Origin of the sequence: Janthinobacterium sp. UMAB-60, assembly GCF_900095235.1 — a bacterium.
Lineage (GTDB): Bacteria > Pseudomonadota > Gammaproteobacteria > Burkholderiales > Burkholderiaceae_D > Janthinobacterium.
This window is the reverse complement of the sequence record NZ_LT607488.1, coordinates 185,298-242,394: the sequence shown is the minus strand read 5'-3', so window position 1 is coordinate 242,394 and position 57,097 is coordinate 185,298. Positions and strand designations below refer to the sequence as shown.

The 57,097-nt window shown below is 62.2% G+C and carries 50 protein-coding genes, 1 tRNA gene and 1 pseudogene (1 of these 52 running past the window's edge); 18 read left to right on the top strand and 34 right to left on the bottom strand.

All coding sequences use genetic code 11. The annotated features are described in order from the left end of the window. The 13 genes from K0F86_RS13770 to aspT (K0F86_RS13710) form a co-directional block, all read right to left on the bottom strand. Positions 1–129, bottom strand: partial view of a capsule biosynthesis protein CapK gene (locus K0F86_RS13770; protein WP_219134886.1) — the start only. 1,251 nt of this gene lie to the left of the window's left edge; the window shows 129 of its 1,380 coding nt (coding positions 1–129); its start codon is at positions 127–129; its stop codon lies off the left edge, out of view. Further along, positions 126–722 (bottom strand): hypothetical protein, encoded by a 597-nt coding sequence (locus K0F86_RS13765; RefSeq protein WP_219134885.1) that lies wholly within the window; start codon positions 720–722, stop codon positions 126–128. Before K0F86_RS13765 ends, K0F86_RS13770 begins: the two co-directional genes overlap by 4 nt. 123 nt (positions 723–845) lie before the next feature. Then, positions 846–2,618 (bottom strand): VWA domain-containing protein, encoded by a 1,773-nt coding sequence (locus K0F86_RS13760; RefSeq protein WP_219134884.1) that lies wholly within the window; start codon positions 2,616–2,618, stop codon positions 846–848. Beyond that, positions 2,615–3,586, bottom strand: coding sequence for a hypothetical protein (locus tag K0F86_RS13755; protein WP_219134883.1), 972 nt, complete (start codon positions 3,584–3,586; stop codon positions 2,615–2,617). The genes K0F86_RS13760 and K0F86_RS13755 overlap by 4 nt, the downstream gene beginning before the upstream one ends. A 9-nt stretch (positions 3,587–3,595) precedes the next feature. Continuing rightward, the gene (locus K0F86_RS13750) at positions 3,596–4,069 is read right to left on the bottom strand and encodes a hypothetical protein (RefSeq protein ID WP_219134882.1); all 474 of its coding nucleotides are present in this window, start codon (positions 4,067–4,069) and stop codon (positions 3,596–3,598) included. Continuing rightward, a complete protein-coding gene (locus tag K0F86_RS13745; protein ID WP_219134881.1) occupies positions 4,066–5,646 on the bottom strand; it encodes an AAA family ATPase in 1,581 nt (526 codons plus the stop codon). Before K0F86_RS13745 ends, K0F86_RS13750 begins: the two co-directional genes overlap by 4 nt. 57 nt (positions 5,647–5,703) lie before the next feature. Further along, positions 5,704–6,870, bottom strand: a complete 1,167-nt coding sequence (locus K0F86_RS13740) for an ABC transporter permease (RefSeq protein ID WP_219134880.1) — start codon at positions 6,868–6,870, stop codon at positions 5,704–5,706. Further along, the gene (locus tag K0F86_RS13735) at positions 6,867–8,048 is read right to left on the bottom strand and encodes an ABC transporter permease (RefSeq protein ID WP_219134879.1); all 1,182 of its coding nucleotides are present in this window, start codon (positions 8,046–8,048) and stop codon (positions 6,867–6,869) included. The genes K0F86_RS13740 and K0F86_RS13735 overlap by 4 nt, the downstream gene beginning before the upstream one ends. A 6-nt stretch (positions 8,049–8,054) precedes the next feature. Further along, complete coding sequence (locus K0F86_RS13730; protein ID WP_219134878.1) at positions 8,055–9,029, bottom strand: HlyD family secretion protein; 975 nt, start codon at positions 9,027–9,029, stop codon at positions 8,055–8,057. Between the two features lie 2 nt (positions 9,030–9,031). After that, on the bottom strand, positions 9,032–10,441 hold the full coding sequence (locus K0F86_RS13725) for a TolC family protein (RefSeq protein ID WP_257572151.1): 1,410 nt from the start codon (positions 10,439–10,441) through the stop codon (positions 9,032–9,034). Between the two features lie 178 nt (positions 10,442–10,619). After that, entirely contained in the window at positions 10,620–12,230 is a 1,611-nt protein-coding gene (locus K0F86_RS13720; RefSeq protein WP_219134877.1) for a bifunctional aspartate transaminase/aspartate 4-decarboxylase, read from the bottom strand. 58 nt (positions 12,231–12,288) lie between these two features. Next, complete coding sequence (gene aspT, locus K0F86_RS13715) at positions 12,289–13,977, bottom strand: aspartate-alanine antiporter (RefSeq protein ID WP_219134876.1); 1,689 nt, start codon at positions 13,975–13,977, stop codon at positions 12,289–12,291. A gap of 56 nt (positions 13,978–14,033) precedes the next feature. Next, on the bottom strand, positions 14,034–15,716 hold the full coding sequence (aspT, locus tag K0F86_RS13710) for an aspartate-alanine antiporter (RefSeq protein ID WP_219134875.1): 1,683 nt from the start codon (positions 15,714–15,716) through the stop codon (positions 14,034–14,036). A 570-nt stretch (positions 15,717–16,286) separates the two neighbouring features. On the opposite strand from aspT (K0F86_RS13710), the gene K0F86_RS13705 reads away from it, so the two are divergent. Beyond that, the gene (locus K0F86_RS13705; protein ID WP_086138331.1) at positions 16,287–16,550 is read left to right on the top strand and encodes a heavy-metal-associated domain-containing protein; all 264 of its coding nucleotides are present in this window, start codon (positions 16,287–16,289) and stop codon (positions 16,548–16,550) included. Positions 16,551–16,574: 24 nt separating this feature from the next. On the opposite strand, the gene K0F86_RS13700 is transcribed toward K0F86_RS13705, so the two are convergent. From K0F86_RS13700 to K0F86_RS13690, 3 genes are all read right to left on the bottom strand, one after another. Continuing rightward, on the bottom strand, positions 16,575–17,102 hold the full coding sequence (locus K0F86_RS13700) for an SCP2 domain-containing protein (RefSeq protein WP_219134874.1): 528 nt from the start codon (positions 17,100–17,102) through the stop codon (positions 16,575–16,577). 20 nt (positions 17,103–17,122) lie between these two features. After that, a complete protein-coding gene (locus K0F86_RS13695; protein ID WP_219134873.1) occupies positions 17,123–18,019 on the bottom strand; it encodes a U32 family peptidase in 897 nt (298 codons plus the stop codon). Positions 18,020–18,145: 126 nt separating this feature from the next. Next, the gene (locus K0F86_RS13690; RefSeq protein ID WP_219134917.1) at positions 18,146–19,180 is read right to left on the bottom strand and encodes a peptidase U32 family protein; all 1,035 of its coding nucleotides are present in this window, start codon (positions 19,178–19,180) and stop codon (positions 18,146–18,148) included. A gap of 173 nt (positions 19,181–19,353) precedes the next feature. On the opposite strand from K0F86_RS13690, the gene K0F86_RS13685 reads away from it, so the two are divergent. From K0F86_RS13685 to K0F86_RS13655, 7 genes are all read left to right on the top strand, one after another. After that, positions 19,354–19,770 carry a hypothetical protein gene (locus K0F86_RS13685; RefSeq protein WP_219134872.1) on the top strand — a complete coding sequence of 139 codons (417 nt, stop codon included), beginning with the start codon at positions 19,354–19,356 and terminating at the stop codon, positions 19,768–19,770. A gap of 118 nt (positions 19,771–19,888) precedes the next feature. After that, positions 19,889–21,637, top strand: coding sequence for a ribonucleoside triphosphate reductase (locus K0F86_RS13680; RefSeq protein ID WP_219134871.1), 1,749 nt, complete (start codon positions 19,889–19,891; stop codon positions 21,635–21,637). Next, positions 21,634–21,834 carry an anaerobic ribonucleoside-triphosphate reductase gene (gene nrdD / locus K0F86_RS13675; protein ID WP_219134870.1) on the top strand — a complete coding sequence of 67 codons (201 nt, stop codon included), beginning with the start codon at positions 21,634–21,636 and terminating at the stop codon, positions 21,832–21,834. The genes K0F86_RS13680 and nrdD overlap by 4 nt, the downstream gene beginning before the upstream one ends. Then, positions 21,824–22,531, top strand: coding sequence for an anaerobic ribonucleoside-triphosphate reductase activating protein (locus K0F86_RS13670; protein WP_219134869.1), 708 nt, complete (start codon positions 21,824–21,826; stop codon positions 22,529–22,531). The genes nrdD and K0F86_RS13670 overlap by 11 nt, the downstream gene beginning before the upstream one ends. A 148-nt stretch (positions 22,532–22,679) precedes the next feature. Then, on the top strand, positions 22,680–26,735 hold the full coding sequence (locus K0F86_RS13665) for a Pls/PosA family non-ribosomal peptide synthetase (protein ID WP_219134868.1): 4,056 nt from the start codon (positions 22,680–22,682) through the stop codon (positions 26,733–26,735). Between the two features lie 21 nt (positions 26,736–26,756). Continuing rightward, the gene (locus tag K0F86_RS13660) at positions 26,757–27,413 is read left to right on the top strand and encodes a 4'-phosphopantetheinyl transferase superfamily protein (RefSeq protein ID WP_219134867.1); all 657 of its coding nucleotides are present in this window, start codon (positions 26,757–26,759) and stop codon (positions 27,411–27,413) included. A 143-nt stretch (positions 27,414–27,556) separates the two neighbouring features. Beyond that, positions 27,557–28,465, top strand: a complete 909-nt coding sequence (locus K0F86_RS13655) for a LysR family transcriptional regulator (RefSeq protein WP_219134866.1) — start codon at positions 27,557–27,559, stop codon at positions 28,463–28,465. Here the strand turns inward: K0F86_RS13655 and K0F86_RS13650 are convergent. Further along, positions 28,462–29,139 carry a phosphoribosylanthranilate isomerase gene (locus K0F86_RS13650; protein ID WP_219134865.1) on the bottom strand — a complete coding sequence of 226 codons (678 nt, stop codon included), beginning with the start codon at positions 29,137–29,139 and terminating at the stop codon, positions 28,462–28,464. The genes K0F86_RS13655 and K0F86_RS13650 overlap by 4 nt on opposite strands. A 127-nt stretch (positions 29,140–29,266) precedes the next feature. Between K0F86_RS13650 and K0F86_RS13645 the strand changes: the two genes are divergently transcribed. Both K0F86_RS13645 and K0F86_RS13640 read left to right on the top strand, forming a co-directional pair. Continuing rightward, complete coding sequence (locus K0F86_RS13645) at positions 29,267–29,494, top strand: hypothetical protein (RefSeq protein WP_077402374.1); 228 nt, start codon at positions 29,267–29,269, stop codon at positions 29,492–29,494. A 73-nt stretch (positions 29,495–29,567) separates the two neighbouring features. Then, the gene (locus K0F86_RS13640; RefSeq protein ID WP_219134864.1) at positions 29,568–29,972 is read left to right on the top strand and encodes a hypothetical protein; all 405 of its coding nucleotides are present in this window, start codon (positions 29,568–29,570) and stop codon (positions 29,970–29,972) included. Here K0F86_RS13640 and K0F86_RS13635 read toward each other — a convergent pair. The 8 genes from K0F86_RS13635 to K0F86_RS13600 form a co-directional block, all read right to left on the bottom strand. Next, positions 29,969–30,997 carry an RNA methyltransferase gene (locus tag K0F86_RS13635; protein WP_219134863.1) on the bottom strand — a complete coding sequence of 343 codons (1,029 nt, stop codon included), beginning with the start codon at positions 30,995–30,997 and terminating at the stop codon, positions 29,969–29,971. The genes K0F86_RS13640 and K0F86_RS13635 overlap by 4 nt on opposite strands. 64 nt (positions 30,998–31,061) lie before the next feature. Continuing rightward, entirely contained in the window at positions 31,062–31,403 is a 342-nt protein-coding gene (locus K0F86_RS13630; protein WP_131686765.1) for a zinc ribbon domain-containing protein YjdM, read from the bottom strand. A 90-nt stretch (positions 31,404–31,493) separates the two neighbouring features. Continuing rightward, complete coding sequence (dmeF, locus tag K0F86_RS13625; protein ID WP_219134862.1) at positions 31,494–32,456, bottom strand: CDF family Co(II)/Ni(II) efflux transporter DmeF; 963 nt, start codon at positions 32,454–32,456, stop codon at positions 31,494–31,496. Positions 32,457–32,474: 18 nt separating this feature from the next. Then, positions 32,475–32,750, bottom strand: a complete 276-nt coding sequence (locus K0F86_RS13620; protein WP_219134861.1) for a metal/formaldehyde-sensitive transcriptional repressor — start codon at positions 32,748–32,750, stop codon at positions 32,475–32,477. A gap of 38 nt (positions 32,751–32,788) precedes the next feature. Next, positions 32,789–33,619 carry a TlpA disulfide reductase family protein gene (locus K0F86_RS13615; protein ID WP_219134860.1) on the bottom strand — a complete coding sequence of 277 codons (831 nt, stop codon included), beginning with the start codon at positions 33,617–33,619 and terminating at the stop codon, positions 32,789–32,791. A gap of 195 nt (positions 33,620–33,814) precedes the next feature. Further along, complete coding sequence (locus K0F86_RS13610) at positions 33,815–34,417, bottom strand: hypothetical protein (RefSeq protein ID WP_219134859.1); 603 nt, start codon at positions 34,415–34,417, stop codon at positions 33,815–33,817. Between the two features lie 291 nt (positions 34,418–34,708). Then, a complete protein-coding gene (locus tag K0F86_RS13605; RefSeq protein ID WP_257572156.1) occupies positions 34,709–35,245 on the bottom strand; it encodes a DUF2325 domain-containing protein in 537 nt (178 codons plus the stop codon). Positions 35,246–35,489: 244 nt separating this feature from the next. Further along, positions 35,490–36,095 carry a hypothetical protein gene (locus tag K0F86_RS13600; RefSeq protein ID WP_219134858.1) on the bottom strand — a complete coding sequence of 202 codons (606 nt, stop codon included), beginning with the start codon at positions 36,093–36,095 and terminating at the stop codon, positions 35,490–35,492. Positions 36,096–36,373: 278 nt separating this feature from the next. On the opposite strand from K0F86_RS13600, the gene K0F86_RS13595 reads away from it, so the two are divergent. The 5 genes from K0F86_RS13595 to K0F86_RS13575 are packed head-to-tail and all read left to right on the top strand — an operon-like array spanning position 36,374 to position 40,969. Beyond that, positions 36,374–37,267: a PoNe immunity protein domain-containing protein gene (locus tag K0F86_RS13595; protein ID WP_219134857.1), complete on the top strand. Its 894-nt coding sequence runs from the start codon at positions 36,374–36,376 to the stop codon at positions 37,265–37,267. A 1-nt stretch (position 37,268) separates the two neighbouring features. Then, positions 37,269–38,114: a PoNe immunity protein domain-containing protein gene (locus K0F86_RS13590; RefSeq protein WP_219134856.1), complete on the top strand. Its 846-nt coding sequence runs from the start codon at positions 37,269–37,271 to the stop codon at positions 38,112–38,114. 29 nt (positions 38,115–38,143) lie between these two features. Next, positions 38,144–38,995 carry a PoNe immunity protein domain-containing protein gene (locus K0F86_RS13585; protein ID WP_219134855.1) on the top strand — a complete coding sequence of 284 codons (852 nt, stop codon included), beginning with the start codon at positions 38,144–38,146 and terminating at the stop codon, positions 38,993–38,995. 28 nt (positions 38,996–39,023) lie between these two features. Further along, positions 39,024–39,854 (top strand): PoNe immunity protein domain-containing protein, encoded by an 831-nt coding sequence (locus K0F86_RS13580; RefSeq protein WP_219134854.1) that lies wholly within the window; start codon positions 39,024–39,026, stop codon positions 39,852–39,854. Then, positions 39,851–40,969, top strand: a complete 1,119-nt coding sequence (locus K0F86_RS13575; RefSeq protein ID WP_219134853.1) for a hypothetical protein — start codon at positions 39,851–39,853, stop codon at positions 40,967–40,969. The genes K0F86_RS13580 and K0F86_RS13575 overlap by 4 nt, the downstream gene beginning before the upstream one ends. Here the strand turns inward: K0F86_RS13575 and K0F86_RS13570 are convergent. After that, a complete protein-coding gene (locus K0F86_RS13570) occupies positions 40,850–41,389 on the bottom strand; it encodes a hypothetical protein (protein WP_219134852.1) in 540 nt (179 codons plus the stop codon). The genes K0F86_RS13575 and K0F86_RS13570 overlap by 120 nt on opposite strands. Before the next feature lie 392 nt (positions 41,390–41,781). On the opposite strand from K0F86_RS13570, the gene K0F86_RS13565 reads away from it, so the two are divergent. Then, positions 41,782–42,456, top strand: a complete 675-nt coding sequence (locus tag K0F86_RS13565; RefSeq protein ID WP_306823199.1) for a reverse transcriptase domain-containing protein — start codon at positions 41,782–41,784, stop codon at positions 42,454–42,456. After that, positions 42,405–42,602, top strand: coding sequence for a hypothetical protein (locus K0F86_RS27940; RefSeq protein WP_374197289.1), 198 nt, complete (start codon positions 42,405–42,407; stop codon positions 42,600–42,602). Before K0F86_RS13565 ends, K0F86_RS27940 begins: the two co-directional genes overlap by 52 nt. 26 nt (positions 42,603–42,628) lie before the next feature. On the opposite strand, the gene K0F86_RS13555 is transcribed toward K0F86_RS27940, so the two are convergent. From K0F86_RS13555 to K0F86_RS13540, 4 genes are all read right to left on the bottom strand, one after another. Further along, positions 42,629–46,075: a type I restriction endonuclease subunit R gene (locus K0F86_RS13555; protein ID WP_219134850.1), complete on the bottom strand. Its 3,447-nt coding sequence runs from the start codon at positions 46,073–46,075 to the stop codon at positions 42,629–42,631. A gap of 204 nt (positions 46,076–46,279) precedes the next feature. After that, positions 46,280–47,947: an ATP-binding protein gene (locus tag K0F86_RS13550; RefSeq protein ID WP_219134849.1), complete on the bottom strand. Its 1,668-nt coding sequence runs from the start codon at positions 47,945–47,947 to the stop codon at positions 46,280–46,282. Then, a complete protein-coding gene (locus K0F86_RS13545; RefSeq protein WP_219134848.1) occupies positions 47,944–49,074 on the bottom strand; it encodes a restriction endonuclease subunit S in 1,131 nt (376 codons plus the stop codon). Before K0F86_RS13545 ends, K0F86_RS13550 begins: the two co-directional genes overlap by 4 nt. Further along, the gene (locus tag K0F86_RS13540) at positions 49,071–51,203 is read right to left on the bottom strand and encodes a class I SAM-dependent DNA methyltransferase (RefSeq protein WP_219134847.1); all 2,133 of its coding nucleotides are present in this window, start codon (positions 51,201–51,203) and stop codon (positions 49,071–49,073) included. Before K0F86_RS13540 ends, K0F86_RS13545 begins: the two co-directional genes overlap by 4 nt. Before the next feature lie 254 nt (positions 51,204–51,457). Between K0F86_RS13540 and K0F86_RS13535 the strand changes: the two are divergent. After that, positions 51,458–51,577, top strand: a pseudogene (locus tag K0F86_RS13535) (IS3 family transposase); the annotation flags it as partial. Positions 51,578–52,394: 817 nt separating this feature from the next. Here the strand turns inward: K0F86_RS13535 and K0F86_RS13530 are convergent. The 4 genes from K0F86_RS13530 to tilS form a co-directional block, all read right to left on the bottom strand. Next, positions 52,395–53,603: a site-specific integrase gene (locus K0F86_RS13530; RefSeq protein ID WP_219134846.1), complete on the bottom strand. Its 1,209-nt coding sequence runs from the start codon at positions 53,601–53,603 to the stop codon at positions 52,395–52,397. Between the two features lie 292 nt (positions 53,604–53,895). After that, positions 53,896–53,988, bottom strand: a tRNA-Ser gene (locus K0F86_RS13525). Positions 53,989–54,098: 110 nt separating this feature from the next. Further along, positions 54,099–55,346 (bottom strand): aspartate kinase, encoded by a 1,248-nt coding sequence (locus K0F86_RS13520; protein WP_219134845.1) that lies wholly within the window; start codon positions 55,344–55,346, stop codon positions 54,099–54,101. A gap of 196 nt (positions 55,347–55,542) precedes the next feature. Continuing rightward, positions 55,543–56,961, bottom strand: coding sequence for a tRNA lysidine(34) synthetase TilS (gene tilS / locus K0F86_RS13515; RefSeq protein ID WP_219134844.1), 1,419 nt, complete (start codon positions 56,959–56,961; stop codon positions 55,543–55,545). Between the last annotated feature and the right edge of the window lie 136 nt (positions 56,962–57,097).

Sequence of the window (57,097 nt, the reverse complement as noted above, 5' to 3'; positions counted from 1 at the left end):
CGCGCAAGGATGGCTGCGCAGTTTTGCCAGCATGCGCGCGCCGGCCGGCGTCAGGGTGGGACAGTAATCGCGGTCCGATGCCCAGGCGCCGCCCGGCAGATTGACGTCAGGTTTGCCAGCGAGCGTCATTCGCGCGACCACTTGTCGGCCGATTCCTCGGCCGCCTTTTTCGCCAGCGCCTCGCGGATCTCGCGCGAGCGCTGCTCGGCCAGGCGGCTCGCTTCGAGCAGGCGGCGGCGCTCCGTGCCGCTGATGGCGGACAACCTGTCCGTGGCCTGCGCCACGCTTTCGTCGCGGGGCCGAAAGCCCAGGCGCGCCAGCACGATGCGCGCCAGCTCCTCGCGCCGCTCCGGGTCTTGCGTGAACTGGTGGGCGGGCGTACTGGCGGCCAGTTCGCGCGCCGCCTCGCCCAGCACCTGCAGCAGATCATGCTGCGGAAACTGCTGGCCAATGAACCACTCGTCGGCCAGCAGCCAGCACAGGATCATGGCCAGCGCCAGCCGGTTGCGGTCGGCCTTCACTTGCGCGCCGATAAAACCCTGCAGCGACGCGGCTGGCGCGCGCGCGCCATGCAGCAGCACAATGTCGTTGACCAGCGCGGCAACCGCCACGGCCTGCGCATTGGCGACGCCGGCGATGCGCGGCTCGGCGAGGAATTCGACGGGGGTGTCGGCCAGGCGGTGGGTCAGGGTTTCGAGCAATGGACCAGAAGTGTTCATCATTTTACTTTGAAATGCAAACCCCACAATGCAACTGCCGGGGTCGGTTCCTTCGGAATCGCAATACGGTCCATTGGACCGTATTGCCCCGCCGGGTCCGACCCCAGGTGTAGCCGTTGGGGTAATTTAAACATAGTGGCGCCGGCTGAACGCGCGCGCAAAGTCCAGCAAGTCCTCGTAGCGCTCGACGGCGTGGATATCCCAGCCCTGCTCGCCGCGCGCGCGTTTTAAAACGTCATAGGTTTGCTGCAGCCACTTGTTGGCCGCCGCGCCATCCCAGTCGCGCGCCAGGTTCAGGGCCATGGTGCCGCCCGCGCCGCCCTGGGCCAGCGCTTTGGCGGAAATATCCCAGCCGCTGTTGCCCAGTTCATCGTTGTCGAACATGGTGGTGATGCCATCGTCGGAAATCATCAGGATGTGCGCGGGCCGTTCGCGCTTGCCCGCATAGGTCTTGCGCAGGCAGTGGATGGGGAAACAGGTGCCGCCGCCAAAAAATTCCGTCAGCACGCCCAGGATCATGTCTTCATCGCGCACGAAGCCGGGCGTCTGCATCACCTCGTTCTTGCCGCTCCACAGGGTCACCTGCACTTTCGCGCCGGCGCGCAGGGCGGACAGGGCGATGACGGCGCCGGCCAGTGTCAAAAACGAGGTGTGCGCCTGCGGGTTCGGCATGGAGCCGGAACTGTCCACGTACATGTCCAGGTCGACGGGCACGGCGTCGATGGCGCGCGCCGGTTCGCGGCCGTACACGCGGCGCACGGTGGTCACGCCCGGCACGGGGCGCGGCGACTGCATCACGGATTGCAGCCAGTCGATGTCTTCCAGCGGGTCGCCGATTTCCCACGCCTCCAGCCCTTCCATCTGCGGCTCCTGCGATTCGGGGGCCGGACGGCTGGGAAACGCCACCAGGTGCGGCAAGGCCCGCTCGCGGTAGTAGCGGATGGCGATTTCATGGTCGCTCAGATCGATGCCCGATGCCTTCAAAATGTCGCCCAGCTCGAACGGTTCGCGCAACTGGCCGCCGCCCGCCCTGGCCGGCGCCTCGCCTGGCGGCTCCTCGCCATCGAGGCCGGAAATGCGCTTGTCGTGCACGGGATGGATGGCGCCGCCCTCCTCGTCATCCTCGATCTGCTGCGCGCCGTAGGTCTGGCAGCCCCTGGCCGCGTCGCGCGTGTCCTGCAGATAGCGGCTCGGATCAAGACTGCCCCCCAGAGCGTCCGTATCGTCAACCAGGTAGGGCAGCAGCAAGGTGGCGAAGCGGCCCGCCGCCAGCATCCAGTCGTTCGCGTAGACGCGTATCAGGCGCGCGCCCAGCCAGGCGTCCGTGTCCAGGCGCTCGTCGGCACGACCGCCTCCCAGTTCCCCCTTTTCCAGCTGCCACAGGTTTTCATAGATGCGCATGTACAGGGTCCACACGCCGCCGCTTTTAGCGTCAGCTTGCACCTCGCGCCCCTGCTGCAACTTGCGGTAGATGTCGGCCATGCGCAAATTCGCCTGGCGCTGCAGACGGTCGTTGATGAACAGGTCCGTGTACAGATTGGCCACCATGGGCGCATGCTGTTCCAGGGTGGGCAAGGCGCGGCGCATGCGCGCCAGCAGGCGAAACTGGTCGCCGGCGCTGCCCGGCGCGAGGATGTGGTGGCCGATTTCATGCGCGAGGATTTCCAGCGCATAGTCGTCCAGCCCCAGTTCCGTCACCAGCGGCAGGTCCACCACCACGCTCTGGTCCAGCAGGCGGATCATGGCGAAGCTGCCGGACAAGCCCTGCTTGCTGGCCTCGACGTGGCTGGCGCACAGGCTGGGGTCGCGCAGGCGCGTAAATTTGCTCCACACGGCCAGGGCGTCGGGCCAGGCGGCGCGCCAGGCCTCGATCAGAGCGGGGACGGCATCGTTCTTCATGCGAGCGGCAGCAGGCGGATCGCGTGCGTCCACGGCGACGTGACGGCGATCGTATGCGCATTCGCGGCGATGGCGATGTCGCCGGCCGGCACATCGAGTTCGATGCGGCGCGCGCCGATCTGCAGGGTCGTCCCATCGAGCCGCACGGACGCTGGCATATCGGCATTCGCCTGCTCGAACTCCTGCGCCGTGGCGCTGTGCAGCACGGCGCCATAGGCGTCGGCCACCAGCAGGTAATGGCGCTCGCCGCTATACACGACAAAGCCATCCGCAGAAGCGCGCACCAGCGGCGGCGTGCCGAAAGCGCCACCGAGGCCCGTAAAGGAACCGAACTCCCGACCGTCCGCATTGCCGCGCCACGGATTTTCCTGTAACTGCGCACGCACCTGCGGCCATGGCGCACCAGGCTCGCCGAAGGCGGCCAGCGCCAGCGCGGGCGGCAAGGTGTCGGCGGCGGCCAGCGCGCCCTGGCGGAAATGCGCGACGCCGGCGCGCCAGGCCAGCACCTGGCCCACGGCGCGCAGCTGCGCCAGCGTGGCGATCTGCGCCGCCAGGGCGGCCAGCTCGCGCTGCCACTGCGCGGGACGCGCGCCCGCCACGGAGGCGATGTGGATGGCGGCGTTGCTGAGCATGCCCAGCACGTCGACCGGGGCGGTGGCCAGCAGCGGCGCAAACTGCGGCGCCAGTTCGCGCCAGACGGTACTCAAGAAAGGGGTTTTCGCGGCCGGACCGGCCAGCCCATGGCCCACCAGTTCCAGGGCCATGTCGTAGGCGGCCAAGGTGACGCCGCCCACGCGCTCGGGCGCGGCGGCGGCCACGGCCACCACCAGCGGATCGACGCCATCGTGCAAAAAGGCGGAAAAAGCAGCCATGTCGAGCGAGGGAAAGCGCCGGCGCGCTTCCGCTGCGCGCGCATTGAACTGGGCGCGGCCGCTGGCAAGTATCGAGGCAAAGGCAGGAGAAATCATCGCGGCCCGTCAGTCGCTGTGCGAAAAGTGCAGCAGATAGCGTTCATTCCCCAGTTCGAACGCGATCTCGTCCCAGTGGATCGCGTACCAGAAACCGGCGGGCGGCGTCATCGTCACGGCGTGCAGGGAAAATCCGCCCAGCGCCTCGTCGAGCGACTCCAGGAACCTTGCCACCAGTTGCGCGCGAAAGCGGCCGGCGGGCGCCGCTTGCATGTGCCGCGACGAGAAAAACCAGCGCTGGCACACCTGTTCCAGGTGCGCGCGCCCGCACGGCGCCGCATGGAGGCGCCACAAGGCCGCCGGCAAGTCGCGTGCGGGTACGATGACGTGCAGGGCATAATCCTCGACACGCAAGCCCAGCGCCGTGGCGAGGTCCGGCGCATCGGGCAGGCGCTGCAGCTCGTAGCTCGCACACAGGTCGCTGGCTTCACTATTGAGTAGCGCCAGCGCGTCCAGGAAGCCTTGACAATGCTGGATACTCATTGCGAACGCAGCCAGCTGCGGTAATTCGTATAGCGCTGATGCAGGTATTTGAGTTTCAGCAAATCGTCGTACAGGGGGCCATACAGTTTTTTGCCCTTCGTGCGTTCGCCGATCAGCTTTTCAATGCGGTTCAGGCGCGCCAGGGTCTCGCGCTCGCTGACGCCATCGAGTCCCAGGTCGAATTCGGCCGACAGCACGCCGACAGGATCGTCGCGGTCCAGGTCCAGGCGGTTGAATTCATCGTTCGACAAATCGAACAAACGGCGCAGCCAACCCAGCCTGTCACTGCGGTAGGCGGCGTTTTCCGGCAGCGCGAAGAATGGCGCGTCCGGGTCAGGCTGCAGCTTGTTATGCAGGACGAAGGGCAGCACCTGGCGCAAGTCTTCCAGCTCCACTTCACCGTTACCGCGAAAATACGCCATGGCCTTGGCATAGATCAGCAACGCCATCAGGGTGCGCACGGAGATGCCGTTCAGGGTCTGGCAGCCGAGATCCTTCAAGCGGTCGCGCCCATTGTCGGCCGCCTGCGCGGCGCCCCGGTCGGCGCCCGCCAGACGGGCCGTATCCTTGGTCATGTATTCGAACTGGCCACCGGCCGTTTCGAACAGCTCGAACTGGCTGGCGAAGAATTCCAGGCGGCGGCGCACGGCGTCGGGTATGCCCACCTGGCGGATGGATTCGCCAATTTGATCCACCTCGCCTTCCGTGAAGATGATATCGGGCGGCACCAGCTCTTCGGGACGCACGTTTTCTTCCACGCGCAGCAGCAACTCGTTCAGGAAGCGCGGGTTGAAGGCCAGTGCCTGCACCGTCACGTCGACCCGGTCGCGCAGCGCCTCGATCACCTGGTAGGTGCCGCCGCCCTGGTCGTCATTGGCCGTCAGATACCAGGCCGCTTCCGGGCATTCGTAAATATGGTTCAGCACTTCCGCGTAATTGTCGCCCATGACGGTCAGCAGCGCGCTTTGCGTGCGCGTGGGGATGCGGTTGTATTCATCGACGATCTTCACGCGCATGCCCAGCCAGGCGCGCCAGGCGATGCGGATATCGTCCATGCTTTGCGCGTTGACCAGGTCCGCCGGCAGCGGATTGCCCAGCAAATCGGCCACCGTCATCTGCGGGTGACCGTGCTGCATCGCGCGTTTTACTTCCTTGACGGTGGAGCCGGCCAGCACGCCCATCAGCAGGGCGCTGGCCGTCTTGCCCCGCCCCGGTCCGCCGACGAACAGGCATTTGCGGCGCGTGGCAAAGGTCAGCAGCGGCAGCAGAATAAAACTCGAATAGCTTTGCGCCGACGGCAAATTCAGGGTGCGGCGGCTGTCGCCCACGCAATACGTCTGCGATGGGCCATCGTTGTACTCGATGTCGTAATGGGGGCTGATGATGGCGTGGTTGACGATCCAGAAATACGCCTGGCGCAGCTTTTCATCGAACGGCCTGGCGGCCGCCTCGCCTTCCGCTCCCAGCGCGATGGGGCCCTGGTACAGGTCGGCCACGTCGAACTGCCGCGCGGCGGGTACTGCCTTGGGCTTGGTGGGGGCCTGGGACAGGCGCTGGAACAAATTGAATGCAGACATGGCTCGTTTACTTTAGATGGGGTCAGACCCGGCGGGTCTGCCCCGGGTATGAAATTATTACATATCAAGTGCCTTCGCCTTGTTCAAATCAACAACGGTTTCGTCCAGCTTGCGCCAGCGCCACCAGCCCAGCGCCACGCAGGCCAGCAGCAAGGCCAGCAAGCCCGCCACTTCATGGCGGATTTCATACAGCGAGGCGCCCATCTGGTTCAGCGCGACAAAGCCCTGGATGCCGGCCGTGGAGGGCAGCAGCCAGCGCAGCCATTGCAGCACGACGGGCATGGACGACACGGGCCAGGTCAGGCCCGCGAGGAACAGCACAGGCATCGAGGTGGCGATCATCAGCTGCGTGCCCCGCTCGCGCGTGCGGAACAGCATGCCCAGCAGCATGCCGAACGCCGCTTCCGCCAGCGAGAACAGCACCAGCAGCAAGAGCATGCCGCCAAAGTTGCCGCCACGGGGATAATCCTGGAACCAGAAGACAAAGCCGAAGAAATAGCAGCAATTGAGAAAGGCCACGCAGGCAAACGCCAGCAGCATGCCCGCATAGCCGCCCGCCGTGCGCCGGCCTGCCACGGGGAAGCTCTTGCGCTGGTACCAGGTGCCGAACAGCATGGTCATGCCGATCAGCAAGGTTTGCTGCACGATCAATGTCGCCACGCCGGGCACGACATACGCGCCGTAGCCTTCCTTGACGTTAAACAGGGGCACGGCGTCAAACGCGATGGGCGAGCGCTGCTGGCTGGCCTGCACGATCGATGGCGTGCCCGCGCCCAAGCGCTTGAGCTCGATGCCGGCCGACACGGTGCCCACCACTTCCGCCAAGCCGTTCAAGGCCACCTTGTTCAGCATCAAATACAGGCCATTGCCCGCCACTTGCGCGTGGGCGGCGTGGCCGGCCAGCACGTCCGTCTGCAAGCCTTCGGGCAGGATCAGCACGCCCATGACCTGGTCGCGCCACAATAAATCTTGCGCGACGGGCAAGTCCGGCGTGACGGCGATCACCTGCAAGGAGGGATGGGCCATGGCGAATCGCGTCAGCTGGCGCGACATGGCGCTGCGGTCCTGGTCGACGACGGCCACGGGCACGCGCTGGACGATTTCCGTCGAGTATGGCAGCGGATAGAAGAAGGAATAGATGATGCCGCCGATAAACAGCAAGGTCAGCGCGCCCTTGTCCGTCAGCATGGCGCGCCAGGTGGCGATAAAGGATTGCCACATCATGCGCGCCCCCATGCCGCAGGCGCATTCGCGCGGCGCGCCAGCAGGAATACGCCCACGGCGCCGCAGCCGATGGCAAAGCCGGCCAAAATGAGCATTTCCTGCACGCCATAGCGCCATGGCGCGCCGGCCAGCCAGTATTTCGTTTGCAGCTGCAGATAATGCGTGAGCGGCAAGGCTTCCGCCCAGGCGCGCGCGGGCGCCGGCATGGCCATCAGGGGAAAGGCCTGGCCCGCGAACGCGAACGCCGGTGCCGTGATAAATGCCGCGCCCGACAGCGCCAGGCGCAGCGACAAGGTAGCGGCGATCAGCAAGGTGGCCAGGCCGCAATACGCGAGCACCAGCAGCAACATGCTCAGCAGCAATGCCGGCAAGCTGCCCGCCACGGCCCAGTCCCGCGCCAGGCTGAAAAACAGCAGATACAGCAGCGCCAGCGCACAGTAGGCGATGAGGGGAAACAGCAGCTTGGCGCCGACGGCGCGCAGCCAGCTGCCGTTGGCCGAGGTCAGCCATTGCGGCACCGTGCCGTCGCGTAACTCGCGTCCGATGGACGTGACGACGGCGACGACGATGAAAATCTGCAGCATGGCCGGCATCAGGGCCAGGGTCAGAAACGCTTCATAGCTGATGTTTTCATTGTACAAACTGTTCAGGGTCGTGCGGATCGGTTCGAACTGGGCCGCCGCCTGCACGCCTGACATGCCCTTTTTCACGCGCGCCGTCATCTCGATGCCGGCCGACAAGGTCGTGCTGACCGTGCGCACATCGCGCAGCAAGGCGCCCGCGTGCGAGGAAAACTGCGCGTTGTACAGCCATTGCACGGTGGCTTGCCGGCCGCCCAGCAGCTTCTGTTCAAAATCGTTCGGGATCAGCAGATAGCCAAACGCCGTGCGCTCGCGCAAGCGATGCAGCGCTTCGTCGCTGGACGCCACTTTCGCCGCCACCGCGATGCCGGGCGAGGCGTCGAGCCATCGCGTGAGCTGGCGCGACAAGGTGGAGTTGTCGTTATCGATGACGACGATGGGCAAGTCGCGCGCGATGCCGGCGGAGAACACCAGCCACAGCATGCCGCACAGCACCACCGGAATCCAGCTGAGCATGCCCAGATCCCAGAAGTCGCCGCGCAGCCGCGCCCACTCGCGCGCCAGCGCAGAAACCGGCCCTTTATCCGCTTCGTTCATCGCGTATCAGAGCGGTGGAAACACGACCGACATGCCCGGACGCAAACCCTCGACCTTGATGGCGGGACGCAAGCGGATTTCAAACGTGCGCAAATCCGTGCCGCCCGGACGGGCCGCGCGCCACGTGGCGAAGTCCGGCAGCACGGCCACCGAACTGACCTTGAAGCTCACTTGCTGTTTCAGCGCCGGCACATTGGCCGTATGCGTGCTGCCCATGGCAAACGCGGCCATGTCATCTTCGCGCACTTGCAGCACGGCCCAGGCGTCATCGAGATTCACCAGGGTGATGACGGGGAAGCCTTGCGGCGCCAGTTCGCCCGGCTGTATCTGGATCTTGCTGACCTGCCCGGCCACCGGCGCGGCGATCTTCGTTTCCGCCAGGGCGATCTGCGCTTCCGTCAGCACGGCGCCCACCTGGCGCGCCTGCGCGGCCGCGGCCGTCTTGTCTTCCGGACGGGCGCCCTTTTGCGCCATGTCATATTGCGCGCGGGCCGCTTGCGCCAGCTGGTCGGCGGCGCGCCATTGCGCTTGCGCCTCGTCGCGTTTCTGCTGGGCAATCACGCCTTGCTCGTACATATTGTTGACGCGGGTGTACGTGGTCCTGGCGATGGTCGCCCCCGTTTGCGCCCGTTCCCAGTTGGCTTTTGCGGCCGCCACTTCTTCCGGACGCGCGCCCGCTTGCGCCTTTTGCGCCACGGCATCGGCTGCCTGCGTGGCGGCTGTCGCTTGCGCGATCTTCGCGTCCACTTCCGGGCTCGTCAGCTGGAACAGCAGCTCACCTTTCGGCACCGTCTGGCCCAGCTTGACGTACAGCTGACCCACCCTGCCCGGCACTTTCGACGAGACATTAACTTCCTGCGCATCCATCTGCCCCTGCAAAGGCAGGCGCTGCGGCTGGAATGCCTGGTACAGGCCCCAGCCGACGAAGCCCAGGACGATGATGGCGGCGACTATGGCCAACGGTTTTTTGGAGGTACTCATTATTATTTGTCCACAGGTAATTGGATATCGGCCGCGGCGGCCAGGCTGCCCAGGCGCTGCGTCTCGCCCGTCGCTTCCAGCAATTGCGCCAGCCCCATCACATAGTTATAGGCCGTCTGTGCGCGCTGGGTTTCCACCTTCGCCAGGTTCAGGCGCGCATCGACCACTTCCAGCGACGTCACTTGCCCTTGCTGAAAGGCGACTGTTTGCAAGCGGATATTTTCGCGCGCCAGCTCCACCGACGAGGCCGTGGACAGGTACTGGATGCGGGCGTTTTCCAGCGCGCGCCAGTTCTTCTCGATCAGGGTGGGAATGTCGCGCTCGGCCTGACGCGCCACCACTTCCACCCGCTCCTGGTCCAGTTTGGCGGCGGCGATCATCTTGCCCGTGTTGATGCGGTGCACCAGCGGCACGGACACGACCAGGCCGATGGCCCAGTTCGAACGCACGAGCTTTTCGCTGCCGCGATTCAAATTGTAGTTACCGATGGCAAACACAGTGGGCGCATATTCCTTGCCATGCAGCTTCAAGGCTTGCTCGGCCTGCACGCGCTTGCTGTCGATCTTTTTCCAGTTCGCATTTTCGCGCATGCCCGTGCTGATGAACGATTGCAAAGTGCCGACTGGCAAGCTGTTGACGAACAGGGGCGTGCTGGGCCGCACTTGCGAGTTGACGGCAAGCAAACGGTCGAGCGCCACCTGGGCGATTTCCTCGTCGCTGCGCGCCTGCGCCTCGTCGCTGCGGGCACTGTCCAGGGCCACGTCGGCGCGCAGGCGTTCCGCGCGCGAAATCAAACCACCCTTTTCCAGCTTGGCCGCATCGCGCTGGTGCTGCGTCACGCCGGCCGTCACTTCGGCCCGCACGGCCACCACCCGCTTGGCCAGCAACAACTGGAAATAGCGCTGCGCCACCAGGGTGGCCAGCTGTTCTTCCGCTTCCGTGTGCTCCGCCTGCGCGGCCAGGGTCAGGCTGGAAGCGAGGCCTTTGACGGCATCCAGCCGTCCGCCCGTGTAGATGGGCCACATGCCCAGCAAGCCGAACGAGGTCAGGTCCGTCACCACTTCGCGGTTCAGGGAGTTGGGAATCTGTGGCTTGGGCAAGCCGGGAATCGGCGGCAGCACCGATTCGATGCCGCCCACCACGCCGGCCAGGCCGCTCGTATCGATGCTCAAGTCCGTCGACAAACGGCCGCGAAATGCCGTCAAGTCCACGGATGGGCCATCGATATTCGACAGCGCCTCGGCCTTGAGGGTTTTCGCGCGCACATCGAGCGCGGCGCCCTGGACGGCGCCCGAGGCGGCCGCCGCTTGCTGCAGCGCTTCGTTAAATGTCAGCGGTTCCGCCAGGGCGGGCATGGCCGCTCCCAGCGCGCCCGCCAGCAATAATGATAAATGTCCTTGCAATCTGCCCATGTAGCGTCCAGTCAATGAATGAGGGGAAAGCACGGGGTTGCCATGTTTATACTTTCACAATAGCAATTATATCCATGGATGTCCATTCCACCCTGCACTATTGGTTACGCAGACTGACAGACAAAAACGGGCGCCTCTTGCGGGGCGCCCGTTCTACTCAGCGTAAGCGGCTGGCGGCTTACTTCTTGGCCTTCTTGCTACCCTTCCCTTTTTCCTTTTCAAACACGGCAAAGAACTCGGACGCCATGTTGCGGATGGCGCGGCCGATGTTGGCGTAGTCGTATTCGTTCAGGTTGGCCAGCGACACGCGGCCGGACGGATGCGTGGTGCCGAAGCCACGACCCGGCAGCAGGATGACGCCCGTTTCCTCGGCCAGGCGGAACAGCGCTTCGTTCGGTTTCAGTTTTTTCAGCAGCCACTGCGAAAACTCCACGCCATGCATCTGCGCGGCCAAGGACTCCATGTCCAGCAGGTGGTAGTAGCGCACGGAATTGGCGTCGTGCACCATCGGCAAGCCCAGTTCGCGGTACAGCGCTTCTTTGCGGCGCAGCACGATGCGCTTCATCGACTGCTTGTACTTTTGCTCTTCATCCATCAGCGAGAACAGCGAGAACAGGGTCATCTGCGCCTGCACGGGGGTGGACAGGCCGGCCGTGTGGTTCAGCGCCACCGTGCGGCTGTCGGCCACCAGGCGGTCGATGAATTTCAGCTCGCGCGGCTCCGTGGTGATGGAGTGATAGCGCTCATCGAGCTGTTTCTTGATGGTTTCCGGCAACTTGGCAATCTTGTCGTCGAGCACATTGTTTTCATGCGTGGCCACCACGCCCATGCGCCAGCCCGTCGCGCCGAAGTATTTCGAGAACGAATACACGAGGATGGTGTTGAACGGGCAAATGGCGAACAGCGAGACGAAATTGTCGGCAAAGGTGCCGTACACGTCATCGGTCAAAATGATCAGGTCGGGACGCTTCTTGATGATCTTGGCGATGTATTCCAGGGTCTCATCATCGATCTTGACGGATGGCGGATTGCTGGGGTTGACGAGGAAGAAAGCTTTTACTTTCGGGTCCAGCAACTTGTCCAGCTCCTTCTTGGTGAACTGCCAATTGTTCGATTGCGGCGCATCGATGTGCACGGTGTTCAGCTTGTAGTCGTTCAGCTGGGGAATCTCGATGTACGGCGTGAAGATCGGCATGCCCAGGGCGATGGTGTCGCCTTCCTGGATGATGTGGTTCGATTTCAGGCTGGCAAACAGATACGTCATGGCGGCCGTGCCGCCTTCGACCGCGTACATGTCGAAGTTGCCGACAAACGGGTGCTTGCCGATCATTTCGCGGTGGATATACTGGCCGACGATTTTCTCGGACAGGCGCAGCATGCGGTCCGGCACGGGATAGTTGCAGCCCAGAATCGCTTCGCACATTTCATAGATGAAATCGCCCGCGCTCAGGCCCAGCTGGTCGCGCACATACGACACGGCCGCCTCGATGAAATGCGCGCCCGGGTTGCCCTCATGTTTGCGCACGAAAATTTCAAAGCGCGCCTCGATGCCCTCGCGCGTGGGAAAGCCGCCCACGTCGTCCATGTAGACATACGAGCGCTCCGCTTCCGTCATGGCGAACTGGCCGAACTGGAAGAAGCCGTGGCGTGGGGTGGTCGCCAGGAAATTCGGGTTGCCGCGGCCCGCGTTCAGCATCAGGCGGTTGCTTTGCTTGGCCGTCTGGATCAGCGCATCCTTCAGTTCGAAGGGGCTCAACAGGGCGAGTTTGCTTGGGTTACTGAAATCCATTTTTGCTACTCCTTAAAATGACTGACAATGTTCAGGGTTCTTGCACATACATGCAGACTCAGACGAAGGCCACAATCAGCGGCCCCAGCAAGGTCAGGAAAACGTTGGCCAAGGCATATGTGATGGCAAACGGTACGGTGGGAATCGAGTTTTGCGCCGCGTTCAGCACTTCGCCGAACGCGGGATTGGCGCTGCGCGAACCGGACAAGGCGCCCGCAAACACGGCGACGTTGTCATAACGCAAGATGTAACGACCGATCAGCATGGTCAAAATCATCGGCAGGATGGTCACCACCACGCCCACGCCAAACAGGGTCAGGCCGTGTTCGCGCACGGTTTGCACCGCTTGCAGGCCGGACGTGAGGCCGACGACGGCAACAAAACCGGCCAGGCCCAGGTCCTTCAGGATTTGCACGGCACCGCTCGGCATGTAGCCAAACGTCTGGCGCTTGGCGCGGAACCAGCCGAACACCAGGCCCGACAGCAGCACGCCGCCGCCACTGCCCAGTGTCAGCGGAATCGAACCGATGCGCGCCACCAGCAAGCCCACCAGCAGGCCAACGACGAGGCCGGCGCCCATGTAGACGAAGTCCGTCTTGGCGCTCGGCACGATCATGTAGCCCACTTCGGCCGCCACGCGCTTGACGTCCTGCTCGGCGCCATAGATGGTCACCACGTCGCCCGTCTGTACGATGGTTTCCGGTTGCATGGGCAAGATCTTGCCCATGCGGCTCAGCTGCACGACAAAGATGCCGTGACGCACGCCCGGCGCCGTCGCGCTGCGGATTTCGCCCACCGTCTTGTTGTGGTAAGCCTTGTTGGTCAGTACCATATCGCGGCGCTGCATCACCAGTTCCATGCCTTCGACGGCAAGCAATTCCTTGCCCAGCTGGGAAGACACGCTGAGCATGGCTTCGCGCCGGCCCACCAGCAGCACGATATCGTCGGCCGCCAGCACCAGATCCGGGCTGACGTCGATGATCTGGCTATTGCGCTTCACGCGCTCGATGGTGATGGCCGTGTTCGGATGAGCACTTTCGATCTCTTCCACCGTGCGCCCGGCGCCCGGGCCCACGTCGTAGATGCGGCCGATCAGGTCAGGCGCGGCCGGCGTCTGACCCGGTCCCAGCACCTGCACGCCCGCCTGCAGCGCCGTTTCCGCCTTGATCGCATCTTCGCGGATGGTGCGACCCATGAGCTTAGGCAAGATATTGACGCAAACGATGATGGCCCCAAACGAGCCGAACACGTAGGTGACGGCATAGCCGACGGCCACGTTGCCCTGCAAGCGCGCCACCTCGTCGGCCGCCAGGCCCAGCTTGGTGATCGCGTCGCCCGCCGTGCCGATGATGGCCGACTGCGTCAAGCCGCCCGCCGCCACGCCCGCCGCCAGGCCCTTGTCCAGGCCAAAGACCTTGGCCATGATGACCACCGTCAGCAGCGCCGTCACAGCCAGCACGACGGCCAGGATGATTTCGCGCACCGACTGGCGGCCCAGGGAATTGAAGAACTGCGGCCCGCTTTCATAGCCGACCGCGTAAATGAACAGGGCAAACAGCACTGATTTCACGCCGGGATCGATGGCGACGCCTACCTGGCTGACGAGGACCGCCACCAGCAGTGAACCGGCGACCCCGCCCAGCTGAAACGAGCCGAACTTGATCTTGCCGATGTAGTAACCCACTGCCAGGGAGAGAAACAAGGCAATTTCGGGCGACTTCTTGAATAACTCATGCAACCATTCCATACGGACCGCCTTTCGTGTTGAAGGAATTCTTTACTGCGTGTGCCCTTGCCGGCTGCTCATGCGTGGACGGAGCCGGCCAGGGCCACGATGAGCGGCCCCAGCAGAGGCAGCACCACGTTCGAGATCGCATACGTAATCGTGTAGCCCAGCAAGGGCGTGGAGTTGCCGGCCGCGTTTTGCACGGCCGACAGGGCCGGCGTGCTGCACTGCTGGCCGGCGATGGCGCCCAGCAGCACGGGCGCTTCCAGCTTGAGGAAAAAGTGACCGACCAGCAACGACAGCGAGGCGGGAACGACGGCGATCAGCACGCCCATCAGCGGCAGTGACAGGCCGTACTGGCGGATCAGCTCGATCGCTTGCGGCCCCGACGCCAGCCCCACGCAGGCGATGAAGGTGGCCAGGCCGATATCCTTCATCATGTCGAGCGCGCTGGGGTGGATGCCCGGCATGCCGGGCTTTCTTGCCTGGTACCAGCCGAACACGAGGCCCGTCAGCAAGGCGCCGCCGCCCGTGCCCAGCGAAAACGGGATGCCGCCCAGCTTGGCGGTAAAGCCGCCGATATACACACCGAGCACGATGCCGATGCTGGCGTAGACGATGTTGCTGCGCTCGCCCGTGGGCACGCGCTTGCCGATGGCGGCCAGCGCCGTGTTCAGCTCGCGTCCTTCCGCCGTGCCGTACAGGCGCAGCACGTCGTCGCGCTGCAGGGCCAGGTCGGGCAAGGGCGGCATGCTGTGCTCGCCACGCACGACGGCCGCCACGTGCACGCCGGAAGGCAAGGCCAGCTGGCGCAAGGGCTGGCCCACCAGCGCGGCTTGCTGCAGCACCACTTCGACGGCGGAAACGGCCATGTTCAAGCCCGTCGTGTCGGCAAATTCCTCGCCCAGGACGGCTTCGGCCGCCACCAGCGCGGGACGGTGGCCGATCACCAGTACTTCATCGTTGGCGCGCAGACGCAGTGCGGGTTCCAGTTCCAGCACCTTGCCGTGCCGGCGCACGCGCGTGATACTGGCGCGGCCCGCGAAAATATGCTGCAAGGCATCGAGGCGGCGTCCCGCGCCACGGCTGATGCGGTAGGCGCGGCCCACCATTTCCGGCGTGGCCTGCGCCCCGTCGCCATCGGTCTGCGCGCCGCCCATCTTTTCCCACAGCTTGTCCGCTTCCTCGCGCAGGTTGACGCGCAACAACAGCGGGAAAATCTGGCTGGTGACGATGACGATGGCGATCAGGCCGAAAATGTAGGTGATGGAATACGCGGTGACCACGTTGGCTTGCAGTTCGGCAATGCGCGCGGCCGGCAGCGCCAGCTTCGAGATCGCGTCCGTGGCCGTGCCGACGACGGCCGATTCCGTCGCCGCGCCCGCCATCATGCCGGCCGCCGTGCCCTGATCCAGGCCCAGGAAACGCGTGGCCAGCAGCACCAGCGCCAGTACCACCACCACTTCGATCAGGCAGAGTATTCCCAAGCGCAAGCCCTTGGCGTTGAGGTTGGCAAAGAACTGGGGACCGCCCGCATAGCCGAGGGCAAAGATGAACAGCATGAAGAAAACGTTCTTGACGCTGGCATCCAGGGTGATGCCCAGCTGGCCGATCAGCAGCGCGGCGATCAGGGTGCCGCACACGCCGCCCAGCTGGATGGGACCGAAGCGTATCTGCCCTACCGCATAGCCCAGTGCCAACGCCAGGAACAGGGCCAGTTCCGGCACCTGGTGCAATACCGACGCGATCGAATCGAGCATGGACGAACCTTCGAAAAGATAACGGATGGTTACAAGGGAACAGAGCGCTCGGCGGTTGGCGACGGCTGGCTGTTAAACGGGCGCACGAGTCCCGCACGACACCTGCGGTAAGCGCTTGCGCCGGAGAAATGTTGTTACGAGGAATCATGTTCGGTGAAAATTTCACAAGTGTCAACAGGTGTTCTGTTGAACTCGCCTTGCGTTTCATCAAACATCCTGCGCACGATTGAAGTACCTGTTTGACACCGATCAACAAAACCACTAGTAATGATTTTGACGATACCAAAGTACCTTGCGCGCCAGCGACAAGGCGTGAGGAGGACGCGTGGCGAGCCACGCGACGACGATCAACGCAGTCCCCGCTTCTGAGGGGCGCCAGCAGGGGATGTATTCATCGACTGGGATAGGCTCCAAGTATGGAACAACAGCACTTCCAGGCTGGCCAGCAGCGATTGGAATTAATCCAGATCAATAAAACCGCAAATAGAAAATAAATCTTGCGTGCTGCTCTGGACGGCAGGCGCACCCCTCGCCTACGCTGTTTTTTTATCTGAAAAACAAGAGGAACCCATGCAGACTGCGCGCTTGAATATTATTGGAATGGATCACGAAGGCTGCGCCGACAGGCTGACGGGCGCGCTTGAGGCCGTCACGGGCGTGGCCACCGTGTGCGTCTCGCTGGCGCGCCACGGCGCCACGGTGCAATTTGACGAACGGCTGGCCACGCAGGAGCGCCTGCTGGCCGCCGTCAACGACGCCGGCTTCATGGGCGAAGCCTCCAACGAAGAACAACTGCCGTCCTGCAGCGGCGCCTGCGGTCACTGCCGCCACTGAGCGCCGGCTCCAGCCCTGCTCCGCTCAGCCCTCCCGCGCGCCCCGGTCGCGCAGATGCGCCAGCACGCGGCGGGGTCCCAGCGCCTGCAGGTCGAACGGCGGCAGCTCGATGGCGTCGAGCGTATTTTTGAACAGCAAGCCCAGTTCCGTATCGCCTTCCAGGCTCAAACGACGGCTGAAGAACAGCGTATCAGGATCTTCCTGGCGCCGCGCCAGCAGCATCAGGTCATGCACGCTGGCGGCGATGCACAGGTCCGGCACGTCCACATAGCGCTCGGCCACGAACACCGTACCCTGCCACTCGAAATCGAAGGCGATGCCTGCATCGAGCAAACGCAGGCGCAGGGTGCGCCCTTCCAGGCTGCGCCGCACATCGTCGGGCAATTGCGGCGCCAGCAAGCGGTTCAAGCCTTGCACGAACAGCCAGGAGGCGGGATACGGCGGCAGCTTGGACAGCAATTCGGCCAGCGGTTCGGGCAGCCGGTACGACATGGCGGGCTTGCTCATGGCGGGCTTGGCCGGGATGGGCAATCTTTCCAGTTGATCTTGCATGGTGCTTCCTTTCGATGCGTTCAATGAGCGGCGTGCTGTTCCATGCCGGGCTGGCCGTGCCAGTAGCCGTCGCAGGCGCCGGCCGGCTGGCAGGCCGCCAGCTGGGCTTGGGCGCCCACACCGCTGACCTGGCCGCGCCGGGCGCGGTCGAAAATGGCGATGACTTGTTCCGTATGCATGGCCTGCGGGCTGATGCGCGCCACGGACACGCCCATGTCGCGCATGGCGTCGAGTTCGCGCACCAGGTTGTAGACGAGGGCAGACTGCGTCTGCGTGCCATTCAGTACGAGGAACGGCACTTCGTCGCGCGTGCGCAGCAGCAGGCCGTCCGGCTCTTCCAGGCAGCTGTAGCCGCAATCGTCCTTCGGCAGGTTGCGGTTGCGTGCCGTGAAACAGCGCGCGGAAAACGCCAGCGGCATGCGACCGTAGGCGAACACTTCCGTCTCCAGCCCTTCCGGTTTCTGGCGCTGCATCTCGGCCAGCGCCGTCTGCCCCATTTCCAGCGGCATCACCCAGCGCCGCGCGCCGAGGCGCGCCAGCAGTTGCAGGCTGGGGCCATTGAACAGGTTCAAATGGGGGCCGGCGACGAAGGGCGCGCCCTTTTCCATGCAGTGCACGGCGCCCATGTCGTTGGCTTCGACCGTATAGCGGCCATTGCCCGTGATGCGGCGAAGGGTCGCCAGTTCGGCGCCCGCCTCGATCAGCGCCTGCGTCGATAGCACCACTTCCTTGCCGGCGGCGGCCAGCATGTCGGCGATATCGAGCCAGTCGGCCAGGCGCAGCTCATGCCGGCGCGAGCAGACGGTTTCGCCCAGGTAAACGATCTCGACGGCGGTGCCGGCGATCTGCTGGTAAAACTCGAAGACGGTGGCGCGCGGCCAGTAGTACAGCAAGGGGCCCAACGATAGTTTTAGCATGCCTTTTCCAGTATTTTTCAAGTTACAAAACCGTAGCGAGCGGCTCGCGGCGAGGCCGAGAAGCGCAGCTGTGCTAGAGCACAGTGAGCATCGCAGGCCGCGCCCCGGGACGCGCAGTAGGTTTTGCTATTTCCAGGAGCGGTGGTAGGCGCCTAAAGTGTGCTGCTGGCCCTCGGCCAGCTTGTCCATGGCCGCCATCCAGCCCGGCTTGACGGCGTAGCGCGGATTGCCTTCGCGGCAGGCGTCGATCGCTTCGCGCCACACGCGCGTGACCTGCGCCACGTAGGCGGGACTGCGCTGGCGCCCTTCGATTTTCACGGCGCGCACGCCCATGGCGATCAGTTGCGGCAGCAGCGCCAGCGTATTCAGACTGGCCGGCTCCTCGATCGCGTAATACTCTTCGTCATTGACTTCGAAGCGCCCCTTGCACAGGGTGGGATAGCTGGCGTTTTCACCTGGCGCATAGCGGTCGATCAGCACGCCGTTCAGGCGCGACTCCAGACCGTTCGGGGTTTCCAGCCAGCGCACGGCCTTGGCCGGCGAGCACACGCCGTGCGTGTTCGGCGCCTCGCCCGTCGCATACGACGACAGCGCGCAGCGCCCTTCGACCATCACGCACAGGCTGCCGAAACCGAACACTTCGATCTCGACTTCCGTCTTGGCGATCAGTTGTTCCACCTGCGCCATCGACAGCACGCGCGGCAGCACGGCGCGGGCGATGCCGAAGTGTTCATGGTAGAAATTGATGGCTTCGTAATTGGTGGCCGAGCCCTGCACGGACAGGTGCAGGCGCAGCTGCGGCTGGTGCTGGGCCGCGTAGGCCATCAGACCCGGATCGGCGACGATCATGGCGTCGATGCCGGCCGCTGCCGCGCGGTCGATGGCGCTGCGCCACACGGCCCAGTTGTGCGGCTGCGGATAGGTGTTCAGCGCCAGCAGCACCTTGCGTCCATATTGATGGGCGTAGCGCACGCCCTCGGCGATGGCCTTCTCGTCGAAATTGAGGCCGGCGAAATTACGCGCATTGGTGGCGTCGCGAAAGCCCAGGTAAACGGTGTCGGCGCCATTGTCGACGGCCGCTTTCAAGGCAGGCAGGCTGCCGGCGGGGCAGACCAGTTCCAGCGGTCCGGCCACGCGGGTGGCGGTAGTTGATTCAAGCATCATGATGTTCACAGTCCCGTATCGGNGTATCGGCTCAGGGTGCAGACTATAGCCCCGCCTATGCCGCCCAGTCCTTGACGCAGGTGAAGGAATGCATGCATGGCCGGCGCACCTTCCACTTGCTTGACCTGGCTGTAAAATGCCCCCCTTTTCTCCCTCTTCGATTGCCCGCCATGACCCGCAAACCGCTGCTGATTTTTCTTCTGACCCTGTTCCTCACCGCGCTGCAAGTACAGTGGGCCGGCCCGGCCGATGGCTATGACGCGGCGACCCTCTCCGTGCTGTCGCCGGAAGTGCTGGGCGCCTATCCGGGCGTGCTGCTGCTGTTCCTGCTGGCCGTGTTCGCGCGCCGCCAACTGCCGCTGCTGCGTCAGGCCGCCATCTGCACGGGCCTGCTGGCCATCTACTGGCTGCTGGCGAACTACGTCACGTTCGACGCGCGCGTGGCCAGCTGGAGCACCTATACGCCACTGGAAATCTGGGCCCACGTGCTGCCCGCCTCCGTCGCCAGCATCGCCGCCTGCGGCGCCGCATTCTTTTGCGCGAGCTGGCTGATCCTGCGCGAAACGCGCTGGAACAAAACCGGCTGAGGTGGTTTTTTCACCTGGATCAAGGATACGCGAATCGCTTGCACGCCACCTTTGACGGCACTACATTTAGTGGATAACCTTCATAAAAACACCGCATGTTGTGTTTATTGGAGGTTTCATGACGACGAATGCAGTTTCCCCCACACGCGGCCAGGTCGATGTCGCCGCGTCCATCAATGAATACCTGGAACGGCGCGACTGGCGCGTGAACGCCAACGCCAACCAGGGGTATTCCCTGGGTGGCCTGATCCTCAATGTCTCGGGCAAGGTCATCGCCAACTACTGGCTGGACCAGGTGTATCCACCGCAAGTGGGCGCGGCGCACCGCGAAGCGGCGCTGCACATCCACGACCTCGACATGCTGGCCGGCTATTGCGCCGGCTGGTCGCTGCGTACCCTGCTGCATGAAGGCTTGAATGGCGTGCCGGGCAAGATCGAATCGGGCCCGCCGAAACACATGTCGAGCGCCATCGGCCAGATCGTCAATTTTCTCGGCACCCTGCAAAACGAATGGGCCGGCGCGCAGGCGTTCAGCTCCTTCGACACCTACATGGCACCCTACATCCGCAAGGACGGCCTGCGCTACGAAGACGTGCGCCAGTACATGCAGGAGCTGATCTTCAACCTCAACGTGCCATCGCGCTGGGGCACGCAGACACCGTTTACCAACCTCACGTTCGACTGGGTCTGCCCGGACGACCTGCGCGAGCAGATTCCCGTCATCGCCGGCCAGGAGATGGACTTCAGCTATGGCGAGCTGCAGGCGGAGATGGACATGATCAACCGCGCCTACATCGAGATCATGATGGCGGGCGACGCCAAGGGCCGCGTCTTCACCTTTCCCATCCCCACCTATAACATCACCGAGGATTTCGACTGGCATAGCGAGAATGCGGAACGCCTGTTCGAGATGACGGCCCGCTACGGCCTGCCCTACTTCCAGAATTTCATCAATTCGGAACTCAAGCCGAACATGATCCGCTCCATGTGCTGCCGCTTGCAACTGGACTTGCGCGAACTGCTGAAACGGGGCAATGGCCTGTTCGGTTCCGCCGAGCAGACGGGCTCCCTGGGCGTGGTGACCATCAACTGCGCGCGCCTGGGCCACCTGTGGCGCGGCGACGAAGCGGCGCTGCTGGCCGACCTGGACCGCCTGCTGGAGCTGGGCAAAGTCAGCCTGGAAATCAAGCGCCGCACCATCGAAGAACTGATGCAGCAAGGCCTGTTCCCGTACACGAAGCGCTACCTGGGCACCCTGCGCAATCACTTTTCCACCTTGGGCGTGAACGGCATCAACGAGATGATCCGCAATTTCAGCGGCGACGCTTACGACATCACGTCCGCCGAGGGCCATGCGCTGGCGATCCGCCTGCTCGACCACGTGCGTGCCCGCATGGTGGCATTCCAGGAAGAGACGGGCCATATGTACAACCTGGAAGCGACGCCGGCTGAAGGCACCACGTACCGCTTTGCCCGCGAAGACCGCAAGCGCTATCCCGCCATCCTGCAGGCGGGTACCGTCGACAACCCGTATTACACGAACTCGTCGCAACTGCCCGTGGGCCACACGGACGATCCGTTCGAGGCGCTGGAATTGCAGGACGCACTGCAGCGCAAGTACACGGGCGGCACGGTGCTGCACCTGTACATGACGGAAGCGCTGTCGGACGCGAATGCCTGCCGCGAACTGGTCAAACGTGCCCTGAGCCGCTTTTCGCTGCCCTACATCACCGTCACCCCCACGTTTTCCATCTGCCCGCGCCACGGCTACCTGGCCGGCAAACATGAATTCTGCCCCACCTGCGACGCGGAACTGATCGCCCGCAAGCAAGCCCACCCTGCTCCATCACTTGAGGAAACGCCATGAATGCACGTCCCGACTTCACTCCCGCCATCACCCTGCTCGACACCGAACGCCAGCGCTGCGAAATCTGGACGCGCGTGATGGGCTACCACCGTCCCGTCGCCTCGTTCAACATCGGCAAGCAGGGCGAATTCCACGAACGCCAGTATTTTACGCAAGCGAGCGCCCGGGTTGGCCAGCCCGCCTGCCATGGCGCTTGAACTGAAAGTAGGCGGCCTGACGCCCTTTTCCGCCACCGACTATCCGGGCAAGCTGGCGGCCGTGGTCTTCGTGCAGGGCTGCCCCTGGCGTTGCGGCTATTGCCACAATCCGCACCTGCAGGCACGCACGCCGGAGGGCGCCATGCCGTGGCAGGACGTATTGACCTGGCTGCGCCGCCGCGTCGGCCTGGTCGACGCCGTCGTCTTCAGCGGCGGCGAGGCGTGCATGGACCCGGCGCTGGCGCGCGCCATGCTGGACGTCAGGGCACTGGGGTTCGGCGTCGGCCTGCACACGGCCTGCATCTATCCGCAGCGCCTGCAGGAAGTGCTGCCCCTGGTCGACTGGGTCGGCTTCGACATCAAGGCGCCGTTTGCCGACTATCGTCATGTGACCCGCGTGGCCGGCAGCGGCGACCCGGCGCGTGCCTGCCTGGACGCCATCCTCGCCAGCGGCGTGGCCTACGAATGCCGCACCACCACCCATCCGGACCTGCTGCCCGATGCACAACTGCTGGCCCTGGCCGCCACCCTGGCCGCCAAAGGCGTCGACAACTACGTGCTGCAGCAGTTCCGCGCCGAAGGCTGCCTCGACGCGGCGCTGGCCGGCCGCCCCCTGCACGGCTATCCGGCGGCGAGCACGGTGGCGCAAATCGGCGCCATGTTTCCCCGTTTTACATTCCGTAATCATGGCAGTTGAGCCTGTAACCACATAATTTTGCAAAGCCCCGCAAAATTACCCGTTCTGCAACGCTGAAATGCCTTGCGTGCTGTAATGTATCAACTGTGCCGCGCACCATGCGCAGCCCGTCAGATTCCTCACACAGCATTACAGATAAGCGTCATCCATGAACGATTTCACAGCAGTCAGTCCAGGCATCCCTTCCACCCACGCCGACATCCTGTACGGCCCGCCGCGACCGGATCTGCTGCGCGAGGAAGTGCTGGCCGACCTGCTCGAAGCGACGGCGCGCCACTGCCCGCAACAAATCGCGCTGATCGACGGCGCGCGCCGCATCACGTATGCCGAACTCGATGCGCAGGCTGGCCTGGCCGCGTCGCGCCTGGTGGCGGCCGGCGTCAAGCCCGGCGACATCGTGGGACTGTGGCTGCCGCGCGGCGCCCCTCTGCTGCTGATGCAGGCGGCCATCGCCAAGGCGGGCGCCGCCTGGCTGCCCGTCGATGAAGACACGCCCGTCGAACGCCTGCAAGTGTGCCTCGATGATGCGAATGGCTTTGGTGTCATCAGCTGCGCGCAGTTCGCGCCGCGTCTGTTGGATGCTGGCATCGAGCGCCCCGTGTGGACGGCGGAAAGCCTGCTGGCCCCCGCCGCGCCGGGCGAACTGCTGCCCGCGCGCGGCGCCGTGCTGCCAGAACACCCCGCGTACGTCATCTACACGTCCGGCTCGACGGGCAAGCCCAAGGGCATATTGATCAATCAGCGCAGCATCTGCCACTTCCTGCGCAGCGAAAACGCCGTGCTGGAAGTGACGCAAGCCGACACCGTCTACCAGGGCTTTTCCGTCGCCTTCGACATGTCGTTCGAGGAAATCTGGATCGCCTACCTGGTGGGCGCCACCCTGTGGCTGGGCCCCAAGGAGATTTCGGGCGACCCGGAAGCCTTGCCGCGCGCCTTGGCCGCCAATCACGTCACCGTGCTGCACGCCGTGCCGACCCTGCTGGCCCTGTTCGCCGAGGAAGTACCGAGCCTGCGCCTGATCAACCTGGGCGGCGAGATGTGCCCCGAGTCCCTGGTCGAGCGCTGGTCGCGTCCGGGCCGCGCCATGTTCAACACCTATGGCCCGACAGAGGCGACCGTCTCGTGCAGCCTGGCGCGGCTGCGGCCCGGCGTCCCGGTCACCATCGGCACGCCGCTGCCCAACTATGGCTTGCTGGTGCTGCAGGTGGTCGAGCCGGGTGAGCACCGTCCCTTGATCCTGCTGCCGCGCGGCGAAACGGGAGAGTTGTGCATCATCGGCCCCGGCCTGGCCGAAGGCTACCTGGGCCGGCCCGACCTGACGGTGGAAAAATTCCTGCCCAATCCATGGGCGACCAGCGAGGATGACGCACGCCTGTACCGCACGGGCGACCTGGCGCGCATCGATGCCGACGGCCAGGTGCTGTGCCTGGGCCGCGCCGACGACCAGGTGAAAATACGCGGCTTCCGCGTGGAGCTGGGCGAAATCGAAGCCGTGCTGGCGCAGCAACCCGGCGTGGGCACGGTGGCCGTCTTGCTGCGCAAGGATGACGGCATCGACCAGCTGGTGGCCTACATCGTCGGCAGCGACGATGCGCCCGACGATGCGCTGACGACGAAAACCCTGCGCAGCGCATTGAACCTGCATCTGCCGCCGTACATGGTGCCGGGCCGTTTTGAATTACTGCCGCTGATGCCGCGCCTCACCTCAGGCAAGATCGACCGGAAGGCGCTGAAGGCCATGCCACTCTCGACGCCGCCGGCCGGCGAGGCGGGCGAATCGGACGTGCCGGAAACGCCGGCCGAAGCGGCCCTGTTCGCGGCGCTGGCGACACTGTTCCCGGGCCAGCCGATACGGCGCCAGTTTGACTTCTTCAGCGATCTCGGTGGCCACTCGTTCCTGGCCGCGCGCCTGGCCTCCGCCCTGCGCGCCGATCCGGCTTACGCCCACATGACGGTGCGCGACATTTATCACAATCGCCAGATCGGCAAGATCGCCGCCGTACTGAACGAAGCGCCAGCGCTGGCCACGCCGGAAGCGGATTGGACGCCGCCATCGGCCACGAAGCGCTGGCTGTGCGGCGCGGCGCAGGCGGCGGCCGTGCCGGGCCTCGTCACCCTGCGCATGGCGCAATGGATGGCGCCCTTCTTTACCTATCACTTCTTCACGGGCGATACGGGCGACACCGTGCCGCGCGCCATCGCCGCCTCGATCGGCGTGTTTTTACTCGCGACCCTGGCCGAATTTGCCATCGCGATTGCCGGCAAGTGGCTGATCGCCGGACGCCTGAAGCCGGGCAGCTATCCGCTGTGGGGTTTCACCTATTACCGCTGGTGGCTGGCCGACCGTCTGGTCGAATCAGCGCCCGCGTATCTGCTCAGCGGCTCGTCGCTGAACAGCTGGTGGCTGCGCGCGCTGGGCGCGAAAGTGGGCAAGGAAGTGGTCATCGGCTCGATGACCCTGCGCGCGCCCGACCTGCTGTCCATCGGCGACAACGTCAGCGTCGGCAATGCCGTCAACTTTGAAAACGCCCGCGTGGAACGGGGCCGTTTGCTGCTGGGCCAGATCAGCATCGGCGACGATGCCTGCATCAGCTCTTACGCGATTTTGGAAGGCAATACCAGCGTGGGCGCCTTCGGCCACCTGGAGGGACAATCCGCGCTGGCCGATGGCGCGTCGGTGCCGGACGGCCGCGTCTATACCGGTTCGCCCGCGCGCGACATCGGCCCCTACGACCGGGCCAGCCAGCCGCCGCGCCCCGCCGTCTCGCGCCTGCGCCTGACGGGAGAAACCCTGTTCTTCTGCTTCGGCATGGTGCTCATCGCCGTGCTGTTCTTCATGCCCGTCTTCCCCAGCTTCGTGCTGATCGACTGGTTCGACGAACGTGAAATGATGCCGTGGCTGCAGGGCCGCGACGTGACGACCCAGCTGGCCCGCTACTTCCTGCTGGCCTTCCCCGCCAGCGCCGTGCTGATCGTGCTGACCGCCCTGCTGTCGGCCGCCATCCGCTGGGGCGCGCTGCCCCGCTTGAAGCCGGGCAGCTCGCCCGTGCACAGCAATATCTACTGCGCCAAGTGGCTGGTCAGCCATATCCAGGAATCGAGCCTGAATGTCCTGCACGGCATTTACGCCACCGTGTACGCGCCATACTGGTACCGCCTGCTGGGCGCCAAGGTGGGCAAGGGCGCCGAGATTTCCACGGCGCTGGGCGTGGTGCCCGACATGCTGACCCTGGGCGACGACACCTTCATCGCCGACGCCGTCATGCTGGGCGACGAGCAGATCGACGGCGGCTGGATGACCATGCGCCCCACCGTCATCTCGCACCGCAGCTTTGTCGGCAACGGCAGCTATATCCCGGACGGCACCGTGCTGCCCGAACATGTGCTGATCGGCGTGCACACGCACGCGCCGCGCAATGAGCAGATGCACAGCGGCGACACCTGGCTGGGCTCTCCCCCGATGCACCTGCCTGCGCGCGAACAGGTCAGCGGCTTTGCCGAGCACCTGACCTTCAAGCCATCCATGCTGCGCCGCCTGGGCCGCAGCCTGATCGAAGCGTTCCGCATCGTCGCGCCACACGCGGTGGTGATCGCCGTCGGCTACACGCTGGTGCTGGACGTGATGCCGATCGCGGGCGCCGGGCGCTGGGGCGAAGTAGTGGGCGACCTGGCCATTGCCGGCATCGCCTACGGCATCGGCAATTTCCTCGTCGTGGTGCTGTTCAAGTGGCTGCTGCTGGGACGCTACCGCAAGCACGCGGCGCCCATGTGGACGCCGTTCGTGTGGATTTCGGAAGGTGTCACGAACCTGTATGAAGGCATCGCCGTGCCCAACTTCATGCGCTACCTGCGCGGCACGCCGTGGCTGCCGCTGGCTTTCCGCCTGTTCGGCTGCAAGATCGGCCGCGGCGTCTACATGGACACGACGGACATCACGGAATTCGACTGCGTGCATATCGGCGACTACAGCGAATTGAACGCCCTCACCTGTCCCCAAACGCATTTATTCGAAGACCGCGTCATGAAAATCGACCACGTGGAGATCGGCCAGCGCGTCTACATGGGCCCGCGCAGCTCCGTGCTGTACAGCGCCAAGGTGGGCGACAATGCGCGCCTGGGCCCGTTGACCCTGGTGATGAAGGGTGAACACATCCCCGCCGGCAGCAACTGGGCAGGCTGCCCGGCCGCGCCTTTGCGCAGCTGATCGCAGCGGATGGATGCAACGGTGCTCTGGTCGGGCGACGGCGTGCTGGCGATCGGCATCGCCGCCGTCCTGCCGCGCGCGGAAGCCCGCCAGCGCATCCGCGCCGCCGTGCGCGAGGCGGCCGCGCAGTGGCTGCAGCTGGACATCGAGGCGATCTCGGTGGAATCGACGCCGGGCGCTCCTCCCCGTTTGCTGCTGCCCGGCGGCGTGGCCAGCCTGTCGTTCAGCCATGACGAGGGACTCTCGCTGGCTGCCGTCCACCTGCATGGCGCGGTCGGCATCGACGTGATGCGCGTGCAGGACATTCCCGACTGGGCGAATCTGGCGCGCGATTACCTGGGGCCGCAGGTGGCCGAGGAACTGGCCGCCTGTCCCGATGCACAGCGCCCGCTGCGGTTGGCGCAAGCGTGGACGGCGCGCGAAGCGGCGCTCAAGTGCGCGGGGCTGCCGCTGATGGAGTGGGATGGGGTGGTATTGAATTACAAGGTACAGCACATCGCCTTGCAGGGCGGATTTGTCGCAATGCTCGCAACCCCGAAGACGAAGACTGGGGTCGGACCCTTAGGGTCCGACCCCGGCCTTTCTGCCGTTGGGTTTCCACGCGAAACGTACATCAATCCTCAATGTCCGCTCCTGATCGACCGCCGCCGATCTGGACGAAAATCAGTTTTACGATAATACTGACGAACAGTCCCAGCACCCCGATCAATTCCAGCATGGTCTTTCCTTTGCAGTGACAGAAGACCAGGCCACTGTAGCGCGAACGCCGGGGCCAGGCCAATATCAAATCAGGCAGTCACCGATCTCGAAAAGGCATACGATTGATTTCCATCAGACAGTTCCGCTATTTTGTCGAAGTCGTCGATGCGGGCAGCTACTCGCGCGCGGCGGAAAAGTTATATATCGCGCAGTCGGCCCTGAGCCGGCAGATCAAGGAGCTGGAAAGCGAGGTGCAAGCGCTGCTGCTGACGCGCGACGCGCGCCATATCGAACTCACTCCGGCGGGACAGGTCTTTTATGATCGGGCCAAGCGCATCCTCGACGACATCGACGAAACCGTGCGCCAGACGCGCCATGTAGGGCAAGGCGCGCAATGCATCATCCGCCTGCTGCATTCGAGCTCCGTCACGCTCACGCCCGCCATCGGCGCCGTGCTGAACCGCCTGCTGGCGCAATTCCCCGGCGTTTCGCTCGACGTGTCGAAAGGCTCGTCGGAAAACCAGGCGTTTGATATCGAGGAAGGCCGCGCCGACCTGGGCCTGGTGCGCCTGCCCACCCTGCGCAAGCACGCCAATATCGTCGTGCGCGAACTGTTTGCGGAAAAGCTGGTGGTGGCCGTGTCGGCGATGTCGCCATTGGCCGCGCTGGAGCGCACGACGATCGCCGCCCTGCGCGACGAAGCGTTCGTCTCGATCCCGCACCAGGACCGGGGCGGCCTGAGCTACCTGGTGGCGGGCCTGTGCCTGGCGCAGGGATTCTTTCCCAAGGCGGCGCGCGCCCTGTCGCGCAAGACCTCGCAGCTGAACCTGATCGAGGCCAACATGGGCATCGCCATCGTCCCCGACAGCATGCGCCTGGTGGCGCCGCCCGGCGTGCGTTTTATTGCGCTGCCCGACGAGCAATCGCATTCCGTCGTCGGCCTGATCTCGCCGCGCGCGGCCAGCGGCATGGTGGCCGCGTTTACGGAAGCGTTCGTGCGCGAGATGAACGCATTGGCAACGACGGATTAACCTTCCGCATACAGCGCCGCATCCACGTCGCGCACGGCCGCCATCAGCAGGGCCAGCTTCATGACATCGAGCTTGCCATCGGTGCGCACGCGCGAGCACAGGTCGATGCCATAGGGCCGCACCTGGCGCAGCGCCTCCGTCACATTGTTTGCATCCAGGCCGCCAGCGAGGAACACGGGACGGGGGCTGGCGCGCACGAAGCGCGCACTGACGGACCAATCGTGTGTGCGGCCCGTGCCGCCCAGTTCCGGAACCAAGGCGCCCGGACGGCCAGAATCGAGCAAAAAGGCATGCACATGGGGCGCGTAGGCGGGGATCAGCGCCAAAGCCTCGGGGCCTTCCACGTGGATCACCTGCACGCGCCGCACATGCGGCAGCAAGCGCGCCAGTTCCTCGACTTCACGCGGGTCGATATGGCCGACGATCTGCACGGTCGATGGCTGCGTGGCGCGCACGTGCTCGGCGATACGCTGCGCCGTCGTCTCGGACGTCAGCAGGAACGTGGCCACGGGCGGCGGCGTCCAGGCGGCGATCTGCGCGATGCGCGCGTCGGGAATCGGGCCGGGGCCGGATGGCATGGCCGCCACCAGGCCCAGCGCGTCGGCGCCGGCGGCTATCGCCAGTTGCGCTTCGTCGATGGAAGCGATGCAGCAGATCTTGATGCGGGTTCTCATGGCCTTGCGTGTTCAAATGGAATGATCAACATTACAACACAGGGCGGCGCGCGCGCCAAGACACGCGGTCAAGGCCCCGCGCGATAGTGTGCCAGAATGGCGTCATTGCCCACTTCACGAGGAATCCATGGCCGACTACAAAAACCCCAGCTACGTGGCCCGCTCCATGCACCCGCGTTTCGATGAACTGACCTCGCCCGGCGAAGCCGTGCCGTATTCGGGCATCTACCGCTGCGACGGCTGCGCGCACGAGATCGTGTCCACGGAAGGCCACGTCATGCCGCCGCAAAACCACCATCAGCACAGCAGCGAGCAGGGCCCTATCCGCTGGCGCCTGATCGTCAGCCCGCGCTGATTGACAGGCGCCAGGTGGCGGAAGATACTGGATTTATCCGGCATCGCCATTGGAACGTCACGGGAACACCCGCATGCGCATCGTCGATTTTGAAGTCCGCAAGGAGTGCCCGCCGCAGCTGTGCGACTGCGAGCGCGAGCGCCTGCTCGACGATGCGCAGGCGGACCTGTCCATCCTGCGCCTGAACCTGGCGGAAGAAAAGCGCCTGCTGGCGCATATCGAGGGCATCGCCACCCATGCGCAGTTGCAGAAGCTGCAACTGCTGCTGAAGAAAAACCTGGGCATGGAATTGCAGATCGCGCCGGGCAGCGGCGAAGTGCGCAGCGTGCGCGGCTTCCAGATCCGCCTGCTGGAGCAACCGGGCCTGTGCCGCAAGACGCGCGCCGCCATACCGGCCGCCGTGCGGCGCTGCCTGGCCGCGCATCCCGAGATCGCGTTTGCGATCTTGAATGAAAACGATTTGCTGGGTGGGGTTTAGACGCCGGCGCGGATGGGAATGACCTTGCCCTTCGCTTCGCGCGCCCTTAACTGTCCGCATCCCCCTTCCACATCCTGCCCGGCCGAATCGCGCAATTTGGTCAGCACGCCGCGCGCGTGCAGGGCGGCGGCAATGGCGCGCGCCCTTTCCCAGCTGGGACGCTTGAACGGCAAGTCGTCGATGGTGTTGTACGGAATCATGTTCAGTACCGCGTACTTGCCCTGCAAGAGCGTCACGATGCCGTCCATCTCGTCCTCGCCATCGTTGACGCCCTCCATCAGGGTCCATTGATACTGCACCGGGTAGCCAGTCAGGCGCGCATACGACTCGCCGAATTCCACCAGCTCGCGCGGGGTGAGCCTGGGGGCGCGCGGCAGCAACTGTTCGCGCAACGCCGGCTTGGTCGTGTGCAGGGACAGGGCCAGCGCCGGCTTGACGCGACCCTGCGGCAGGCGCTCGAACGCGCGCGGGTCGCCCACCGTGGAAAACACGAGGTTCTTGTGGCCGATGTTGCCCTCCGTGCCCAGCAGCTCGATCGCTTCCATCACATTGTTCAGGTTATGCGCCGGTTCGCCCATGCCCATGAAGACGACTTTTTTCACGGGACGCAAGGTGCGCGCCAGCACCACCTGCGCGACGATTTCTCCGCTGGTGACTTGCCGGATCAAGCCGTCGCGGCCCGTCATGCAGAACTGGCAGCCGACGGCGCAACCGACCTGGCTCGACACGCACAGGCCGTCGCGCGGCAGCAGCACGCTTTCCACCGTCTGGCCGTCGTGCAGTCCCACCAGCAGGCGCGCGGAACCATCCGCGCCAGGATGAGTACTGAGCAATTTCAGCATGCCCTGCAATTCGAGGTCGAGCGCGGGCAGGGCCTCGCGCACGGGCAGCGGTAAAAAATCTTCGGCGCGGCGCCGGCCCTGGTCGTGCGGCTGGCCCTGGATCCAGTCGCGCAGCACGCGCTGTTCGTGCAGGGGCTTGGCGCCCAGGGCGCGCAGGCGCTGGCGAAGATGATCGATTTGCATGGATTTTGAATAAAAAAACGGCGCGCAGGAATGAAGCCAGCGCGCCGTGTTACAGGTAAAAGCGTTACACCTTCTTGACGAACTCGGTTTTGAGGCTCATGGAACCGAAACCGTCGATCTTGCAGTCGATATCATGGTCGCTGTCGACCAGGCGGATGTTCTTGACCTTGGTGCCCATCTTGACGACACCGCCGCCGCCCTTCAATTTCAAGTCCTTGATGACGCTGACCGTGTCGCCGTCCTGCAGGATATTGCCGGCCGAATCGCGGTACACCTTGGCGCCCTCTTCCGCCGCTTCCGCAGCCGTGGCCGACCATTCATGCGCGCATTCAGGGCAGATCAACTGGCTGCCGTCTTCATACGTGAATTCGGATTTGCATTGCGGGCATGGTGGTAATGTGCTCATTTTCTTCTCTGTCTGGTGAACAGCGTGTGCTGTAAAAGCCGACATTATACTGCCTACGCCCCGCATCAGCGTGCTTTTTCGCCATCATTGTCAAGGCCGGCGAATAATCTCGATGGTGCTGTGGACAATTTCCTCGTGGATGCCGATGCGCGCGCGCAGCTGGGCGGCCGTCAATGCGGCATCGCGGCTGACGACGGACAAGGCGCACGAATACAGCTGCTTGCCGACCCGCCACACGTGCAGGTCGACGATGCGTGGCGTGTCGCCGGCGCTTTCCACTTCCACCGCCTCGCGGATTTCGTCCACCACGGGATGGTCCATCTCGCGGTCCAGCAAGACCTTGCCCGTCTCGCGCATCAGCTTTTTCGCCCACAGCGCCACCAGCACGGCACCGACGATGCCCATTACGGGATCGAGCCACTGCCAGCCATAAGCCCATGCGCCGCCCAGCGCAACGATGGCCAGCACGGACGTGGCGGCGTCGGCCAGCACGTGGATGTAGGCGGCTTTCATGTTCAGGTCTTCGCCGTGGCCGTGGTGATCATGATGGTCGTGATGCTCGTGGCCATGGTGGTGATCATGGTCGTGGTGGCCGCCGAGGATCAGCGCGCACACCAGGTTGACAGCCAGGCCGAGAGCCGCCACCGCCATCGCCTGCGGATAGTGGATGGGCTGCGGCGACAACAGACGCTCGACGGAAGCGAACACCATCAGCACGGCCACTCCCAGCAGCAGGATGGCGCTGGTGTAACCGGCCAATACCTCGATCTTCCACGTGCCGAAGGCAAAGCGGGGGTCGCGCGCATAGCGGCGCGCCGCCGCATACGCAAACGCGGCCAGGCCGATGGCCAGCGCGTGCGAACTCATATGCCAGCCATCGGCCAGCAGGGCCATGGAGTTGTACCACCAGCCGGCGACGATTTCCAGCACCATGGTGGCCAGGGTGATCCACATGACGATGCGCGCGCGGCGTTCCGCCTTGTCGCTGGCCCCGCCAAAGACGTGTTCGTGCTGCCAGGCGGACAGGTCTTCCTCGATATGTTGCAGTTTCATGCTGATCTCTCCGATGAATTATTTGAGGTAGGTGCGCAGGATGGCGGCGATGTCGTCGGCGCCCCTGGTACGCTCGTCGCTGGCAAGGTCGGGACTGGCCACGTGCTCGCGCAAGTGCTCTTCGATCACTTCGGCCATCAGGCCATTCACGGCGCCGCGCACGGCGGCGATCAGCTGCAGCACTTCGCCGCAGTCGCGGCCCTCTTCCAGGCCCCGCTCCAGGCCCTCCACCTGTCCCCTGATGCGTTTGATCCTGTTCAGCAGCTTGGTCTTGTTGCGCGCCGTGTGTCCCATGCTTTCACCCTCGATAAATACTATAGGGGGGTATACTATCAGAGAGAACCGGGCCGCGCGATTTTTTGCAGCTTGCTGGCCAGCGAGGCATCGGACAATTCGCCCAGGTGGGTATCGACCAGGCGCCCCTGCGCGTCATAAAACAGGGTGGTGGGCAGGGCCGAGGAACCGGCCGCCTTGCCCAGCGCCGCCGCGCTGTCGAGCACCACATTGCGCAGGGTGACGCCGCTGCTGTCCAGAAAAGCGCTGGCGGCCGCCGCATCCTCGCGCTGGTTCGCATACACGAAAACGATATCGGCGCGCGCCTGCTGCGCGGCGGCCAGCACGGGCATTTCGCGCCGGCATGGCGGGCACCAGCCGGCCCACAGGTTGACCACCATCGGCTTGCCGCCGGCCAGCGCCGCCAGGGTCGTTGGCGCGCCGTCGAGCGCCTGCAGGGCCACGGCCGGCAAGGCTGTCGGCTTGTCATACGCCAGCCCCAGCCCTGCGCTCAACACGCCCCAGGCCAGCGCGCCGGACGCCACGCTGATGGCCAGCGGTCGGCGCATGGCCGCCATGGCGGGACGCCGGCAGCGCCACGCGGCGATGGCCAGCGCGGCGGCGACGCCGGCCGGCGCCAGGAAGCCGCCGTCGCGGATATTCAAAATGGACCAGGGAGCCGCCAGGTATTGTTCATGCCAGCGCAGCACGAACGCCAGGCGCGCCGCCAGCAGGCCGGCGATCAGCAGGTCGGAAACGAGGGGGCCGGCGTCGGGCAGTTGGCGGTAGCGCCGCAGCCACCATGCCACGCCATAGGCGACGCACAGGGAAACGAACAGCAGGACCAGGCCCGTGGGCAAAGCCAGGGGGCCGATTTGCAGGGACAGCATGGGCGCTCTCTATCACGTCGAATGGACGGCCATTGTGCCCCATGCGGATTAAGCGTGCGTTAATCCGGGCTCAGGAAGCGGCCAGTGCGTCCAGTCCACGGCATGAACAGGCGGCGTTGCGGATAGTCCGACAGCGAGATATCGACAACTGTGCTGGCCAGCTTCCGCGCGGCGCCCCATCGGCTTCCGTCACAATCAGACTTTAGGCAAGCAGGTTCGCAAACGCGCCAACACAGCCTCTTGCATCGTAGTAGCTTCCCGCATAGTCGTGTAGCTGGGCAGTCGGGTCCATTCGATCTGGACAAATAATTGGCGCTTCTGATCGACAATCAACGACAGGCCTGCGTATTTCCCTTTGAGTATTTTTTTATTTGCCGTCAACAAGCGAGCACCGTCAGCCAGTGGCGTCTCTTGCACAGGAACGTCCATGAGGCTCGCCGTATGCTGTAACAAGCGCTGGCGCCACACCATTTGTTCCTGAAACTCCTCAACGACGGGACGGTCCAGCCTTAGCGTCGCCACTGGCGGCGCGTCACGGCTGGCTTGCAAAGGCAATACGACCCTGTCCATCACCGCCACCCAATAGCGATCGCCATCAAGGTCGATACCAAAGCCGGTAACGCCTTCGTCAAGCATTTCGCCTGATTGAAAAGATGGTTGCGCGCAGGTACTAAACTGCTGCGCCATGGCCTGCAGCGATGGGGGCGCGGCGATGGCCGAAGCCGGTACAGACAGCAGGATGACGCACAACAGGAACACAAAGCTCGACAATTGGACGACATGCGTGGATTTAGGCATATGGACTCCAGGACTTGTGTGAGGAAGATAAAAGCGGACCGAGCATCTATTGTGTTTCACATGAGCAAGGTGTCGCTTGATGCAGAGCAATCTGAAGTGCCCCACCCTCGGGGAGAGGGACAAAATAGCAGTAGTTATTGAGCCGGGTACGACTTGGGCTTTGCACTATCGACCGAACCGAAGGGATGAAAGGGGACTGCGCGCCTCGCAGGCGCATAGAAAGCGGCGGATCATGCGAAGAATCGTGTTACCTGAAGGTGCTGGGGAACGTATACATACCCGGCTGGAGCCTCAGCCGGCCAGTGCTTCCCTGCGCACGAAATGCATGGCTTGCGGCTGGTCCACCAGCACGCACTGCTTGCCCGTGCGCTTGCAATGGTCATGCACGCGCCAGTAGGCGTCGTGGCTGACGCAGCCCGTCTGGCAAATCACCAGGTCGGCCGCCACCAGACCCGCCTCCAGCGCCGCCACGTCGTCGGCGTCATCGTCGCCGCCAGCATGGTGCAGGAAGCGACCGCCGGCCTGCTCGACGGCCTGCTGCGCCCTATGCGCGCCATCCGCAGCCTGGCCCGCATCGCGGGTCAAACAGCTGCCCACATACAGCACGGCTTTTTCGCGCACGTCGGCCTGCAAGGCTGGCACGGGCAGCCACTGCAGGCGCAACAACTCGCGCATCAGGTCCTGCACGCGCTCGCTGAGCCACTCGACCTTGCGCGCCAGCCGGGCACGCGTCGGCAAGCCCGGCACGCTGGCCGCCAGATCAGCCAGTGCGTCGCGCGCCAGCGCCAGCTGCGTATCGCGGATCACGACCCGCGCCCGCGCGCGCATCAATTCCGACTCCAGCTGCGCGATGCGCGCCGCCTGCGCGGCCAGCTGCGCACTGCAACGCGCCTGCGCCCGCCCATACTCGCCCATCAGCACGCGATGCTCATGCGCGATCGCGTCCTCGTTGCCATACACACTGCCCATCATACCCTCCCATCGCTACCCCATGGATACGAATTATAAATGAGAATCATTATTATTTGAGCATGCACATGCGCGCAGCAGGGGTATGCGCTGGCCGCCGGCGTCACGCGGCGGGCGGGCAGGACAGCAGGCGTTGCCAGACGTCGTCCTGCACTTCGCGCACCTGCCGCAGGGCATCAGGGCCGCGATAGATGTCCAGCGTGTTCGGCCAGGCCAGGTCAATGAACAACTGCCGTGCCGGATCGATCAGCAGGGACTGGCCTACATAATTACCCTTGATCTCGCCCTTGTTGACGGTCAGCAGGCGCGCGCCGCCCGCAAGCGCGCGTTCGTCCAGCGCCACGCCGCTGCGCTCGGCCACGTCGCGCAGCCAGCGTTCGCGCCAGCGCGCCTGCTCCGCGAACTGGCCCTTGGGTGGCCGGTCCAGCTTGACGACGGCCGCCACGGGACCGCCTATGCCCGCCTGCAGCGAAAAGCCCATGCGTTCCTGCAGTTCGACCGTGTAGGCCTCGCCTTTGACGTCGATCTGGTAGCGCCCCGTCCCGTCCTGTACCAGCAGGTCGGCCTGATGGTAGGCAGGTTTGACGCAATTGGCGTACTGATAGACGAGCACATCGAGGAACGGCGGTGCGGCCGGGGTGGACGCCGCCATGGCGGGCGACAGGCTGGCACATAAGGCCGCGGCGGCCGCGTATTTCATCTTGCTCATGCTTGCTCCTGTTCACGTAAAAAGACGATGACGGCCGAAAACACCTGCGGCACGCCATCGAGTCGCTCATGGTAGCTACTTTGAATATTTCTTTCTGGCACACGATTCAATTGAATCGCGCTTGTTCGATCATTATTTCTGGTGTGTAATCTTGCAAACAAGTCATTACATCAACTGCCGATACGTTTACCTCACCACACGGAGTTCCAGACAATGTCCGCATTTCTCCATGCAAGCGCATCTTCCTTACGCGTCGATCACGACGGCGGCCAGACAAGATGAACAATCGCCCATTCATCGAGCGGCGCCGCCAGCAATTTCTTGGTGAAGAACTGTATGTCAAAACGCGCAACAATCAATTTGCGCTGATTGCAGGAGGACTGGAAAACAAAAAAGTCGCCGAAACAACGCAGGAGAATGCCTCCGTTCATCATTTTTTGTATCTGGAACTGCTCTGGATCTGGATGCTCGACTATACGGCTGGCGAGCCGATTGATGCGCTGGCGCCGCGCATCGCGGGCATCGTGGATAAGTTTGAAGAATGGAATGCGGTCGATCAACTCTATCAGCAGGATGCGGCGCTTGAGTTTCCAGAGTTTGGACCCTACGAATATCAGGGAGCACCAGAGTTTTACATCCTGTCCGACTATCAGGACACCTTGCAACTGCTGAGCATTGCGATCCTGCTGCGCGATCAGCGTTCGGTACTGCGCATCATCCACGTGCTGCGCAGCCATCGTGGCCGCGATGGCCTGTTCGAGCAATTGATCGACGGATATGTGGAGGATGGACAAGCACTCGACGCCTGCATCATCGCCAGGCCCTATGACACCCTGCTGCAAGTGTTCTATGAGGAGGATGAGGAAGCTACCTTGGCCCTGCTCCAGAAATACCTGAAACAATGGTATCCGGCCATGAAACATCATCCGCGCTGGTACAACGAGCATCTCAATATCAGCGAGGAAGGCTATGCCGGCTACTACGGCTACTGGGCATTCGAAGCGGGGGCGACGGTTTTCCTGCTCGACCTGGACGATAGCCAGGCCGGGCATCTGGTGTACCCCAGGGAGCTGGTCGACTATGCGCGCCAATTACGCAGAGAAGGCCGCTATACCAGCCTGTATACGAATCCATCGGCGAATCCATCGGCAAAACGAAAAGCCGGCGAATAGCATGGGAAATACGCCATTCAACGTTCGTCGTCGCCAACAATTCCTTGATCAGGATCAATATGAAAAAACCCTGGAAAATTCACGTGCCCTGCTACAGGTTCAGCTGAAAAACAAGGAATTGGCTGCATCCGCTGGAGATAGCAGTTTGGCGCACTATTTCTTATATCTCGAAAATTTCTGGATCTGGATGCTCGATTACACCGCCGGCGTGCCTATCGAAGAACTTGCACCACGGCTATCAGGCATCGTGGACAGATTTTCGCAATGGAACGAAGTCGACCAGCAACATCAACAGGAAACGCTGTCGCAGTATCCTGAATATGGCCCATACAAATACAGGGCGGCGACGAATTTCGGGGATTTTTCCGATTATGCAGATACCTTGCAATTATTAAGCATCGCCATATTATTACGCGATCAACGCTCGGTCAGGCGCCTTATCCGAATATTACGCAGCCACCGTGGGCAAGACGGCCTGTTCGAACAGTTGATTGGCGCGTATGTGGACGATGCGATGGAGCTCGACACTTGCATGTTTGCAAAACCCTACGCTACCTTGCTGCAGGCAGTTCATGCAGACGACGAAGGTGCGGCACGCATGCTGATCGAGAAGTATTTACGGCAATGGTACCCGGCCATGAAACAGCATCCGCGCTGGCACGACGGCCATCTGCGCATCAGCGAGGAAGGCTACGCACCCTATTATGGTTATTGGGCCTTTGAAGCCGGCGCAATGGTCTTTGTTTTTGATGTCGACGACGACGGCATCAACCATATGGTCTATCCCAGGGACCTCGTTGACTATGCCCGAAAATTACGCGCAGAAAACCGTCACACCAGCACGTGACCAGTTTCACCCGAAAAAGGAATCCAGGCATGGAAGATTTGCCATTTCACGAACGGCGCCGCCAGCAATTTCTGGATGAAGAACTGTATGTCAAAACGCGCAACAATCAATTTGCGCTGATTGCAGGAAGACTGGAACATAAAAAAGTCGCCGACTCAGCGCTGGAAAATGCTTCCATTCATCATTTTTTATATCTGGAACTGCTCTGGCTCTGGATGCTCGACTACACGGCGGGCGAGTCCATCGAGGCCCTGGCGCCGCGCATCGCTGGCATCGTGGACAAATTTGAAGAATGGAATACGGTCGACCAGGTCAGTCAGCGGGAAGCGGCGCTTGAGTTTCCAGATTACGGGCCGTACGCCTACTTTGGCGCGCCAGACTTTTCCATCCTGTCCGACTACCAGGACACCTTGCAACTGCTCAGCATTGCCATCCTGCTGCGCGATCAGCGCTCGGTGCTGCGCATCATCCACGTGCTGCGCAGCCACCGTGACCGCGATGGCCTGTTCGAGCAATTGATCGACGGATATGTGGAGGATGGACAAGCACTCGACGCCTGCATCATCGCCAAGCCCTATGACACCCTGCTGCGAGTGTTCTATGAGGAGGATGAGGAAGCTACCTTGGCCCTGCTCCAGAAATACCTGAAACAGTGGTATCCGGCCATGCGACATCATCCACGCTGGCATGACGGCCATTTGAGAGTCAGGGACGCAGGTTACGCACCTTATTACGGCTACTGGGCATTCGAAGCGGGGGCGACGGTTTTCCTGCTCGAGCTGGACGATAGCCAGGCCGGGCATCTGGTGTACCCCAGGGATCTGGTCGACCATGCGCGACGGCTACGCAAGGAAGCGCGCTACACCAGTGAAGTTGCATGACCGCAACCATAATCAGCAAGGGACAAGAATGCAGACGCTGAACGAACAGGATTTTTTGACCCGGCGCAGGGAAGCGCGGCTGTCCTACGCCATCTACCTTGAAAGCAAGGAAAGCCAGGACGAGTGCTACGACATGGTGGCAGCCGGCTTGCAACAGCCGGCGCACGTGCTGCAACATATTCCACCAGAAAATTTCATGACGGCCACGCGTGAGCGGGCCTGGGATGGCGTCGACCAGTTGGCCCTCGCCTACAGCGCCGGGCACCCGCTGGACGAGTTGCGCGCGTCGTATCCCACGATACTCGGTTACTGGCTGGCGTTTGCCCGCTATGACATGGCATTTGATGCTCAGGCCGGCGAAGCCGAACAGGGATTTCCCCACTTCGCCCTGCCCGGCGACGGCTACGAACAGGTCAACCGCATGGTCTGCCTCGGCATTTTGCTGGGCTGCGGCAGCTTGCTGCCCCGGCTGGCGCCCGTCATCGATTTCAATAACCATGAAAAGGATGGCTTGCTGGAGCGGCTGCTGGCATGCTTCGTCGCCGGCAGGGATGCCGCCTGGCCAAAATGCACGCGCCATCTGCCCTACTTCAATACACTCAAGATATTCGCGGCAGACAAAGATGCCCGTCCCGCGCTGATGCACGCTTATCTGCAGCAATGGTATGAGGCCAGCCGCCGCGAGCCCTATTACGACAGCCACCAGCGCGACACCTCATTCCGGGGCTACTGGTCCTGGGAAGCGGCCGCCATCACCTGCGTGCTCGATATCGACGACAGCGGCTATCGCGGCGCGCCCTTCTATCCGGCCGACCTGGTGGCGTTCTGCAGAATGCAAGGGAAAGGTCCCGGCGCATGAAAGCTACCAGCGCCACCACCGTCATCGCCACCGGCATCGCCGTGGTTGCCGGACTCTGCTTTGCCCTGCCCACGCTGTCGCGTGTCGCCACCAATCCCTTTCCGGGCATTTACTCCATCATCGACCCTGTCACCGGCGAGACCAAGGATGTCCTGAAAGTCAAACCGCTACTGGGCGAGTACGTGGTGCTCGCGCGCTTTGCCGGCCACGGACCATGGACAGGCCCCATCTACGCTAAAGTCATGGGCGACAGCGACAGCTATGCGTCGCCGCCACTGTTTCAGCAGGGCCGCATGGTCAGCGCGCTATCGCTGGACGAGATCGGCTACCTCTACCACACGCCGGGCAACAGCGACTCGCGCGTCGGCCCGTCCGATACCGGCTATATCAGCAATATCGCGAGCTTCGGCATTACCCCCCTGTTCCACCGGCCGCTCCTGGCGGGCCACGACGAGCGCGGGGAACGGGGCCGGCACGCGTACACGCCCGGCGCCGGTGAGCGCAAGGTATCGGTCAGCACCTTGAACTACAGCCCGCGCATGATTCAGGTGGGCATCAGTTCCGTCGGCAATCCCGACAACGCTGTCGATACCGATCCCCTGAGTCCTTACATGAGCAGCGCCGCCAGCTGCTGCTTCTACCTGCCGGCGCAGGCCGCCGCGCCGTTGCAGGTCAAGCTCGAATATCGCTGGCTGCCCAAGGGCAAGCCTGAAGTGCTGGCCCTGACCTTGCCAGCCAACAGCGACGCCGACGAACTGCTGATACTGGTGCGGGCGGATGGCACAATGAGCGTGGAATTTCGTCCCCCCGGCAAAGACCTGGATCTGGCGCCCGAGGGCGTCAGATCCATCAATGGCAAGCCGTATCCGCTGCCACCGGCCGCCGAGCGCAAGGCGCGCCTGGCTGCGGAACTGCTGCGAAAAAAACGCTTTTTGAAAGATATGTACAGGCTGCGGGACAAAGGCACGGGCGAATCTGGCGACGTGGCCTATCAGCTACGCTATCTGATCGAGGAGTACGAGAAAACCATCAGCTATCTGGAAGCGTTTTCCGCCTGCACAGGCACCCTGGCGACGTGCGACAAGCAAGCCACGGCAGCGGCCCGCGCGCCATAGCGCGGCAACGTCCACGAAACGCCATGCCGAACGACATCCTGGCCCCCGTAGCGCAGGGATGAAGCGCGTGAATGCCGTCCCATAGAAAGCCATTGCCGGAGCATGCGCCTGCGTCAGCAAGGCCTCGGCGATATCGCGATCGATATCCTGGGCGCGCCAGAACTGATGGCGCGTGTCGTACTCGGCCTTCAAGGCCTGCAGGCGTTCGACCAGGTAGGATTCGAGGATGTATTCCGGCGGCGGCAGCACGTCGGCCACCAGGTCCTTGCCCTGCACGATGCGCTGGTACACGGGCCCGTTGACCTTCAATTCGTGCAGCACGCGCAGCGACCAGCCGCCATACACGATCAGGCCCAGCGAAAAGATGGCGACCAACAAGGCCAGCCGGCGCGACAGTTTGACTTGGCGAAGCAGCTGCATGTGCGTATCGCCTCGGTTGTCCGGACCATGCCGTCAATGCCGCTGACATAGGCCGTGCTGGCCAGTATGAAATTTCTGCGCAGAATTTGTTTATTATGCAACTTTTTAAGTGGAGTTGGGAGGGATGGAGGAAAAGAATCTATCGCAGGGGCAGAGAACGGCGCATGCGCTTGCCGCTAGTGCCTGAGATGAGGGGACGGCGTTGGCCGCTGCGCGGCCAACGTGCCGCGCGGAGCGCGGTGGTTGGGCGATTCGGAGAGGGTTGGGCCGGCACGGCCCAACCCTCTCCGAATCCCACCGTTCCGTCCAGACAAACAAAAAAGCCTCCCGCAGGGGAGGCTTTTTTGTTTGATTCTGGCGGAGACGGTGTCCGTAGAACACTACTATGAAAAATTATTCATTTTTCAGTACTACCCCCCTGCCTACCCACCAAGGGCAATGCAGGCTGCGGTCAAGCAGGCGCCGCCAGACGGCGAAGGTATGGGCTGGCGAGCTGGCTGCAAAGATTAAAGCAGGAGCTGCGCACCAAGTCGTATCGGTGCGCGCCCCTACTGCGTGTATGGATTCCCAAAGCAAATGGCGAACAACGTCCGCTGGGCTTTCCAACCGTCCGCGACCGTGTGGCGCAGATGGCCGTTCTGCTCGTGATCGGTCCCATCTTCGATGGCGACCTGTTCCCATGGCAGTATGGCTTCCGCGAAGGCATGGACGCCAAGATGGCACTGCGGCGCATTCATTACGGCATCGCCGATAGGGGAGCGCGCGAAGTGGTGGATGCCGACCTCGCTGATTATTTCAACATGATCCCTCACGGTCGCCTGCTGCGCTGTGTTGCGCGGCGGATTGCCGATGGGACGGTGCTGGCGATCATACGCCAGTGGCTTGATACCCCCGTTGTCGAACGGGACCACACGGGCGGGAAACTCGCACGACGGTGGCAAGGGACACCAATCGCGGCACACCGCAAGGAGACGTTATCTCCCCGCTGTTGGCGAACCTATACTTCCGTCGTTTCATGTTGGCGTGGTACCTCGGTGGACATGCGCGGCGGCTACAAGCTGAAGTAGTCAACTACGCGGACGACTTCGTGCTCCTGTGCCGCCCCGGCATGGGGCAGGAGGCGATGGTGACGATGCGGCACTTGATGTCCAAACTGGGCCTGACGGTCAACGAACAGAAGACTCGGCTGGTCTGTCAAGACCCGCCTGGTTAAAACCCTTCCGGCAACATCAACCCCGTTTATTGAATATCCGTCTGGATGAACTGCCCACCCAGGCTCTGTTGCCAAACGTGTTGATACACAAGCGCCGCCACAAGTTGCTTGTCGCTTGATGAGTACGGCGGCTCAGGCAGTTCCTGATAGATGCGATCCAGAATGAAGGTTTCCACTTCCGCCTGGGTCTGCTCTTTCTCGGTCCATCGATCCAGCGGCGCGATCACCTTCAAGACGCCGGTCAGCAATTCACGACTCGCTTGCTTGATGCGTTCCCGTTCCGTCTTTGAAAGATCATCGCGCTGCACTAGATCAAACAACGCGAGCTGCGCTTCGCTCAAGCCTTCTTCGACGGCGCGGCGCTGCTCTGCATCGAGGCCGTTGGCCAGGTCGAGCAGTTGCGCGAAGGTGTCTTCGATCGTGGCCCGGTCCTTATCCTGGTTATAGGCGGCGATGATCTCCTGGTATTTCTTTTCGTAATTCATGCGCAGCGGATTACGCCCCAGCATCTGGGCCAGCTTTTCTTCGACGATGTGGCGGATGTCTTCGATCACGGTGGCCTTGCGCTTCGCTTTTTTATTGAATTCGTCGCGCAATTTCTCCATGTTGATCTGCGAGAGATCGACCGTCTTGCCAGCCGCCTGATCCGCGCCGGGAGCCACCGATGCAATCGCCTGATTGACGATGCGGTGCAGCACCTGCAACAACGCGCTTACATCGGCCGTATCGCGCCGTTCGCTCAACTTCTTGTAGATGGCTTCCAGATTGTCATGGCGCTCGGCGTAAGCAAGTGCGGATGGTTCCACCAGCAATGCCTTGAATCGGCTGAACACGACCCGCGCCAGAATTCCGTAGCGGCGCCTGGATTCGTCATTGGTATAGACCGCATCCACGCCATCAGCCAGGCCAGTGATTCGTGCAAATCCCTTGGTGCCAATCAATGTCAAAGGATCGAAGCCCAGGCCGCGCAAATACGCCTCCGTGACCGCCAGCGCATCAGCCAACGCGTGCACGCGCTCCTCCAGTGGCGCGACGATGTCAGCTGTGCCGGCACCGTCACCCAACGCATATTGCGCCAAGGCTTCGCGCAGGCTTTTCAACATGCCGTTGTAGTCGACGATCAGACCGAAGTCCTTGCCTGGATAGACCCTGTTGGCGCGGGCAATTGCTTGCATCAGCGTGTGCGCGCGCATCGGTTTGTCGATGTACAGCGTGGACAGGCATTCGACATCGAAGCCAGTGAGCCACATTGCGCACACCACCGCCACCCGGAACCGGTGCTGGGGATTCTTGAATGCCGACTCCACATCGATGCACTTGCCATCGGACGTCTCAAATCCCTGCTTCATCCGGGCGCGATGCGGGATGATGTCGAACTTCCACTTCTTGAAGTCGGCTACTTCGTTCTGTGCTTCGCTGATGATGAGCTCAATGATCGTCTCATCCATCCAGTCGGCTTTTGCCCGCAGCATGTCGCGCTGCGCATGCAGAATTTGGCGCTCCTCGTCATCGCTGCTGGCGTCGATGGCGGCCAGCTTGGCGTCGGCGTGCTCACGCACAGCAAGCGCCTTGGCCTTCCATTTCGGTTCAATCAGCAGCATCATGCGCGCGCAGGTGATCTTGTCTATGCACACCAGCATGGCCTTTCCGGCTTCCCAGCGCGTGCTGCAATGCTCGACAAAATCCGTCGCCACTTTGTCCAGGCGTTCGTCGGCGGTAATAATTTCGTAGTCGCGGCCAAGCAATTTTTCCAGCAGAGTGGTTTGATCCGCGTCCAGCGTCGCGGCATCGATGGCGGCAACGATCTTGTCATTCAAATCCAGCCGCGCAATCCCCAGTTTCTCACCGCGATTGTCATAGACCAGCTTGACCGTGGCGCCGTCGTCGACGCTGCGCTTGAAATCGTAGCGCGATACATAGTCGCCAAAAATACGCTTGGTGAGCTCATCGTCTTTGAACAAGGGCGTACCGGTGAAGCCGATGAATGACGCAAAGGGCAGCGCCATGCGCATGTTGCGCGCCAGTTTGCCGGACTGGGTGCGATGCGCCTCATCCGAGACCACAATGATGTCATCCCGGCTGCTGTAGGGTTCATCGTGTTTCACTTCCTGGTTGAACTTGTAAATCATGCTAAATACATAGCGGTGGTTTTGCTTGAGCAATTGCTCCAGCGCTTGGCCCGATCCGGCGCGTGGAGTCTGATCGTCGGCCACGCCACAGCCGACAAAGGTCTTGTAAATCTGGCTGTCCAGATCTTCTCGGTCCGTCATCAGCACAAAGGTGAAGTTGCCCGGCACGGTGCGGCGCACCTTCTCGGCGAAGAACGCCATTGAATACGATTTTCCGCTGCCCTGCGTATGCCACACCACGCCCAGTCTGCCGAGGTCGGGGTGGGCTGGTTCGATAAGCTCCAGAGTGCGGGTTTGCAGTGGTCGATCCGGGCTCGTCTGCACCAGATAATCTTCCGCCGCTTGTGCGACCATCGGGTAGAGCGCTGCAGATTCCTGCGTGCCCTCGGTCTTCTGTGCTGGCATCTCGATCAGCCGACGCTTGAAACGCTCAACTGGAGGAAACTGGCGTTTCAGTTCTTCCTGTCGCACCACAGCAGCGACCGCTTGATTCACACCCAGCAACTGATGGTTGCGTGCCACCACCTTGCGCACAGCGCCTGCCTTGCTGCCGTCGAACAAGATGAAATTTTCCACGATGTCGAGCAAGCGTTCCTTTGCCAACATGCCGTTCAGCATCACTTCGGCGGCCAGGCTGCCAACGTCGTTTTCGCTCAGGCGCTTCCACTCGCCGAAATGTTCCCAGGAACTGGTGATCGAACCGAAGCGCGCGTTGTCGCCGTTGCTGACGATCAGGAATGCGTTGTGGTGAAATGCATGGGCGATGACGTTTTCGTCCATATAGTCGCGCAGATTGCCATCAAAACCCGCACGGATGTTTTTGTAGACAGCTTTCAGTTCAATGAGCACCAGCGGCAGGCCATTCACAAAGCACACCAGATCGGGGCGGCGATTGTAATTGGGCGTACGCAGGCCGGTCAGCTTGAGCTCGCGCACCACCAGAAAACGATTGTTGACCGCATGACGGAAATCGATCACGGTCGCCTGCGCATGGCAAAGCTGGCCTTGCTTGTCTCGATAGCTGATTGGCACGCCGCCTTGTATCAGCTTGTAAAACGCCTGATTGTGCTGCAGCAGCGTGCGCGAAAAATCGTGGTGGGTTAGCTTGACGATGGCCTCATCGATGGCGCTGGTTGGCAGTTGCGGATTGAGTTTGGTCAGCGCCGTTCGCAGGTCGCGCTCCAGCACCACATCGCGCACGCTGGCACGGCCGAGGGTACCATCCGGGCCAAACGTTTCCTGATTCCACGCATACACGCTGTCCCAGCCGAGCTCTTTTTCCAGATGATCGGCAAAGGTAGCCTGTACCAGGCGGTCCTCGCTGTTGATGTCGGTGTAGGCCATATACGTTCGTCGATTCCTCTATTGGTTCGTCGATTGGCTCGGATTTGGTTCAATCCGCAGTCACAGGTCTTGCGCATTAAAAAATAAAAGTCTTTATAAAACAATCAGTTGCATGATTTCTTTATGACAAATCGACGCCATTTGGCGCACGCCCCGATGTCAGTCGCCGTCGATTCAGGCGAATGCGAGCCAAATACGGCAGCATCATTTGGCCCCGCTGAGCCGGTAGCGCGCCCCATTGCGCTGGCCCTCCATCGCCACCACAGCCTGCGCCACCAGTTGCGCCAAGGCCCGTTTGAGTTGCGAGCGGTTGACCTCTGCGCCGATGCGCTCACTGATTTCACCAATCTTTGAATCGGGATAACGCCGCAAATCCTCGCGAATCAACTCCATCAAACGGTGCGGCTCAATGCGCAGCAAGGTCGTTGGCAGCTTCAAGGCGGCTCCGCGCAGCAAACTTGGGTCCACAAAATAGCGCGTACCCTGCGTGCGTCCGGAACTTTGCACCAGGGCAAGGTTCGGCAAACGTCCAAGCCACACGGCAACCTCATCGAAACCACTGGTCTCCAGCGCAGCGCCCAATTCGCGCGCAGACATGCCCTCGGTCTGTGCCAATATGCCCAGTGTGATGCGTTCGCGCTGCGTCAGGTGAAAGCGCGCATCGGCTTCGGTCAGCAATCGCATTACCTGCGGCTTTTCGATGCGGCGCTGGATCGTCACTTTCACCCAGTCGGCGCCCTCTTCCGGCACCGGGGCCGGGCGGCCTTGCGACAACAGACGGTCATAAATCAAATCGAAGCCGCTGCCTTCGCGCTCCATCAATCCAAGGTCGTGAAACACCCGCGCCAGACCTTCATTGCGGCGCCGGCTCGCATGCAATATATTGCGTGGAGTCACACCCAGCGGCAGGCGGCCGGGATTCACGATTTCCATCCGATCTGGATGCAGAAGGAGATAAATGTCGCCCTGCTGCGTGTAAGGCCGATGCACCAGCGCATTGACCAGCAATTCGCGCACCACCTTTTCATCAAATGCGGCCACGTTGCGTCTATACAAGCCCTCAGCCACCTCATAGCTTTCGCGAAAATCCGGCACGTCGCGCCAGATCGAATCGACCAGTTCGACCGGCGACAGCGCACAGTCATCCCAGGTCCACTTGTTGATTTTATGGCCCTGATCGTCATACTTGATCGCCTGCACCAATGGCGCCGTGCCCAAGGAACGCCGGTCGCTTGGCGTTCCCAGCAGCAGCACGCCAAGGCGGGTCAGCGTGCCAGCGCTGGCCTCGCTGGATGCATTCAACGGACTGGCCAGGCCGTAGTGGAGCAGCAATTCGTCGGCGCTTTTTTCCTTCACCGATTCCTTGACCCGGTCGGCGTCACGGATGCCTTGAACAAAGCGCGCCAGTTTGACGGCATCGGTCGCCGCAAGCGGCACGCCGCTGTCCATCACCTCCCAAGGGCGGCCCGGTCGCTCGTTCGCCAGGCGTAGCACATCGTCACCCAGCACCGGCTGGCAAGTGTCGCCGACCCGCAGAAAATAACGCCCGTCGCTGGTAGATGCGACGCCTGGCGAACGCTCAATCACCAGTTCGATAAACTCGGCGCCATTGGCCGCGCGTTGCAAGCTGGGTAGCGCCTGCACATTCACCGACAGTTCGCCGATGCGTTTGCGCAAGCGGTTTAGCGCGTCCGGCGGCACCACCTGTCCGGCGGGCGGCAGGGTCTCGCCATCTTCGATCCCGATCAGCAACCGACCGCCGGCCCCATTGGCAAAGCACACGCAATCCTTTGCCAACGATTCCCAATCGGCCGTCTTGCCGATGACGGTGCGCAGCGATTTGAGGTCAGTATGCTGATCTTCGGTGGTCATGCGGCGAGCTCCCCGCTCATCAGGCGCGGCAGAAGCAGGTCGCGGGCGGCACGCAGCTTTTGATTGGATTCATTCAGCTTATCCAACTGAGCATGAATTGCTTCGACTGTTTCGTGAAACGTCCGCAACAAAGTTGCCGGTGGATGCAACAACGCTCGACTATATGCAAATTCACGATTCAGGCCGGGAACAGCCACATCTGTGCTGATGAAATGCATATGCTTCAGTGCGTAGAAAAGATACAGGCTACTACTTTCGGCATCGACGTAATAAACTGTGTCGATAGGGTAAAAACTCTTGCTCGCCCAATACACGCTTCCCACGTTTCCTTTGCGTCCCAAGATAATTGCAGGACCGGTAACTAAAGGCTTTTCGTGAGTGCCCACGATCCCGCTGGAGCCATAGACTGGGTACTCTCCTTCGATTCGCATTTCAGCTTTCAAAGCCTTACCATAGTTAAGAGTGATGGTTTCTCCCAACGTTTTCTTATCCCAACCCTGCGGTACGCCATCGACGATGCTGACGTGTTCGTAACCAGGGAAGCGCAGACGGACAAACCATTCGTTGTAGAGTAATCGGCCCGAATCTTCAAGCAAGGTCATGCGGCGACGGTTGTTTTCGATCAAGTGGTCGTAGACGGAAAGGATGTCAGCTATCCTCTCCTGTATGTGCAATTGAGGATATTCGATCTCAACCTTAGCTAAGCTCTGCTTTGGAAGGTGTTTGATTGTGGCACCCGTGAAAAATGGTGCGAAACCGCCAATACGCCCTGTATGAAGAAAAAAATAGAACAGATAGCGATGATCGATGCATCTATAGGGTCGAATCCGATGTAACGCCTTTTGAATCATCATTCCTGGCGTGGTCTCTTGCCAAATCGCGCATCGCCCTGGTTCCCCCCCTTCGCACATCACAATATCACCACGCCTCAACCCATAACGATCCATCTCGTTGTGCGCAAACCGCATCTGCCGTTGATTTTCGAAATCAAAATCGAAATTACCCCAGCGTACATTGACGTTTGCTAGATAGGGAAGCAATTCCCCTTTATTTTTTTTCTCATCCAACATCTTACCAAGACACAATTCAGCTACTTCGCCTAGAGGCTTTTTAGTCCATTGCGTCATACCCCCAACTCCCCGAAGTTCTGCTGGATCTTCAACGCCAGTTCCACTGATTCGCGGTTCAGATCCGCCAATTCGAGGTGGATGTCCGCCATCTCTTGCTCGAAGTCGAAATCGTCATTGACCTCGACCGGGGCCACGCCGACGAAGCGGCCGGGAGTCAGGCTCCAGTCGGCTGCTTCAATCTCAGCACGGGTAACGACCTTGCACAGGCCCGGCACGTCCTGCATTTCGGCATTCGGAAAACGGTCTTGCAACCAGGCGATCTGACGGTGCAGATAGGCGCACGCCTTCAACTGTTCGACGGCCGATTTGCGTTCATCGTCGAGTTGCCGGATACCCTTGTTGACCGCGCGTCGGTCGAAAAATTCGGCAGCGCCTTCATGGGACGCCAATTCTTGCGCCAGTTGCGCGGCGCTGGCCGTCAGCTTGTACAGCAAGTCGATCTGCTTGATCAGGCCATGAGCCAATTTCACCAAAGGATCGAAGGTTTTTCTGGCGAGATGCTGGGCTGTATTGCTCTGAGGCGGGTTGGCCACTTGCTGGCAAAAGGCCGCAAGTTGTTCCACCAGTGCGACGCGATCATCGATGTACGCCTGGAGTGTGGCGCCGTGCTCGGTCAAGGCGCCGGTCAACGTCTGCTTTTGTTGGGCGGTCAGCGCAGAGAGGTCTTCGACTGCCGTGCCAAATGCGGTCAAAGGAAGTAGTGCATCGACCATTCCCTTTTCAAATACGTCGAGCGCGGGGGCGATGGCGGCAGCGTCGGCGGCAAGTCTGAACACATAATCCTGCACCCGGCCCAGATACCGCAGTTGCTGGCCACGGTACAGCCAAACGATGGCGGCCAGATTGGCTTGCTGTTCGGGCGAAAAATCGTAAATCTTGCGCGTCACCTTGCGAAACACATTGCGCGCATCCAACATCAGCACCTGATCCTTGCGGTCGGCTGGCTTGGCGCGGTCAAAGTGCCACAGCTCGCACGGCACAGTACGCGTATAGAAAAAGTTTGAGCGGATCGATATCATCACATCGACGTCGCCGGTTTCCACCAGTTTGCGCCGCACCTCCTTTTCGCCGTGACCTGCGCTGCTCGCTTGCGACGACATCACGAAACCGGCGCGGCCAGTGGCGGACAGGTAGCTGTGAAAGTACGAAATCCACAGGTAATTGCCGTTGGAGACGTTCTTGTCTTTGTTGACGCCGGGCAGGCCAAACGGCAGGCGGCGGTCGCTCTTGACGCGCTCGGCATCGACCATATCCACGTTGAATGGCGGGTTAGCCATCATGAAATCGCAGTTGCCCCACAGTGGCCGACCATCCTGCAGGCGGTGCAGGTCGTCGTAGAAGGTGTTCGCTTCCAGAATGTCGCCTTCCAGCCCATGCACCGCCAGATTCATCTTGGCCAGACGGATGGTGGTGGCGGTTTTTTCCTGGCCGTAGAAGGTGACGCGCTTCATCGTGTCTAGCCCTTCATCTTCGATGAAATGGCTGCTTTGCACGAACATGCCACCCGAGCCGCAGGCTAGATCGGCGACGACACCGTGATCGGGTTCGATGACGTTGACCAGCGTTTGCACGAGCGACGGCGGCGTGAAGAATTCGCCGTTGTCTTGCGCGCCTTGCATCGCGAATTTCATCAAAAAGTATTCGTAAATGCGGCCGAACACGTCACCGGTCGCGTTTCGCAAGGCTTCAGAATCGAAGCTGCGCAGCAAGTCTTCGAGCAGCTTGTTCTCGAAACGGTCGTAGTCACGTGGCAGTTGGCCAACCAGGGGCGGAAAGTCAGCCTCGATCGCATCCATTGCCTCGACCAGCGCAGTCCCAAGGCTGGCGCCGGACGGTAACTGGAGCAGCGTATCGTAGCGCGCGGCTTCGGGCAACATCAGCGCGCGGCGCTTGATGAAATCGGCCTTGGACAAGGGCCGTTTGGGCATGGTCCCGGCAGCCTGATCCGCGTGTATCGCGATCAAAGCTGACTGGTAACGGTTGCTTGCATGGCGCAAAAAAATCACGCCCAACACGGGCATACAGTATTCGCTGCTGGTCAGCTTGGAGTTGGCGCGAAGCTGGTCGGCAGCTTCCCACAGGCTCGCTTCAATCTGGGAAATGTTATGAAATGCGTTGGCTGTCATTGATTCATCAGGTTTGTTGGTGCGATCGCACGGATACTGGCGCTACGGGGGAGCCATGACAATGTTGAACAACGTCACTCGACGCAGGCCGCACGGCGCTACCCTGCGCGGGGTCATTTATTCGTTCTTCGTATCATAAAGCAATTTTATGCCTCTACGCTGCTTGATGGCCAGAATCGCGCCCACCAGCAGTATAGTGGATCCCGAATCTGAGACGATGGTTTAAGCTGTGGTCCGTGAAAGGATGACAGCAAATGAGTGAAGGTAAAAAACGTCGGGTAGACACGGCCGAGTTCAAGGCCAAGGTCGGTCTGGAGGCCGTTCGCGGCGTCAAGACGGTGACGGAGATCGCGCAAGAGTTCGGCGTGCATCCGGCCGCTGGGCCTCGCAGAGCAGGCTACCGTTGAGCGCCGCAGGCGCGAATAAGGGTCGTGAAGTTAGCCAACCGAAGGTTAGCTAACTTCACCTATCCTGCCCCGATTCGCGCAGCGACTGAAGCACTAAAATCGTCGGACGCAACGTCGACCAAACCCCTTTTTTGGCACGGCTGAAAGCAAATAAGGCCTTATAAGGCCTTATTTGTGCCATATCTGCTTCAACCGTGGCATTTCAGGCTTCAACCGTGTCAGATTTGTGGTTCAACCGTGGCAGATTTGTGGTTTAACCGTGCAAGTTCCGCACGACATGAGGGCGATTAAATACCATGAAGAATCCTGTGCTGAACAACTGCGTGCCTGGCTCAAACGCCACCATCAGCGAAGCGCGGCCAGGAGTTCGTCGCATTTCTGGCCTTCAGCGACGATACCCGCAGCAACAATCAACTGGCGATGCAAGGATGGCGATCCGGTCTGCGCCATTGCCGTCGTGCTGGCACCAATCCTGTCTCACCGCTGAGGAGAAGCGCCGCCCAAGTGACACCGCCTTCCACGCCAGAGTACCTTGGCGCGCCAACGCTCAACGAGGCGCGCTTCAGCCGCCTGCCTGAAGTGTCGGCAAGCAGCGGAAAATGGCGTAGCGGGATTTATGCAAGCTTCAAGGAAGCCACCTTCCTGGCCTCCGCAAGACTCCAGGAACGCTTGCCGGCCTGATTCAGGAGCGCATGGCGGCACTGGATGCGGACAGTGGCTGCAAGGCGCCTGAACACGCATACCAGTCCTCAGTCCGCGCAAGGATACTCCATGGGGCATGCCATCACACGACAGGCGGCGCGGGATTGGTGCAAAAGTCAGACCATGCCTGCATCAGCACGATCCGCTTGTCGAACAGGTCGCCGCGCCTGTAGGCCGCTTCCACCCTGTCCGGCAAGCGGTGCGCCAGCGCATGCTCACATACCTCTCGCGAAAAGGTATTGGCTGCCGCCTCGGCGCACCAGTCGCGGAACGAAGAACGGAAACCATGTACGGTGATATCGTCAAACTGCATGCGGCGCAAGACTGCCGTCAAACTCATGTCCGACAACTGCGTGCCACGCTTGCGGCCTGAAAAGATGATGTCCCCCTGACGCGGCACTGCGCGCAGCAGCGCAAGCGCCCCACCAGAGAGCGGCACGCGATGCTCCTTGCCTGCCTTCATGCGCTGCGCTGGAATCGTCCACAGGGCCGCCTCCAGGTCAATCTCCGGCCACCGCGCCCCCCTGACCTCTCCTGAGCGCGCAGCCGTCAGGATGGCAAACGCCAGCGCCCTGGCAGCAATCCCTTCCTGACCCGATAAGGCGGCCATGAATCTGCCGATCTCTTGCCACGGCAGGGCCGGCCGGTTTTTCACTGGAGAAACCTTGTTCGGATTGGCCAGCAGATTTTCCAGATGGCCTTTCCAGCGCGCCGGATTTTCTCCCTGACGAAAGCCGCTGACCGTTGCCCAGTCGAGTATGCATTCGATTCTGCCGCGTATGCGCGTTGCCGTCTCCGTCTTTGACAACCAGATTGCATCGAGCACCTTGACGACCAGGTCGGTGTCGATCGCCGCGACAGGCAGCGCCCCCGCCAATGGGAACACATAGGCGGCCAGGGTGTTTTCCCACTGCGCCACATGTTTGGCATTTCTCCAGCCATGCCGGTGCGCCGCGATATACGACGCCGCACACTGCTCAAAGGTCATTTGACGCGCACGCGCCAGCATCCCGGCCTGTTTTTCCTGGCGGCGCATTGCCAGCGGATCGCGCCCTTCGCTCAGCAGCAAACGGCATTGCCGCGCCTTTTTGCGCGCCTCGACCAGATCGACTGCCAGACAAGAACCCAGCCCCATTTCGTGACGCCTGCCAGCTACGCTGTAACGAAACAGCCAACTCCTGGCGCCAGCGCCGGATACTTGCAGCACCAGTCCGCCGCCATCCCCGTAATACCCTGGCTCCCTGGCGCGACCGACGACCAGCGCCGACAGCTTGTTCATCCTGATTGCCATGCCCCCACTCCCGCAATGCGAGAACCCGTACTAATTTTAGCGCGCGATCAAGCGCGTGCTGGCAACGACACTTGATCCCGCGCAAGGTCAGTTGCGGCAACAGGCGGGACATAACAGGATCGGTGACGTACGCTTGAAGGCAGCGCACACAGCCATACCTACCCCCCAGCCTACCCCCCAGCAGATGCAGGATTGACGCGGCAGGCAGCGGACGCTGGCGGATGGATTTACGTGGTTTCTCCTATGAGGAGCGGAAATGAAAAAACCCGCCGAAGCGGGTTTTTAGAAATACTGGCGGAGACGGTGGGATTCGAACCCACGATACAGGTATAAGCCGTATGCATCCTTAGCAGGGATGTGCCTTCGGCCACTCGGCCACGTCTCCTAGCTGATTACTCAACTATGTCTCTGTAGCTAACTGCGCTGCAGCGACGAACGTCATAATATCGACTGCCCCCCCTTTGGTCAAGGGCGTGGGGCAATATTTTTGGATATTTACGCTTTTTCCAGCTCGAACGCTTTATGCAGCGCGCGCACGGCCAGTTCCATGTACTTTTCATCGATCAACACGGAGATCTTGATTTCGGAAGTGGAGATCATCATGATGTTGATGCCCTCTTCCGACAAGGTACGGAACATTTGCGATGCGACGCCAACATGGCTGCGCATGCCCACGCCGACGACGGACAGTTTCGACACTTTCGCGTCGCCCGTGATGCTGGCCGCGCCCAGCGATTCGCGGTTCGCTTCCAGCACGGCCAGCGCGCGCGTGTATTCGCCGCGCGAGACGGTGAAGGTAAAGTCCGTTTTACCGTCGACCGACTGATTCTGTATGATCATGTCGACTTCGATGTTCGCATCCGCCACCGGTCCCAGGATGTGGTAGGCCACGCCTGGACGGTCGGGCACGCCGAGCACGGTGATTTTGGCTTCATCGCGGTTGAAGGCGATGCCGGAGATGACTGCTTGTTCCATGTTTGTATCTTCCTCAAACGAAATCAGGGTGCCTGAATTGGCTTCTATTTCCAGCGGCAACATCGGGTCGGTCAGCGACGACAGCACGCGCGTGGGCACGCGGTAGTTGCCGGCAAATTCCACCGAACGCGTTTGCAGCACTTTGGAACCCAGCGAAGCCAGTTCCAGCATTTCTTCAAAGGTGATGGTCTTCAGGCGGCGCGCCTCGGAGACCACGCGCGGGTCGGTCGTGTAGACGCCGTCGACGTCCGTGAAGATCAGGCACTCGGCCGCCTTCATGGCGGCGGCAATCGCCACGGCCGAGGTGTCGGAACCGCCGCGGCCCAGCGTCGCGATGTTGTCGTTCTCGTCGACGCCCTGGAAACCGGTAATGATGACAATCTTGCCCGCATCGAGGTCGCGCTTGACTTTTTTGTCATCGATCGACTGGATGCGTGCCTTGGTAAAGGCGGAATCGGTCTTGATCGCGACTTGCCAGCCAGCATAGGATACGGCTTGTTTGCCGATCGCCAGCAGTGCCATCGACAATAGGCCGACGGACACTTGTTCGCCTGTCGAGGCGATCATGTCAAGTTCACGGGGATCGGGTTGATCCATGATTTCCCTGGCCAGTCCAATCAGGCGGTTGGTTTCGCCCGACATGGCCGATGGCACCACCACGATTTGATGCCCCGCGTCGTGCCACTTGGCAACGCGCTTGGCGACATTCTTGATACGGTCAGTCGAGCCCATCGACGTACCGCCATATTTGTGGACGATTAAAGCCATAAGAGTGAAGTTTCCGCTCAAGAAGAATAAAAAAGGAGGGCTTTACTCTACATGCCGCAATGCAAAATAACAAGCTAAAAAGCGCATTAGCTCATACCGATTGCGCATATGGAAATAACCAATCCATGCAGTCCAGCTGGCTTGAGCAGCCACTTGCCGGCCACCCCGAGAGTGGCCGTGGCGGCGGCCCTTACGCTCAGCAGGAGAGCCAGCGCAAGGCCACGCGGGGACGCTCCAGCAGGCTCAAACAATGGCAATCGAGGCCAATCCCGGCCGCATACAGCAATTGTTGCGCCGCACAGACAAGTGGCAGGCGTTCGCGCTCCCAGGCGGGCACGTCGAACGCCTGATAATGGTATTTCAAGCTCTTGGTGGGACGGTTCAGGGCCAGCTTCAGGCGCTCGCCACCCTGGCGAAAGTCGATCGTCAAGGTTTGCGCTTGCAACCAGGCAATATCGATGCCCTGCCCGCCCGCTTCCACCGCATCGAAATGCAGCACGCCGCCATACGCGGGAAAGGCCAGGCTCGCCTCGCCTTGCCACACAAATTGCTGGCCAGCCTTTTCCAGGCCGGGAATGCCCGCGTCGTCACGCTCGCGCATGCCGGCCAGGTCATTCAGCTTCGGCGTCAGGTACAGCCGGTCGCGGTGGCGCCGCACATGGCATTCGGGATGCGTGACCAGCAGTTGCGCATCGGGCCGCGCCTCCAGCAGTTGCGCCAGCATTTCCGCCAGCCACGCCGTCGACGGCATGCGCAAGCCGCGCGTGCCGAACCAGTGGCGCAGCAGGTTGTAGCAACGGTCCGCGCTCAGCTCGCGCAACTTCGCCAGTTCGATGCAGTCGCCGTCGAGGCAATTTAGCAAATCCTGCGTCGCCAGTTCCGTCAGCAGGCGCTGCGCCGATTGCGCATGCTGGGCGCTGCGGGCGAAGCGCTCCTGGAAGCCGGGAAACGCCTGCGCCAGCACGGGCATCACCTGGTGCCGCAGAGCATTGCGGGCAAAGCGGGGATCGTCGTTCGACTCGTCGTGGATGTGCGCGATCGCATGGTGCGCCACATACGCTTCGAGCTGCTTGCGCGATACGGACAGCAGCGGGCGCGCCATCACCAGGTCCGGGTTGCCCAGCAGCTCGGGCGCGCTGTTGGCGCCATCCATGCCGGACAAGCCCGCCGTGCCGGAGCCGCGCAGCAATTGCAGCAACACCGTCTCGGCCTGGTCGTCCTGGTGGTGGGCTGTCAGCAGCAGGCGCACGCCGTGCGCCGCGCACAGCTCGCCCAGGGCCGCGTAGCGGCGCTTGCGGGCCGCTTCTTCCGTGCCCGTCTTCGCATTCTTTTCCAGCGTGACACGGCGCGCCTCGAAAGCGATACCCAGGCCCGCGCACGTTTGCTCGCAATGGGTCAGCCAGGCATCCGCATTCGGGCTAAGGCCGTGGTGCACGTGAAACGCGTGCAGGGCCACGCCCTGCTCCTGCGCCCAGGCATGCGCCAGGTGCAGCAGGGCCGCGGAATCGAGGCCGCCGCTCAGGGCGATGCCGACTGGGTTGCCGGGCGGCATCGCGCAGTTTTCCAGCGCGCGGGCGAAGATGTCGGGCACGGTGGCGGTTTGTTGCTTTTTCATTCGGACTCCGGGAATGCAAAGAGGGACAGGCGGCTAAACGGATGGTGTCGTTTAGCGGACTGTCCCTGGTGTTTTATGCTTGCGTTAACCCAAGACCTTGAAGACCGGGGTCAGTCCCTTCGGGATCGGAATGCGC

Bases quoted from the DNA above. Each gene is read 5' to 3' on its own strand.
- K0F86_RS13530 (WP_219134846.1), bottom strand. From the start codon at position 53,603: ATGGCAATCAGGATGAACAAGCTGTCGGCGCTGGTCGTCGGTCGCGCC.
- K0F86_RS13670 (WP_219134869.1), top strand. From the start codon at position 21,824: ATGGCGCTTGAACTGAAAGTAGGCGGCCTGACGCCCTTTTCCGCCACC.
- K0F86_RS13650 (WP_219134865.1), bottom strand. From the start codon at position 29,139: ATGAGAACCCGCATCAAGATCTGCTGCATCGCTTCCATCGACGAAGCG.
- K0F86_RS13665 (WP_219134868.1), top strand. From the start codon at position 22,680: ATGAACGATTTCACAGCAGTCAGTCCAGGCATCCCTTCCACCCACGCC.
- K0F86_RS13745 (WP_219134881.1), bottom strand. From the start codon at position 5,646: ATGTCTGCATTCAATTTGTTCCAGCGCCTGTCCCAGGCCCCCACCAAG.
- K0F86_RS13645 (WP_077402374.1), top strand. From the start codon at position 29,267: ATGGCCGACTACAAAAACCCCAGCTACGTGGCCCGCTCCATGCACCCG.
- K0F86_RS13630 (WP_131686765.1), bottom strand. From the start codon at position 31,403: ATGAGCACATTACCACCATGCCCGCAATGCAAATCCGAATTCACGTAT.
- K0F86_RS13750 (WP_219134882.1), bottom strand. From the start codon at position 4,069: ATGAGTATCCAGCATTGTCAAGGCTTCCTGGACGCGCTGGCGCTACTC.
- K0F86_RS13640 (WP_219134864.1), top strand. From the start codon at position 29,568: ATGCGCATCGTCGATTTTGAAGTCCGCAAGGAGTGCCCGCCGCAGCTG.
- aspT (WP_219134876.1), bottom strand. From the start codon at position 13,977: ATGGAATGGTTGCATGAGTTATTCAAGAAGTCGCCCGAAATTGCCTTG.
- K0F86_RS13695 (WP_219134873.1), bottom strand. From the start codon at position 18,019: ATGCTAAAACTATCGTTGGGCCCCTTGCTGTACTACTGGCCGCGCGCC.
- K0F86_RS13605 (WP_257572156.1), bottom strand. From the start codon at position 35,245: ATGCGCGCGCGGGCGCGGGTCGTGATCCGCGATACGCAGCTGGCGCTG.
- K0F86_RS13755 (WP_219134883.1), bottom strand. From the start codon at position 3,586: ATGATTTCTCCTGCCTTTGCCTCGATACTTGCCAGCGGCCGCGCCCAG.
- K0F86_RS13760 (WP_219134884.1), bottom strand. From the start codon at position 2,618: ATGAAGAACGATGCCGTCCCCGCTCTGATCGAGGCCTGGCGCGCCGCC.
- K0F86_RS13610 (WP_219134859.1), bottom strand. From the start codon at position 34,417: ATGCCTAAATCCACGCATGTCGTCCAATTGTCGAGCTTTGTGTTCCTG.
- K0F86_RS13620 (WP_219134861.1), bottom strand. From the start codon at position 32,750: ATGGGACACACGGCGCGCAACAAGACCAAGCTGCTGAACAGGATCAAA.
- K0F86_RS13580 (WP_219134854.1), top strand. From the start codon at position 39,024: ATGCAGACGCTGAACGAACAGGATTTTTTGACCCGGCGCAGGGAAGCG.
- K0F86_RS13575 (WP_219134853.1), top strand. From the start codon at position 39,851: ATGAAAGCTACCAGCGCCACCACCGTCATCGCCACCGGCATCGCCGTG.
- K0F86_RS13700 (WP_219134874.1), bottom strand. From the start codon at position 17,102: ATGCAAGATCAACTGGAAAGATTGCCCATCCCGGCCAAGCCCGCCATG.
- K0F86_RS13590 (WP_219134856.1), top strand. From the start codon at position 37,269: ATGGGAAATACGCCATTCAACGTTCGTCGTCGCCAACAATTCCTTGAT.
- K0F86_RS13680 (WP_219134871.1), top strand. From the start codon at position 19,889: ATGACGACGAATGCAGTTTCCCCCACACGCGGCCAGGTCGATGTCGCC.
- K0F86_RS13570 (WP_219134852.1), bottom strand. From the start codon at position 41,389: ATGCAGCTGCTTCGCCAAGTCAAACTGTCGCGCCGGCTGGCCTTGTTG.
- K0F86_RS13555 (WP_219134850.1), bottom strand. From the start codon at position 46,075: ATGGCCTACACCGACATCAACAGCGAGGACCGCCTGGTACAGGCTACC.
- K0F86_RS13690 (WP_219134917.1), bottom strand. From the start codon at position 19,180: ATGCTTGAATCAACTACCGCCACCCGCGTGGCCGGACCGCTGGAACTG.
- K0F86_RS13635 (WP_219134863.1), bottom strand. From the start codon at position 30,997: ATGCAAATCGATCATCTTCGCCAGCGCCTGCGCGCCCTGGGCGCCAAG.
- nrdD (WP_219134870.1), top strand. From the start codon at position 21,634: ATGAATGCACGTCCCGACTTCACTCCCGCCATCACCCTGCTCGACACC.
- K0F86_RS13720 (WP_219134877.1), bottom strand. From the start codon at position 12,230: ATGGATTTCAGTAACCCAAGCAAACTCGCCCTGTTGAGCCCCTTCGAA.
- K0F86_RS13545 (WP_219134848.1), bottom strand. From the start codon at position 49,074: ATGACGCAATGGACTAAAAAGCCTCTAGGCGAAGTAGCTGAATTGTGT.
- K0F86_RS13550 (WP_219134849.1), bottom strand. From the start codon at position 47,947: ATGACCACCGAAGATCAGCATACTGACCTCAAATCGCTGCGCACCGTC.
- K0F86_RS13765 (WP_219134885.1), bottom strand. From the start codon at position 722: ATGATGAACACTTCTGGTCCATTGCTCGAAACCCTGACCCACCGCCTG.
- aspT (WP_219134875.1), bottom strand. From the start codon at position 15,716: ATGCTCGATTCGATCGCGTCGGTATTGCACCAGGTGCCGGAACTGGCC.
- tilS (WP_219134844.1), bottom strand. From the start codon at position 56,961: ATGAAAAAGCAACAAACCGCCACCGTGCCCGACATCTTCGCCCGCGCG.
- dmeF (WP_219134862.1), bottom strand. From the start codon at position 32,456: ATGAAACTGCAACATATCGAGGAAGACCTGTCCGCCTGGCAGCACGAA.
- K0F86_RS13730 (WP_219134878.1), bottom strand. From the start codon at position 9,029: ATGAGTACCTCCAAAAAACCGTTGGCCATAGTCGCCGCCATCATCGTC.
- K0F86_RS13705 (WP_086138331.1), top strand. From the start codon at position 16,287: ATGCAGACTGCGCGCTTGAATATTATTGGAATGGATCACGAAGGCTGC.
- K0F86_RS13740 (WP_219134880.1), bottom strand. From the start codon at position 6,870: ATGATGTGGCAATCCTTTATCGCCACCTGGCGCGCCATGCTGACGGAC.
- K0F86_RS13600 (WP_219134858.1), bottom strand. From the start codon at position 36,095: ATGAGCAAGATGAAATACGCGGCCGCCGCGGCCTTATGTGCCAGCCTG.
- K0F86_RS13725 (WP_257572151.1), bottom strand. From the start codon at position 10,441: ATGGGCAGATTGCAAGGACATTTATCATTATTGCTGGCGGGCGCGCTG.
- K0F86_RS13540 (WP_219134847.1), bottom strand. From the start codon at position 51,203: ATGACAGCCAACGCATTTCATAACATTTCCCAGATTGAAGCGAGCCTG.
- K0F86_RS13615 (WP_219134860.1), bottom strand. From the start codon at position 33,619: ATGCTGTCCCTGCAAATCGGCCCCCTGGCTTTGCCCACGGGCCTGGTC.
- K0F86_RS13685 (WP_219134872.1), top strand. From the start codon at position 19,354: ATGACCCGCAAACCGCTGCTGATTTTTCTTCTGACCCTGTTCCTCACC.
- K0F86_RS13520 (WP_219134845.1), bottom strand. From the start codon at position 55,346: ATGGCTTTAATCGTCCACAAATATGGCGGTACGTCGATGGGCTCGACT.
- K0F86_RS27940 (WP_374197289.1), top strand. From the start codon at position 42,405: ATGTTGGCGTGGTACCTCGGTGGACATGCGCGGCGGCTACAAGCTGAA.
- K0F86_RS13595 (WP_219134857.1), top strand. From the start codon at position 36,374: ATGAACAATCGCCCATTCATCGAGCGGCGCCGCCAGCAATTTCTTGGT.
- K0F86_RS13585 (WP_219134855.1), top strand. From the start codon at position 38,144: ATGGAAGATTTGCCATTTCACGAACGGCGCCGCCAGCAATTTCTGGAT.
- K0F86_RS13735 (WP_219134879.1), bottom strand. From the start codon at position 8,048: ATGAACGAAGCGGATAAAGGGCCGGTTTCTGCGCTGGCGCGCGAGTGG.